The following is a 57671-nucleotide window of genomic DNA, read 5'->3' on the forward strand; positions in this document are numbered from 1 at the left end:
CCCCGAAACCGACCCAACCTCCCCATACACCTCCACCCACTCCAAAAAACTCCACGAAGCCGCCGAACGCGCCCTCGATCATTACCTCTGCCCCGGCGCCCACATCATGGGCAGCGTCAACGAACCCGCCCCGATGTACCTCGCCAACCCGGTCTACAACACCGAATCCCTGCTCGCCAACGCCAGCGAATCCCTAGGCTCGGCCAGCGAAATGCTCAACAACTTCGCCGCCACCCTCGACCCCGCCCACCGCAAGACCGCCCTGGGCATCGCGCAGATCCTCATGCTGGGTGAACTGGCCGTAAATCAGGCCTTGGATCACGTCGAACTGAAGGGCTGATCCAGCACATTCCCAATAAAAAAAACGCGGCCCAGCAATGGGTCGCGTTTTTCACATTCAAACTGGAGTCACCATGGATCCCCTGATCTCCACAATCGTTTCAGACTTCGAAAGCGAAGACCAGGCCGCCAACTACGACCGGTGGTTTCGTGCCGAAGTCCAAGCGTCAATCGACGACCCGCGTCCAAGTATTCCGCATGAGCAAGTGATGGCTGAAATACAGGCATTGATGGAAGAGGCTCAACGCAGGTACGAGGCACTTGAGGCGTCGAACAAAGACTGCACCGCAGCACCAGATTGATCGTTCCAACGCTCTGCGTGGGAATGCAGCCCCTGACGCTCCGCGTCAAATTCGCGAGCTGGAACGCGGTGCGTCCCTTGAGGCATTTCCCGAGTCGGTTCGACGTGGGAACGATCAACGACTCAAGCACCAGCGAAAAAAAAACGCCCCCAAAAGGGAGCGCATTTTTTGCTTCAGTGGGGTCATTCATTCTGTGACTGAGCGCCACATCACGGATATTCCTGACGTGCGTGCACAACGCCCAGAATATTTATCCGGCCCACCGCTTGGTAAATGAGCAGGTAGTTGGGATGTACGACCATCTCACGAGTGCCGGGAGTTCGCCCCACTCGATAGAGGTGTGGATGTTTGGTAAGGGTAACCGTGGCGGCTTCGATAGCGTTTGAGAGCTTGTTAGCCGCTTTGAAATTACGGTCACTGATGTAGTCAAGAATGTGCAGGAGTTCAGCCCGAGCTTCGGGTTGCCACTCAACCTGCATCGTATTTTTTACGCTTTGCTTCCATCAGGGCATGCATTTCGGCCATCACCTGATCATTAGGAATGCTCGGACGTGGGTCATCCATGGAAGCTTGTATTTTGGCGATCAACCAACGGTCATAACTCGCAGCCTGCTCCTCAGGACCAAGATCCGAAACAACCGGGCACAGTGGGTCGATCAAAGACGGGTCGATCATGGAACCTCCGGGTTTGGTGCCTGGAAGTCTATTCGGTAACGGTATCGCTGTCGTCGCTGTCTGGATGAATTGCATGTAGGCCAAGCTCCATGGGGATCAAGTTGTCCCGGCAAATCCTAGAGCCTGCACTTCCGACGGCCAACCGCCAGAATTCGTCAGAAAACTCCTCGAGTTTCTGAAAACGTTCCGTTTTCCGTAGGACGCCACTCAAGCGTCAGCGCAAAAAAAACCGCGACCTCAAGATCGCGGTTTTCCAACACTCAACACTTACTGCTGCAAAACCGTCGCCTGGTTAGCCGACCCGAACTGCTGAATCGTCGCGGTCTGCGTCATCCCGCTCTGATCCACATTGGCAATGTTCCCGGTGCCGCCCTGGGTTACATACGCCACGTTCATGGTGTCCGCCTGTTTCACGGTGATCATGTTGTCACTGCCATACAGCTGCGCGGTGTAGGCCTGGTTGCCGGTGCCGGATTGATCGAATTCGGCGCTGTTGCCCGAGCCGTTCGAGGAGCCCTGAACCAGGTTGGTGGTGCCGCGTTGGTCGGCGATGAGGATGTTGTCGCTGCCGTTCTGATCGAAGTACAGCTCGTTGTAGGAATCCGCCTGGCTGACCGTGGTCTTGTTGCCAGTGCCGGTCTGGTTGGTGGTCATGATGTGGCCGATGCCGTCCTGTTTGAAGCTGGCGATGTTGCCGTTGCCGGCCTGGGTGACGGTGGCGCGCTGGCTGCTGCCGAACTGGCCGCCCAGTTGCGGGCCTTTCCAGTTGCTGGCGTAGACCTTGTTGTCATTGCCCACCGAGGTGGCGTTGAGCGTGTGGCTGTCGCCGTTCTGGTAGGTGAAGTGCACGTTGCCGTTGCCGACCTGATACAGCGCCAGCGTCGAGTTGACCGATTCGAACTGGTCGGCATAGATGGCGTTGGTGTTGCCGACCTGGGTGACGGCGGCGGTGTTGTTTTCGCCGAAGCTCTGGTCGACCACGGTTTCGTTGCTGTCGCCGTACTGGTTGACGGTGGCCTGGCTGGCCAGTTGCGAGTCTTGCCAGATTTCGGTGCCGTTGAGGTTGCCGAACTGGTTGATGGTGATGTTGCCGCCAGTGCCGTTGCGCTGGTCGCCGTAGGCGTAGTTGTTTTCGCCGGCCTGGTTGATACCGATCTGGCCGCCGTTGTGCAGCACTTGTTCGGCGGTGCCGTAGTTGGCGGTGCCGTACTGGGTGATCACCGAGCTGTTGCCGGTGCCTTCGTACAGTTGCTCGATGTTGGCTTCGTTGCTGTCGCCGAACTGGAAGGTCTTGCCTTCGCTGCCGTTCTGCGAGTCTTGATAGACGAACGAGAAGTTGCCGGTGCCTTGCTGTTGTTGCAGGGCCTGGTTGCCGGCGCCGAAACCCAGGGACTGGCTGGCGTGGGTGGTGTTGAAGGCGCCGACCTGTTGTTGGGTGATGGTGCTGTTGTCTTCGTAAAGTTGTTCGGCGTAACCGGCGTTGTAGTCGCCGACCGCGTCCTGGGTGATGACGCTGGTGGCGGTGTCTTGCACGGCGGCGGCGTCGTTGCCCTGGCCCAGTTGGGTCTGGGTGGCGGTGCTGAACGGGGCCTGCGTCTGTTTGACGTTGGCGATGTTGGCGGTGCCGAGCTGGCTCTGGGTGGAAATGCTGTCGTCGGCCATGGCCTGGGCACTGATCATGACCAGGATGGCGGCGGTGAGGGGCGTCAGTTTGAACATGATGAACTCTCCGATGATTGCAGTGCTTAGCGATATTGCTTGACCGAAACGCTCATGCCGTTGCCCGACTGGGTCACGGCGCTTTGCAGCCCCGTGCCGGCCTGCTCGATGCTGGCGTCGTTGTTGTTGCCGTTTTGCGAAATCTGCGCACGGTTGTGGCTGCCGGTTTGCGTGATGGACGCGGCGTTGCCGGAGCCGTTTTGCGTGATCAAGGCCATCAGGTCGCTGCCTTGTTGCAGGATGTACGCCTCCTGATTGCTGCCCGACTGCACGATCTTGCCCAGCAGCGACTGACCGTTCTGCGAGAGCAGGGCGAGGTTGACCTGGCCGTTCTGGTCGATCAGGGCTTGCTGGCCCATGGGGGGCGGCAGTTCGCCGAGATCGGCGCTGTTGGGCGCCAGGTCATCGTTTTCCATCAGGTCGTCGGCGCGCACGCCCGCACTGACGCACAGGGCGAGCAGGCAAAGCAGGGCGGCGGTCGGCGTGTTCATGGCGTTGTCCTGTGTTGTGTGTTGCTCAAATCCGGAATCGTGGCTGAGTCCGCCCCACCCACCCCGCGCCTGGCGGTGTGGGTTGGGTGGGGCGTGGGCTCAGAGCGTGGTCACCGAGATGGTGCGAACGGTGCCCTGGGACGAACGGATGGTGGCGGTCGGGTTGGCTGATGGCACGACCAGCGTGTTGTTCAGCGTCAGCCGCCAGCGTCCGGTCACCGGTACCGTGGTGGTGCCCAGCGTTACCAGCCCGGTCGGGGTGGTGACCTGCACGGTGATGGTGTTGCCGGTGGTCACCGACGAGGTGCCGGCGAAGTCCCAGTTGAAGCGGCCGCCGGAACGGGCCTGCACGGTCGAGGTGGTGATCGTGAAGGTTTCCGCCGCTGGCCGTGGCGACACTTGCACCGTGACGGTCGCCGGCGTCGACTGGGCGTTGAAGCTGTCCCGGGCGATGTAGGTGAAGGTCGTGGTGAAGGCCGTGGTCACGGTGGCCGGTGGGGTGTAGGTGATCACCGTGCCGTCAGTGCTGACCGTGCCGCGTCCTGCCGGCGGTTGGGTCAGACTGGCGACGCCCAGCGGTGTGTTGCCTTCCGGATCGGTGTCGTTGGCCAGGACGTTGATCGGTATTGCAACACCCAGAGTGGCGACGCTGTCGGCGACGGCGGTCGGTGGCCGGTTAGGCGCGACGGTTACCGTCACGGTCGCCGGGTTGGCCGAGGCCAGACCTTTGCTGTCTTGCGCCTTGTAGGTAAAGGTCGTGGTCAACGGTGTGGTCACCACGGCTGGCGGGGTGTAGACCACCGAAGTGGTGCCGCTCAGCGCGACGGTGCCTTGGCCGGCGGCCGGTTGAGTCAGCGCGGTGATCGTCAGCGGCACGTTGTTGTCCGGGTCGCTGTCGTTGGTCAACAGGCTGAGGGTGATCGGCACACCGAAGCTGGTGCTGCCGGTGTCGGCGACGGCCAGTGGCGCCTGGTTCTCACCGGTGTCCGGTGCAGCACCGACCACTACGACGGGCTCGGTATCGCTGCCGCCGGCGGCGGATTTCACCGTGACGGTGGCTGGAGGCTGAGTCAGGTCGGCGACGGTGATTTTTTGCAGGGTGCCGGTTTTCGACAGACGTCCGTAGCCCTGGGCAACCATGTCCGGCACCGCGACTTCATCGGTCGAGGTGGCTTCGATCAGCAGGCTGTGGTTGGCCCAGCTGTAGCGGGCGGTCTGGATTTTCACCACGTCGGTGAGCTTGGCCGAGACGGCGGTCGGACGGGTGGTGCCGGCCGGGTTGGTCGCGGTCACGACCACCACCGACGGCAGGGTGCCGTTGCCCAGGCGCTGGCCGAAGAACAGCCCGTTGTTGTCACCCAGCAGACTGGTCTGGCACGGCGTTGGCGGTGGGCCGGGCAGCAACGCCAGGGTTTCGCGGAAGCACAGGGTCGTGCTGCTGTCAGCCTTGGCGAACACCTCGGCGCGCACACCGGCCGACGTCCGGCGATAGGTGGCGCGGTCGATGGCGACGTGGGTCTGTTGACGGTTGTCGAGGACCTTGCCGGCGACGGTGAACAGGTTGGTCTGAATCGAGCCGGCGCCCGACGGACCATCGATCCGCAGGAAGTTGGTGTTGAACGGGCTGCCGGTCACCGCTTCGGTGAGGTTCGGGTCGCCGACGAAGGTTTCGATGCCGCCGGTGTCCGGGTTCACTTCGGTGTACGGGCCGTTGATGCTGCGCAGGAACGGGCCGATGGCGCCGTTGAGCGCACCGCTGAAGTTGCCTGGCGCGCCGATGCCGATGTCCTTGGTGATGTTGATCGCCCGCCGCCCCGGTGTGGTGACGTTGACGGTTTCAACGCCGTACGGGTGGGTGATGGTGTAGGTGCCGGCCACCGGGACGTTCACCCGGATACGAATCCGCGCGAAGCTTTGCTGATCGCCATCGACCGGATTCTCCGAGGCGAACGCCGCTTCGATGCCTGCGACGTAGGCGTCTACGCCGAAACCGGCACCGTTGTTTGGGATCGCGGTTTCAGCCAGGAACCAGAAAGCTTCCGGCGGCCAGTTGTCGGGGAACACCATCGGCAGGGTGTCATCGAACACGCCCGGTTCCGGCAGCAGGGTGCACATGTACGCCGGCGGGGTGCTGACCGGCACTCGCGAACTGGCGGCGCGCGACTGGCAGAGTTCCATCGACAGCAGGTTGTTGTCCTGGTACCACATCGGGAATTTCCCGGTGGCGAAGGTGTAAGGGCCGGGATCGACGGCGGCCAGTTGCGCGAACGCACTGCCGGTCAGCGAGATTGTCAGCCCGAGCGCGTTGAGCGCGAAGCGTGGCCACTTGTTCATGATGCCTCCTGATGCGGATCTGGGCATGTGAGCGTTCATTGCACGATGACCACTTCTTCGGTATCGCTGCCGCCGTTGGACGACGTCACCCGAACCTTGGCCGGTGGAATCGGCGTGATCCCGGTGGCCAGGGTTTTCACCGCGCCGTCACCGCCCAGCGCACCAATGGCGGCGCCGGTGCCGGAGGTGGCGGTGAGCACCGGTGGCGAGGTTTCGTCACTGGTCGAGGCCACCACGGTCAATTGCCCGGAACTGAGGCTGTACTCGGCGCGCTGGATCACCACCAGGTCGGTCAGGGTCATGGGCAGGGTGGTGGGCGAACTGGTGGCGATCGCCAGGTGGTTGTCGGCAGTCACTTGCAGCACGGTCGGCAGGGTCGGGTTGACCGCCGATTGCGCGTACCAGCTGCCGGTGCTGTCGGCTTCTTTCATGTTCACCACCGGGGTGCTGCTGGTGATGGCGGCGGTGCCCGGCGCGGGTGGCGCCTGGACGAACACGTCTTGTTGGGCCACCGGCGCACTGTCACCCGGTTTGCGCGAGTAGGTGCTGCGCTGCGGGATCAGCGGGGTCGGCCGCACCACCGTCGACAACTTGCCGGACACGGCGAAGGTCGTGGTGCGCAGGTCAATGCCGCCCGGGCCTTCGATGCGCACGTAGTTGGTGTTGAACGGGCTGCCGGTCACGGCTTCGTTGAGGTTCGGGTCGCCGACAAACTGCTCGGCCGCGCCACTCACCGGGTTGGTCTCGGTGTACGGCCCGTTGACGCTGCGCAGGAACGGACCGATGTCGCCCTTGAGCGCGCCGTCGTAGGTTTGCGGGGTGCCGATGCCGATGTCGCGGGTCATGTTGATGGCGCGGCGACCGGGGGTATCGACGTTGAACACATCGACGCCGTACGGGTGGGTGATGACGTAGGTGCCAGCGGTGGGCACATCCACGCGAATGCGAATCCGCGCAAAGCTCACCTGATCGCCTTCCACCGGCTCTTCGGCGGCGAACGCGGCTTCGACGGCGCTCACGTAACCGAGGTTGATTCCGCGCGCGGCATCGACCAGCGAGGTTTCGCCGGTGAACCAGAACGCTTCATCGGGGAAGTTGCTGGGGAACACGATCGGCTGCGTGTCATCGAACACGCCGGGGGTCGGCAGCAGCGAGCACATGTACGACGGGGCGCCCGGTGTGCTCGGCACGCGGGAGCTGAGCGCTTTGGACAGGCACAGATCCAGAGTGCGACCGTGGGTGTCCTGATACCAGCTGGCGAAACCGCCATTGGCCGGTGTGTAGGGACCCGGATCGACGGCGAACAGAGCGGCCTGGGCAATGCCCTGGGCCAAGGCGCTCACGACCAGGACGGTCGCGGTTTTGGACAGTAAAGGGTGCATGAGTTAATCCCTCTATCAAAGTACCTGCCCCTTGGGGATGGGTCAGTTGCAGAGGGCTTTACAACTTCCATACCAACGACGGGCCAACCGGCCGCAAACGCCCGTGGCGCAAGGGTTCGCGGCTTGGCGTGGGGGGAAAGGGCGCAAGCCCGGATAGGGCGACTGTCCCCAGCATTGGGGATTGTGGGGGCATGAACGCCTGGCGGTTTTTGCCTGACCGGGAAATCGGCCGAGCGTGGGGCCGTTCACCCCCCGGATCCGGGCAAACACCCAACCGTGGGCTATAACCCTATAGGGACGTATCGGGAAGTCGCCGCCATGAACATGCAGTCAAAATCGCTACCGATCGAGGAGAGCAGCCAGCGGCTGAACTCGCGCAAGCAGCCGTTCAACCTGTTGCGCTGGTTTTCATTGATCAGCATGGCAGTGATCGGCACCGTGGCCGTGGCGCTCGGGGCGGTGTCGACACGGTTCGTGATCGAAGAAAGCGTGCAGCGTGATGCCTTGCTGACCGCGCAGTTCATTCAGGCCATCGCGTCGGCGGAAGTGCGCCACGTCTCGATCCCCAATATCCGCACCATGGGCGAATTGCTCGACCCGCGCCAGGACAAGAACTTTCCCGACGTCGACCCGCAAGCCCGAGCCAGCGCCCGGGGCGAATTTCTCGATCACATCGAGCATTTGCCGGACGTGATCCTCGCCAACATTTATGCGCCGGATCGTACCGTGATCTGGTCGACCAACCCCGCGCTGGTCAACACGCGTATTCATGCCGACGAAGACCTCGACCGGGCGTTCGATGAAAAGATTCCGGTGTCGGCGAGTTATCACGATGTGGACAAGGGCCGTGAAGAACAGAAGTTCGTGGTGCCGCCGGAATACATCTTCATCGAAAACTACATCCCGCTCTTCGACGCCGAGGGCAAGAATGTCACGGCGATGGTCGAGATCTATAAAGAGCCCAAAGACCTGATCGCCCGCATGGAGCGCGGGCTGACGCTGATCTGGCTGGCCACCGCGCTGGGCGGCGGGCTGATTTATCTGGGGCTGTACTGGATCGTGCGGCGGGCAGCGATTCTGCTGGCGGCCCAGCAAAAACAACTGATCGCCAACGAAACCTTTGTCGCGCTGGGCGAGATGTCATCGGCGGTGGCTCACAGCCTGCGCAACCCGCTGGCGACCATCCGTTCCAGCGCCGAGCTGGCGCTGGAATTCGATGCGGGGCCGGCGCAGAAGAACATCAAGGACATCATCGGCCAGGTCGACCGCATGTCGAAGTGGGTGCGCGAACTGCTGCAATCGTTGCGACCGCTCAATGACGACCCGGAACCGGTGAACCTGGTGGCGGCGCTGCACGACAGCCTGATGGCCTTCGAGCAGCAGATCGCCAAGGCCGGCGTGCATGTGGTGTTTCATCCCCAGCAGACGCCGATGGTGCTGAGCCAGCCCATCCAGCTCACGCAAATCCTCAACAGCCTGCTGGCCAACGCGCTGGAGGCCATGGACAAGGGCGGCACGCTGACCATCACCCTCGAACCGAGCGACAGCCGTGGCGTGAGCGTGATGCTCAGCGACACCGGTAAAGGCATGAACGAGGAACAGCGCAGCATGGCCTTCCGGCCGTTCTTCACCACCAAGCAGGGCGGCCTCGGCGTGGGGCTGGTGCTGGTCAAACGGATCATGGAACGCTTCGGCGGGGGCGTGAGCCTGGACAGCCGCGAAGGCGAGGGCACCACCGTTCGTCTGGCGTTTCAGCTCATTCAGTAAATTGGGGTGAACTTTCCCCCAGCAGTGGGTGTCAGGCCCCGGTCACCGGGGAGTGGGGAATGCAACAGCGCTCCCAAGTCCCTGTTACAACTGGAAATGATTTTTTGGCGAGGTAATTGCAAAACACCATCACCCCTTCCTTAGATGAGGCGGCTGGTGATGGACAGAGCAATGCGTGACCCCAAAAAGCTGTTCCTGTTGACGCCCCTGAGCGTCTTTCTGATGTTGACCCTCGGCCAGATGACCGCGGTCCGAGCGAGCCCGATCGACGACGAAAATCAGCCGGAGGCCTCCGACCCGTCGGCCTATTACGACGAGCCCGCAGACCGCGCCGGCGCGCTCAACGCCATCCTGACCATGCCCGAGGCCAACGAAGACTCTTTCGATCTGCCCGACGGGGTCAAAGGCACGCGCAACACGACGCGCACGGAAAACATCCTGCCGCCCACCGTCCAGACCAGTTTCAATTACCCCACCAACGGCAAGCCGAGCCCGCTGTACGGTGCGCAGCCGTTCACTCAGCAACTGGTGCTGTTCGAAGAGTTCGGCCCGGAAAAACTCGACCCGACCACACCGGCCGCGCCGTTGAGCTTCCCGCCTGCGGCCATCGGCCCGGCGCCGGCGCAAGACCCGAACAACATCGCCCGCAGCGCGCCACCCGGCACGGCGCTGGATGCATTCCTGCGTCAACCGGGGCTCACGCCATTTCCGAGCCAGTACGCCAACGTGGTTGACCGCAACCCTTGGCAGGCGCAGATCGAACTGTTTCTCAACCGTCATATCGGTTCCTCCGCCGAAGGCCGCCCACCGGGAAAAGGCTGGGCCCATCAGCGCTGGAACGAGTTCTACCCGCAAGTCGCCTACAAGACCGTGCAGACCGGTGCGCGGCTGAACGGCGGCCTGCGTGACAGTCGGCAGATGCACGGTTATGCCGTCGGCGAGTTCGGCCCTGGTGGTCTGTACCACAACGTCGCGGGCGTGCCGGCGACCGATGGCACGGCCAAGGGTGTCGACCCACGGTTCCACCCGGCGATGCCGGTGCAGGACCACAATTCGGTGTGGACCTTCGACGGCACGCTGCCGCCGAAACTGTTGATGGTGCGCTACGGCCAGCCGGTGCTGATGCGTCACTACAACGGTTTGCCGATCGACCCTTCGGCCAACCGCGGTTTCGGTCTGCACACCATCACCACCCACGAGCACAACGGCCATGCGCCAGCGGAAAGCGACGGTTATGCCAACGCGTTTTTCTTCCCCGGCCAGTTCTACGACTATCGCTGGCCGATCCAGCTCGCCGGTTACGACAGCATCAACACCAAAGCCGAAGACCCACGCGCGGCGTTCCCGTGTGCACCGGGGGAAACCCTGTGGGTCAACGATATTCAGCCTGCGAAAAAGACCTGCGACCACGGCACCATCAGGATTCGTGGCGACTGGCGCGAAACCATGAGCACCCACTGGTTCCACGACCACATGCTCGATTTCACCGCGCAGAACGTCTACAAGGGCAACGCGGCGATGATGAACTACTACAGCGCCCTGGACCGTGGCAACGAATCGGTGAACGACGGCGTCAACCTGCGTTTCCCCAGCGGCAGCGCCTTGCCGTGGGGCAACCGCGACTACGACGTCAACCTGGTGTTCGCCGACAAGGCCTGGGATCAGCAGGGCCAGTTGTGGTTCAACCCGTTCAACACCGATGGCTTCATCGGCGATCAGGTGCTGGTCAACTGGCAGTGGAAACCGACCCTCGACGTGCGGGCCCGCAGTTATCGTTTCCGCCTCCTCAATGGTTCGGTGTCGCGCTACTTCAAGCTTGCGCTGGTGCGAGAAGTCAAAGGCACCAGTGGTGAGTTCCAGGGACCGAGAAACTCCGGCGTGTCGTACAGCCGGGTGCCGTTCCACATGATTGCCAACGACGGCAACATCATGGAACACAGCGTGCCGTTCGACGGCTCTATGGACCTGGATGCCGACGGCGACAAACAAAACCACAACGCGATCCTGCCGACCCAGGGCATCGCCGAGCGGTTCGACATCATCGTCAACTTCGCGAAAAACGGCATCAAGCCGGGCGACAAGCTGTTCTTCGTCAACCTGCAAGCCCAGGACGACGGCAAGGGCCCGAAAGAAGTGATCCCGTTGGCCGACGTGCTTTCGGAGAAATATCTGGCGGTCATCAAGCAGACCAGCAAAGGCCCGCAATGGGACCGGGGCGACCCGGTGGTAGGCAAGGTTCTGCAACTCAACGTCAAGGCTTATACCGGCCAGGATCTGTCGATGAACCCGGCGGCCTACGAACCGGCCAAACCGGGCAAGGCCGAAGGCATGGTGATGATTCCGCTGAAGATCCATCGCGACAACGCTGCCGACAAGGCCTTGCTCGCCAAGGCGCTGCACCGGACCTTTATCTTCGGCCGCTCCGACGGCACCGATGAAGCGCCATGGACGATCAAGACCGATGGCGGTTTCGGCTTCCACATGGACCCTCGCCGGTTGAATGCCTCGACCAAACTGGCCAGCGGCCCGACCGACGCCGGAGTCAGCGGCATCGGCACCCTGGAAGTGTGGAACATCAAGGCCGGCGGCACGGGCTGGAGCCATCCGGTACACGTGCACTTCGAGGAGGGGATCATCCTCAGCCGTGGCGGCAAGGCCCCGCCTGAGTGGGAAAAATGGGCGCGCAAGGACGTCTATCGCATCGGTTCGGAGGCCGACGGGCTGGACAGCGTGGAAATGGCGATCAACTTCCGCGAGTTTGCCGGGACTTACATGGAGCACTGCCACAACACCCAGCATGAAGACAACTCGATGCTGCTGCGTTGGGACCTCGAGAAACCCGGGCAACTGCAGTTGATGCCGACGCCGCTGCCGAGCTGGGATGGCGTGCGCTACGTCAACTCCGCCGCACTGCCAACCTTCCGCACTGGCGATGGCTTCGGCCCGCAAGTGACCGTGAAACCATGAGCAGGGAGGGAGCCGACATGACACAGCCAACGCCGCGCTCCCGCGCCCTGGGCATGCACCTGATTCTGGTGCTGGTCACCTGCCTGCTCGGCAGTCAGGTGCTCATCGCCCATCAGGCGCAGCCCGAAGGCGCCAGCGAATCCGCCACCCCGTGGGGTGGCGACTATTTCCCCAATACCCTGCTGACCGACCAGGACGGTCGGCAGGTGCGTTTTTTCGATGACCTGATCAAAGACAAGGTGGTGGTGATCAACTTCATCTTCACCTCGTGCAGCGACTCCTGCCCACTGGAAACCGCGCGCCTGCGCCAGGTGCAGAAACTGCTGGGGGACCGGGTCGGGAAAGACATCTTTTTCTACTCGATCACCATCGATCCACTGAGCGACACCCCCGCAGTGCTCAAGGCCTATTCGCAACGCTTCAAGGTCGGCCCTGGCTGGAAATTCCTCACCGGAGAGTTCGAAGACGTCACCGAGCTGCGCAAGAAGCTCGGGCTGTTCATCGAAGGCGTCGACAACGGCCGCACCAAGGATCACAACCTGAGCCTGATCGTCGGCAACCAGAGCACCGGGCGCTGGATGAAAGCCTCGCCGTTCGAGAACCCGTGGATCCTCGCCGACCAGCTCGCCAACACGCTGCAGAACTGGAAACAGGCCAGCACCGAAGAAAGCTACGCCGACGCCCCGCAGATTCGTCCACCGAGCAATGGCGAAGAACTGTTCCGTACCCGCTGCGCCTCATGTCACAGCCTCGGCCCGCAGGATGGCGAAGGCATCGGCATGCGCAACATCGGCCCGGATCTGATCGGCGTGACCCGCCAGCGTGACCCGGCCTGGCTCAATCGCTGGATCCGTGAACCGGATCGCGTGCTGGCGGAAAAAGACCCGATCGCGCTGCAACTGTTCGAGCAATACGAGCGAATCCCGATGCCCAACCTGCGTCTGGATGAAGCTTCCGCGCAATCGATCATCGACTTCCTGAGTGCCGAAACCGAGCGTCAGCATCCGTCGGTGCAGCCCTTGGCTGACGGGGCTTTGACGCCAGTAAAACCGGGTTCTGCCAGCGAAACGGTGAGTCGTATGCAGTAGCGGCTAAATAGCATCACCGAACCGTGTGTCACGGTCATTGCCACCTACACTCATTCGAGAGGGCGGCTGTAACCGGCTCGATACCAGAACGCCAGGGCATCTCCATGCAACGACTGGAAGAACAGAAAACATCGGCACCGAACCTCGCGCTGGCGGCCATCAAGAGCTGGGGCGGGCAGTTCAATCTGCTGCGCTGGTTCTCGCTGGCGAGTTTTTTCATCATCGCGGCCGTGGCGCTGGGGCTGGGCTACATCTCCACGCGTTTCGTGGTCACCGAAAGCGTAGAGCGTGACGCGCTGCTCACCGCGCAATTCGTGCAGGCCATCGGCGATGCGGAAATGCGCCACGCCAACATCACGCCGCAGCGGACCATGGGCGAGATGCTCGACCCGCGCCAGGACGGGAACTACCCCGACGTCGACCCGCTGGCCCATGCGTCGGCCCGCGCCGAGTTTCTCGATCATGTCGAACACTTGCCCGACGTGTTGCTGGCCACGGTGTATGCCCTGGATCGCACGATTATCTGGTCGACCAACCCCGAGCTGATCAACGTCAAGATCGAAGATGACGACGAGCTGGACGAGTCGTTCGAAATGAAAGTGCCGGTGTCTTCCAGCTACCACAAGATCGACGACGAAAAGCCGGAGCAGCGGCTTTCCCGCGAGCCGAAATACCTGTTCATCGAAAACTACATCCCGATGTTCAACGCCGACAAAAGCAAAGTCGTCGCCATGGTCGAGATCTACAAGGAACCGGCGGATCTGGTGGACCGTATCGACCGTGGGTTCGCTTCGATCTGGGCCGCGACCATTCTTGGCGGCGCGGCGATTTATCTCGGTCTGTTCTGGATCGTGCGGCGCGCCTCGACGCTGCTGCAAAGCCAGCAACAGCAGCTGATCAGCAACGAAACCTTCGTCGCTTTGGGCGAAATGTCCTCGGCAGTGGCCCACAGCCTGCGCAACCCGCTGGCGACCATTCGTTCCAGCGCCGAACTGGCCCAGGAAATCGCCAGCCCCGGCGCGCAACGCAACATCGGCGACATCATCAGCCAGGTTGACCGCATGTCGCGCTGGGTGCGCGAACTGCTGGTGTCGTTGCGCCCGATGAGTGACGACGGCGAGGCGGTGGAATTGCTGGCGGCGGTCGAGGACACCCTGGGGGCGTTTGACGCGCTGATCCGGCGCAATGGCGTTGAAGTGCGATTCACGCCACAAAATTGCCCGCCGGTCGTCAGTCAAAAGGTGCTGCTGACGCAAATACTCAATAGCCTGTTTGCCAACGCCCTGGAAGCGATGCCCAAGGGGGGCGTACTGAGTGTCGAGATTGAAACACCGCACACCGGTCATGTGCGCATGACCCTGAGCGACACCGGCAAAGGCATGAGCGCGCAGCAGCAACAGCTGGTGTTCAAGCCGTTTTTCACCACCAAGCAGGGCGGCCTCGGGGTTGGCCTCGCGCTGGTCAAAAGAATCATGGAGCGGTTTCAGGGTTCGGTCATTCTGACCAGCCGGGAGCAGGAAGGAACCCGCGTCAGTCTCAACTTTAGAGTGGCATCGGGAGGGGAATATGGAACACAGCATTCTGCTGGTCGAGGATGACGAACTGCTGGCCGAGAATATTCAGACCTACCTGGAGCGCAAAGACTTCGAGGTGACGGTCTGCCACTCGGCCGAGGACGCGCTGGGGCAACTGGAAAGCTTCATGCCGGACATCGTCCTGACCGACAACTCGCTGCCGGGCATGAGTGGTCACGATCTGATCCAGAAGCTGCGCATCAGCGCGCCGGAACTGAAAGTGATCATGATGACCGGCTACGGCAACGTCGAAGACGCGGTGGTCGCAATGAAGGAGGGCGCCTTTCATTACGTCACCAAACCGGTCGCGCTGCCGGAACTCAAACTGCTGCTGGACAAGGCCCTGGCCACCGAACGGATGGAACGCACGCTGTCGTTCTATCAGGAGCGCGAGGCGCAGAAGTCCGGGGTGCAGGCGCTGATCGGCGAGTCGTCGCCGATGCAGTACCTGAAAAACACCATCGGCCAGTTGCTCGACGCCGAGCGGCGCATGGCCAACACCGATCTGCCGCCGGTGCTGGTGGAAGGCGAAACCGGAACCGGCAAGGAACTGGTGGCCCGCGCGCTGCACTTCGACGGCCCGCGCAGCAAAGGCCCGTTCATTGAATTCAACTGCGCGTCGATTCCGTCCAACCTGGTGGAATCGGAACTGTTCGGCCACGAGAAAGGCGCATTCACCGACGCCAAGGATCGCCGGGTCGGGCTGGTGGAAGCGGCGGACGGCGGCACGTTGTTTCTCGACGAGATCGGCGAAATGGACCTGCTGTTGCAGGCCAAACTGCTCAAGCTATTGGAAGATCGCACTATTCGCCGGGTCGGCTCGGTGAAGGAACGCAAGGTCAACCTGCGTGTGATCAGCGCCACCAATTGCAACCTTGAGCAGATGGTCCAGCAGGGCAAGTTCCGCCGCGATCTGTTTTTCCGTTTGCGGATCATCTCGATCAAGGTGCCGCGCCTGTACGCCCGTGGCGAAGACATCCTGCTGCTGGCCCGGCACTTCCTCGCCAGCCACGGCAAGCGCTATGGCAAACCGAACCTGCATTTCAGCGATCAGGCCGAAGAGCTGCTGCTCAGCTACACCTGGCCGGGCAACGTGCGCGAACTGCGCAACATGCTCGAACAGACCGTGCTGCTGGCGCCGAGCGACACCATCGCCGCGCATCAACTGAACGTGTGCATGAGCCTGTGCGATGAGCTGCCACCGCAGCATCAGCACGAGGTGCCGCACACGCACTTCGAACCGCGCCCGGCGAGCAACACCGAATCGATGAACCTGCCGGAGGTCGAGCGCGACATGGTGCGCAAGATGCTCGACAAGACCGACTGGAACGTCACCAAATCGGCGCGCCTGCTGGGCCTGAGCCGCGACATGCTGCGCTACCGCATCGAAAAGCTCGGCCTGGCCCGTCCGGACAAGCGTCAGTGGTAGACCGCGTTGCTGCGCGGACTCGGTGTGCCGAGGCATTCCAGCACGCACGTCGGATCCAGCACTTCGTCGTTGACGTAGATGCCGCGTTCGGCATCGTAGGTGCGGATAAACACCCGCACCGTCGCATCGGCCACAGTGGGCAGTTGCGAGTCATGGAACACGTGGCGATCCGGGATGACGATGAAATCCTGCGGCGCCGTGTCATCGAACGGCCGGGGCGGCTGAGCGGACAGCGACGGCGGAGCAGGGTGGGCAAAAGGCTGGTCCGCCCCGTAGTAGTTGAAGTTGCTGTCCAGCGCCTGCGCCTGGGCGGCGGCGAGCAGACAGGCGGACAACAGCAGTCGATTGAACATTCCCATGGCAGCACCTGTGGAAGCGGATTTCCCCAAGGCTATTAACTATAGCTGCCCGCGGTGCAGGCGTTGGTGCAGGCGCTGGTGCAAGTTTGTCGGCTTACAAGTTCGCAACAACCTGTAACGCGAGGCTGAACTAGACTCGGGCCCGCTCAATTGTGAGCATCGCCCGGAGTGCGCCATGGAAGTGCCAAACAATAAAAACGCCGTCGAGAGCAATCGTCAGGCGTGGAACGATTCCGCCCGTCATCACCAGGATTCGCCCGACTGGCAGGCCTTGCTGACCGAAGTCACGCAGGCTGACTTTTCCTGCCTCGACGACACCCTTCGCGGCTTGCTCGAGCAGGTCGGTGTCGATGGCAAAGACGTCGTGCAGCTGTGTTGCAACAATGGCCGCGAAAGCCTGTCACTGTTCGCCCTTGGCGCACGGAGCGTGGTCGGTATCGATCAATCGAGCGCGTTTCTCGAACAGGCCCGCGAACTGAACAAGCGTTCGCCGCACAATGCCGAGTTCATCGAAGCCGATATTCATCATTTGCCCGAATCGCTGCGCGCCCGTTTTGACGTCGCACTGATCACCATCGGCGTCTTTGGCTGGATGCCCGACATCGGCGAGTTCTTTCGTCACGTCGCCTCGACCCTGAAACCGGGCGGACAACTGGTGATCTACGAAACCCACCCGTTCCTGGAAATGGTCGACCCCGAGACCGAGGACCCGTTTCGCCTCGCCACCTCGTACTTCCGCGAAGAACCGTTCGTGCTTGAAAAACCGATCGTCTACGTCGGCAAGGTCGAACAGCAAGCGGCCAAGTCCTACTGGTTCGTGCACACCCTCGGCGCAATCTTCACCGCCGCCATCGAGGCCGGCCTGAACATCACGCACTTCAAGGAATACCCGCACTCGAACCGGGAAGAAGTGTATGACCAGTACCAGAACCGCGAGGCGCAGATGCCGATGTGTTTTACGTGGGTGGGGGTGAAACGCTGAGACAGGTACAAGAGGGGGAGGCGAGAGGCGCTGTCTCTTTTTCGGTGAGTCGGATACGGGCTTGCGTCACGTATCCGATTGCTCGAAACAACTCTTCATCGTCACCTTCTGCCAGTACCTGAGAGAGGTACTCACGGATGGTATTCAGATCAACCAGCAGTGCCGTCATTTCAAAATCGGATGTGTTTTGTTCCATCGGTTTGTCTCTGCGTTTCTGCATGAATGTATTAATTCACATGATTGCGATCAGCCAGATGGTGCCGAAACTGAATGACGGGGATTCCTGTACGAGAGTAGGAAGATTCTGCGGCGCCGTCCCGGCCGCCGCAGGATAAATCCGTCAAGCCTGCGCAGCCGCCGTCACCACCGGCCGTCCCGGCTTGCGCAGCGGATCGAGGCGTGAGCCCTCATAGCGCGTTTCGCGGAAGAAGCGCCATTTGCCGAACAGGCAATAGACGTGCATGACGCGGCCCTGTTCGTGGTAGCCCATGCGGATGTGCAGTTTCAGCGCCGGGATGTTGTGGGTTTCGCAGACGTCCACCACCTTGTTGCAACCCTGGGCGGCCATGGCTTCCCAGAGGGCGACCTGGACGTCCACCGACAGGCTGCTGCCGAAGTAGGCGCGAATCATTTCGCCGCCGAATTCGAAGAACTCGCCGGGTTTGACCGGGAAGGTGCAGCCGTAATAGTGGCGGTCGTGGTAGTCGCGAATACTGCCCCAGATGAACCCGACCGCATGGCCGTCGGCGTCCAGGTACATGTGCCCGGTATGGCCCTCGTTGGCCAGCTCGGCCATGGTTTCCACGCGGTCACCGAAGTGCTTGGCGAACGCGCCGGCGTTCTCGGCGGTGATGTCGACTTTGCGCAGGCCGTCGTAGGGGCGCAGCTTGTGCGGCGGTACCGGGCTGACCAGGTCGCGCTCCATCCACAACAGTTCCCAATGGAAGAACACGTAGCGTTTCCACAACGTGCCGAAGGTGCGGCCCAGGCCTTTTTGCTTGATACGTTCGCGCAGCTTTTCAATGACGCTCATGATGCCCTCCGTGGCCGAAGCCCGGGTGTTGTGGATGACGCTTTTGTGGGTATAGATCACCCCTGCAAGTCCATGTCAAAGCGCCAGCTTTGAATGTATTGCAAGTTGTGTAACGGTTCAGAGTGCCGCAGCACCGCGTAGAAAATCCTTGTTCAGATCGGCATAGGAAACCCGTGGGACGCCCGCCAGCCGCTGCTCTAGCACGCGGCTCAGGGACTCTCCCGGTTGCAGATACGCGTCGCCGAAATCCGCACCGAGCTGGTTCGGATGGGCGACGATTTCCAGCACGCCGTCGGTCGGCGCAGCAGCGTTGCGCAGGTCCACCGGGGTGCAGACGTAATCGGCCGTGACCCCGGCCAATCCCTGCAATCGGCGGTTGAGCAAACCCTTGAACACGCGTTTGGGCAGGCTGAGGTTTTGCCCCAGGTTACGTGCCAGCCGCACCGGCACACCTTGATGGGCGGCGAAGCGCGCGACGATCTCGCCGATCGGCCAGATATTGTGCACGTGCTGATGCGAATCGAGGTGGCTGGGACGCACGCCGTGATCGACGCAGCGCTGCCACTGCGCCTGCAATTCTTCCTGCACCGCCTCGCGATCTTCCCGGCCCAGCCACAGGCTGTGGCGAGGCAGGCTGAGGTCGAACACGCCGTGGCTGTCGCAGAAGGTGCGACGTTCGAGAATGGCCCGGCTCAAGGGCCGGCCGTAGGTCAGGTTGAAGTGCAGGCCGATCCGGCCTTCCAGCAGCGGCAGCCGGGCCATGGCGCAGGCCGCTTCGAACGCCGGCATGTTGGCCATGGCGGTGGCAGAACTGATGAGCCCGGCCTGGAACGCACCGAGGATCACCGCGTTTTCGTTCGGGCTCAGGCCGAAATCGTCAGCGTTGACTATGACTTGGCGAGGCATGTTCGCCCTCCTTGGTGGGGTTGATCACAGGTGTCGCAATGGCTGCCGCTTTGGCCGCCGCACGCTTTGCCCGCCATTGTTGCAATCCAGGCTTGAGCCGGTGCCAGACGCGCAGCCCGAGCCCCAGCAACAGGCCGCTGGGGCGCCACGAGTAGAAGCTCCAGCGCCAGTGCTCCAGTTGCCCGGTCATGCGTTCGTGCAGTTGATGGCTGGAGTTTTCCAGGCTGACCCGGGAGGCATCGATCCAGCGCCAGTTATCGTCCAGCCCCCAGCGAATCCATTCCTCCAGCAACACCCGGCCGCTGCCCAGGTCGGCGTACTGCGGCAGGAAGGCGAGGTTGTAATCGTAGAGCCGGCCCTGCTCGAACAGGCCGAGTCGATAGCTGATGCAACGTCCGTCCAGCTCCAGCATCACCACGCGCACCCGGCCCGAAGCGGCGAGGGCGGTGAAGGCGTTTTCCATGCAACGGCGGCTGCGCTCGCTGGCAAAGATCCCGACGCCTTCGTCGCCTTTCCAGCTCACTGCTTCGACTTCGCTGATGGCCTGCAACAACGGGCCCATGCTGGTCGCATCGGGAATGATCCGCCGGACTTCGGCGCCGCACGCGGCAATCCGTTTGCGCGCCCGGCGCAGTTTGTAGCGCGGGTCGCCCGAGACTTCCTGGCGGTCAGCGTCGCTGATCAGGTGCACCGGCACCCGACAGCTCAAGCGACGTTCGCCGGTGGAGCTGTGGGCCATCCATTCGGTGAGCACGCTTTCGTCGCCGACCGGCTCGGCGATTTCGTTGAGTTGCAGCAGGGCGTGGGGCACTCGCTGGCGAATCAGCCTCAGGGCCTGACGCATATCGTCGGCATTCAGCAGTGATAGCAACGCCAGGCGATCGGCCAGCGGATAACCGAGGTGATGCACCACCCGAAACGGCAAACCGAAAAACCGCTCACGGCTCGCCACCAGTGGCAGGCACAGGCGCAATTCGTCTGCTTCCCAACCCAGCAATACATGCAGCCGCTCGTGCGCATCGAGCGCCTGCTCTGCCGCACACAGCCAGTCGAGGCTGTTGAACGGCGTGTGATCCGTCACCCGCAGGCGCAGCGCTTCATAGGCCGCCGCCGGGAAGTCAGGTGCGCACAACGAGGTGCGCCATTCGAATTGCGCCATAGGCTCAGGTCGCCGTTGCTGTGACAGGTGGACGGGAAGGTTTGCGCAGCGCGTCCAGGCGCGAACCGCTGTAGCGGGTTTCGCGGTAGAAGCGCCAGCGACCGAACAACTCATACACATTCATGATCCGGCCCTGTTCGGTATAGCCCATGCGCAAGTGCAGCTTGAGCGCCGGGATGTTGTGGAACTCGCAGACGTCCACGACCTTGTCGCAGCCCTGGGCGGCCATGGCTTTCCACAGTTCCAGTTGCAGATCCACCGACAGTTCGGTGCCCCAGTACGAGCGGGTCAACTCGCCGCCGAACTCGAAGAACTCGCCGGGTTTCACCGGGAACATGCAGCCGTAATAGTGGCGGTCGAAGTAGTCCCGGGCGCTGCCCCAGATGAAGGCCACCGCATGACCCTGGTCGTCCAGGTGCATGTGCCCGGTGTGATTTTCCCGAGCCAGTTCCGCCATGGTGCCGACGCGGTCACCGAAGTGGCGGGCGAAGGCGCTGACGTTGTCCGGGGTGATCTTCACCACCCGCAGCGGCGGGTAGGGTTTGAGGCTGTGAGGTGGCACCGGACTGACCAGATCGCGCTCCATCCACAGCAGTTCCTGGTGAGAAAAAATGCAGTGCTTCCAGATCTTTTTCACGGTGGCAGTGAGTCCTTTCTGCCGTAGGTTTTCAGTCAGTTTGCGCAGCATGTTCATGGTCGTTGCTCCTGATGACGAGTCATCGCGCGGCCAGAGGCCAGCGCGGCCGGACATCAACAGGGCGGTCATGAGGCTCTCCAGCTCAGGGCAAACAGGGTCTGTCCCGGCAGCTCGAAGCGCACGCGACCGTCCTGACAGCGAAACGGCGCGTCGCGGCTGCGGTTGTCGGCGCCGAAGTAGCGCAGCGCGCCGTTGTTCAATGGGCACTTGGCGCCCGCCAGATCGACACGCTGCAAACGCGTACCTTTGTTCACGCCGAGCAGCCCGCGCTGATCGTCGCCGGCCATCGCCAGCACATCGACTTCGAACGCATCGTTCTCCAGCCACAGCACGTTGTGCAGCCAGTGCTGCTGGATGAACTGCTGGGCCAGGCCCACCGGTTTCAACTCGAAGCGGTCATCGCCCAGCACCCGCAACATGCCTTTGGGGTATTGCGGTTCATCGGCGGCCTGGAACCAGTTGAGCATCGTCAGCAAGCCGTCCTGGGAGGCGTTGATCACCACCGAGGCCCACCACAGCGAAGTGAAATGGGTTTCCTGATCATAGGGGCTCAGGCTCGAGCCGCTGGACAGGTTGGTCTGGTCCAGCAACAAGGCCTTGCGCGGCTGACCCTTGGCATCGAGGCCGACCAGATCCGCCGCGCGGCGCACGCTGTCGCGGTACACGCGGGTGGCGAGCAGGTCGCGAATCATCCACTCGTGCCAGGCCAGCGCATCGACCTGATCGGCGGATTCGCTCAGCAGGCGTCGCGCCCAGTCGATGCCACGCTTGTTCGCCGCGTTGTCGGCGAACGGCCCGTTGACCAATCGCGAACTGGCCGGCATTGCGATGCGCACGCCGGCCTTGGCATTCGCCGGATCGCTGCGCACTTGCCGGGCCATGCTGGTGAAGATCGAACGGTATTGCTCGTAACTCGAATAATTCAGGTTGGGCTCATCGGCGAACCCGATGTAGTGCGTGCCTTTGCCGCCGAGTGCACGGGTGCCTGCGAGCCAGGCGTCGAGGCCGCTGTTGCTTTGCACGTCGGCGCGCAGATCGGCCTGACGCTGGCTGCCGGCGAGCAAGGTGATGTCCTGACGAATGCCGAAGCGATCCTGATAGACCTGGCGAAACGCATCTTCGAAGTGCGGCTTCTTTGCCGTCACGTCGACGAAACTGTAGTAACTGGCAGCCGTCGGTTTCAGCGCGTCGAGCACCGGATGGCTGGCGGGCGGCGGCATCACGTAGGGCAGGGCGATGCCAAGATCCGGGGTGCGGCCGAGGACTTTGTCGTGCAGGGTCAGGCGCGTCTGGCCGTCGTCTTCGCGCAGCGGTTTGAGCTGTTGCGGGGTCTGTGCGAACAGATTGGCCGTGCCGTCGAGCCAGAACGCCGCTTTGCCGCTGCCTTGCAGACGCAGGCGCCAGACCTGTTCGCGTTCGCTGACCGGCAACGCCACCTGATCGAACTGCCAATAGGCGCGATAGGGTTTCAGCGCCAATGTCAGGGGCTGCCCGTCACCAACCCGTTGCGCTTGCAGGGCGCTGACCCCGCCGTGGAACTTGCCCGCCAATATCGCGTGCTCACCGGCGGCGACTTTGAAATACAGCTCATCACCGTTACGGGTTTCTGCACTGAAATGCACCTTGGCCGGAGCGAACAGCGCCACGGTGTTTTCGTCGTGCTCGATCCGATAACTGCGGAAGCTGTAGCCGGGGATTTCCAGCTGATAACTCGCGGCCCCCGGCGCCAATGGCCAGCTCTGACTGCCACGGGTTTCACTGGCCTTGATGAAGCGCTCGCCCTGCAGTTGGCCCCGGCCGTCGAGCAGGTAAATGTGCTCTTCGTTGGCCTCCGCCTGCCACGCCGGCGCCCAGCGCACGGTCACCGTGTCGGGGCGATCGGCTTGCAGGTACAGGCTGCCGTCGCGAATGTCGCCCCAGCGCATCGACGCCGCGAAGGCGTCCAGCGACAGGCCGAGACCGAGCAGCAGGGCCAGGCCTTTCATGCTGACTTCCGTTGTAAAAAACGACGCTGCAACATCAGCCACATCGGCGTGAGGTCGCTGGGCAGAATGATCAGGGTTTGCCAGAACGCCACGCCGCTCAACCGGCAGTACAGCACCAGCATCGCCACGGTCACCGCCAGATAGGCAATCGACGAAGCAGCCGCCGCGCCGACGATGCCGTAGGCCGGAATCAGCAGCAGGTTCAGCGCAAGATTGAGCAGGGCGCCGATCCCCATCAGCAGCGACACCGTGCCGGGACGATTCTTGCCGATCAGGTCCAGGCGCAGGATGCTCGCGTAGCACAGGCCCAGCAGCCCCGGCAGCAAGGCCAGTAGCGCCGGATACGCCGGCTGGTAGGCGACGCCGAACAGGGTGACGATCAGCCATTCGCCGATCACGGCCATGGTCAGGCAGGCGCCGAGCATCACCGTGGCGGTCAGGCGCAGGGCCAGCGGGGTGACCTTGTCCATGCCTTCGTCCTGTTGCAGCAGGCGTTTCATCAGCGGCGTGGTCACCGCTTCCGGAACGATCAGCAGCAGCTCGGCGGCGGCGCTGGCCATCGCGTAATGCCCCAGGGCGGTGCTGCCGAGCAGGGCGCCAATGAACAGGTAATCGGAACGCAGGATCACCTGCTGGAACAGCAGATCCGGATGGCTGCGCGCACTGAAGCGCAGCAGTTCGTTCTGGCTGGCGCGATCCCATTGCAGCTGCAACGGCTGCGCGCGTTTGAGCCACAGCCAGCCGACCAGCACCACCAGACTGATGCCGGCCAGCCAACTGATCAGCGCGGCTTCGAGGGCCGCTTCTTTCCACATCCAGAACAGCGCGAGAAACAGCAGCAGCGGCGCCAGGGATTCCACCAGCCGCAAGGCATTGAAAGCGACCACACCGCCGGACGCATTGTGCAAGGTCAGCAGACCGCTTTTGAGCACGGTCAACGGCACCGCCAGCAGCAACAGCCACGCCAGCAGCCCGAGTTGCATCGTCACATCCAGTTCACTGCCGAACTCGCGCACCAGTGCCACAACCAACAAGGTCAGCAGACCCGCCAACAAGCAGCCGAACACCAGCACTTGCGCGAGCAACAAACCCATCGGCCGTTGCTTGGCCGCTTGATAGCCAACAGCGGAGTTCAAACCGCCGCTGGTGGCCGCGCTGATCAGGTCCGGCAAAGTGCTGAGCAGGGCGAACAGCCCGCGCTCACTGGGCCCGAGAATTCGCGCCAGCAGCACATTCCTCAGCAGGCGCAGGGCGATCATCGCCAGTTTGGTGCCCATGCTCAGCGCCAGATGCTTGAGGTAACTGCCTCGACTCATGGCCGCGCCCCGCGATAGATCCGCCACGACAGCAGCTCCGGATTGCGCGCGGTGCGCTGGCTGACACCGAAACGTGGCAGGTTCAGCGGATCACCGGTGCCGCGATAGATGCCGCTGCCAGTGCCGAGCGCGAAGGGGTAATCGTGATGGGCGATCTGTTCGCGCACCCGCTCGTCGTTGTCGCCGTTGGGGTAGCAATACACCGGCAGCGGCCTGTTGCAGCCGTTGAGCATGGCATCGCGACTGCGGCTGATTTCTTCGCCCAGGCGCACATCGTCAAGGCCGGTGAGGATGGCGTGACTGGCGCCGTGGGGGCCGAACCGCACCAGGCCGGAAGACTCCATTGCCCGCACCTGATGCCAGTCGAGTGCCTGAGGCTGCGACTCTTGCGGGCATTCGTCGGTCAGGCGTTCGAGCATCATCGGGTCAAGCGCTTTGAGCCCTTGCAGGTAATGCAGCAGGGTCAGACTGCGCCGGTCCACGTCGATGTCGTCCAGTAGCACCGGCACGGGATGATGGATCGATTGCAAATATTCGATCAGGTGCATGCGCGGTTTTTCGCCATGGCTGCCCCACAGGGTTTCGCCGATGCTTTCCCACCAGAAGCGCTGACGGCTGCCGATGAAATCGGTGGAGAGAAAAATGCTCGCCGGCACCTGATGTTTCTGCAGCAGCGGAAAGGCGTTGGCGGCGTTGTCGCGCCAGCCGTCGTCGAAGGTCAGCGCCACTCGCGGGCGCTCGGTGCGCAAGGCGTTGGGCTGCAGGATTTCCATCAGCGGCACGCAATCGAAATGCTTGCGCAGCCACACCAGCAAGTGTTCGAAGGCCTTGGGCCCGACGCACAGTTCGTTGCGGTGCGGCAGGTCGGCGGCGCGGTCGTTGGCCAGCACCCGGTGCAACATCAGGATCACGCCGGCGCCGTGTAACTGGTTTCGTCCCACGGACGAGTTGAGATAGAGCCAGCCGCTGGTGCGTTTAATCAGTTGTTTGATCGCCATGGCTCTGTCCCTCTCAACGGTTTTGGTCAGGGTTCCACTGGGCGTAACGCTGGCCGCGCAGGAACTGCCACAGGCCGATGCTCATGCCCGCCAGTGTCACCAGCAGGAATGCCGCAAGGCGGAACGGTTTGGGTAAGCGGTGTTGCGAATCCAGCAGGCCGGCAATCGCGATGGCGTAGCCGACCAGTTGCGCGATCAGGCAGAGGCGATAGAAACCGTGTTCTTCCCACAGCCAGAAATTGCTCAGCAGCAGCGGCAGCAACAGGATTGGCGCCAAGCGGCGGATCAACTTGTGGCTGATCAACGCAATCGAATACAGCCCATGCTTGAACGGATTGAGCAGTTCGCTGCGTTGCGCCAGGCTTTGCAGGCCGCCGACGGTGACCCGCTGGCGACGGCGAAATTGCTTGTCGGCCTCGTCCACGCCGTGGTCGATCACTTGCGCTTCGGGCACGTAGACGATGCGTTTGAATTTCACTGGCGCGCAGGTGCTGATGAAGAAGTCGTCGTTGACCTCGGCCGGCACGTTCTCGAACAGTTCGCGGCGCAGGGCAAGCAGGGCGCCGTCGGCGGAGACCATGCAACCGGTGCGATTTTCGACCCGACGCAACCAGCCTTCGTAGTGCCGATAAAGGCTGTCGCCGATGCTCAAACCGCCGCCGGTGACCGGGATCACCATGTGCCCGGCGCAGGCGCCGACCTGTGGATCGCTCAGGGGGGCCAGCAGGTAGCCGAGGGTTTCCCGCGACCATTGGTTGTCGGCGTCGGTAAACACCAGAATGTCGCCCGTGGCCAGCGCCGTACCTGCGTTCAGCGTGGCGGCCTTGCCCTGGCGGGGCAGGTCGAGCACGGTGATGCGCGGGTCGTCGACCTTGTGCGCACAGGCCACGGTGTCGTCGGTGGAACCGTCGCTGGCCAGGATGATTTGCAGGGTCGCCGGCTGATAATCCTGGGACAGCAGCGAGCGCAGCTTGTGCTCGATGTGCCGCGCTTCGTTGTGAGCGGCGATGACGATGCTGATGTTCAGCGGCGGTGCCGGGCTGTGGCGCCACGCCGGGAACAGCGGCGCCAGCAGCGTCAGTAGCAGCGGGTAGCCGACATAGGCGTACGCCGGCAGCAGCAGGCACATCCAGAAAATGAATTCAGCCACGGGCAGGCCTCCTGGCGTTCCAATGACACAGACTGAGAATGAACGCGGCCCCCGCCAGGTGCAGGCGCACCCAGTGCAGGCCCCACAGTTGCAGGGTCAGGCAGACGTTGTGGTGCTTGGCGCTCTGACGCACGCTGAGCACCAGCCCCGGCACCAGCGTCAACATCACCATGATCGCGGCGTGATGGGGAAAACCGTCGAGCAGGGCGGAAATCGCCAGGAAATCGAGAATCCAGACGAAGATCGACAACATTGGAAATCGCAGCAGCCGCAGGCTGAAACCGTGGCTGCGCAGCAATTGCAGATGACTGCCCTGGCGCCACAGTTCCTTGCCCATCCACTCGCGCCAGTTCATTTCGTAGCCCCAGTGCAGGGCCACGCTTTCATTGATCGAGAGCAGCCGCGCGCCGTGTTCTCTCAGGCGCAAGGTGAACTCCTTGTCCTCGCCGGTGCGCAGGGTTTCGTTGAAACCGCCGACCTTGTCGAACCAGCGCTTGCGCATCAGCAGGTTGGCACTGGGCAGCCAGTCGACGACATGGCTGGTATGGGTGGTCGGGCGTAAGGTGCGGCGTTGCCACGCGGTGGCGTACCACGGCGCGGCGGCGGGGGTGTGCAGGTCGAGGCCGAATATATCGGCCTGACCTTCGGCTTCGAGGGCGAACAGTTGGGTGAGCCAGTCTTCGGGCATTTCGATGTCGGCGTCGATGAATGCCAGCCATTCCCCGGTGGCGATCGCCGTGCCGCGGTTGCGCAGGGCGCCGATCAGCAGGCCGGGCATCACCAGCACCTGGGCGCCGAACTGCCGGGCGATCTGCGGACCTTCGTCACTCGAACCGTTGTCGACCACGATCAGCTCACATTCGACATCCGCCGCATGCGCCGCTTTTTGCGCGGCCAGCAGGGTGCGGCCAATGTGCCGGGCCTCGTTGTACATCGGGATGACGATACTGATCCGGCTCATGCTTTGGCCTCCGTCATCGGTGCCTGCTCGGCTTTGAGGCGCAGAACGCTGGTCAGCGCGAGCATGATCCACAGGTATTTCTGGTTCGGTGCGCTGAGGAACATCAGGAACAGCGTCAGCGACAGAAAGCTCACCCCGAGGTGGGTCATCAGATCCGCCTGCTGCCAGTTGCGGCGCAGCATCCATTCCTTGCGTGCCCGCGCCAGGTTGTACAGGCCCAGCCCGAGCATGCCGACGAACATCAGGCCGGCGGGAACCCCCAGTTCGCTGAAGATTTCCAGGTAAGTGTTGTGCGCCCGGCGGTACAGGTCGCCGATCTTGCGGTTGGCGGAAAACGCCTTGGCGTAGCCGGTGGTGGCGTAGTGCAGCGGGAAGGTGCCGGGGCCGGAACCGAGCAGCGGGTTCTCGCGGATCATCTGGCTGCCGACCACGATGTACGAGGCGCGGCGGCCGAGGGATTCGTCGTTGTGCCCCTTGGCCCCGGCGCTCAATACGCTGAGCGACTGGATACGGGCGATGTAACCGGCAGGCATCGCGTAGATCGCCAGTGGAATCACGATCGCTGCGCCGAGCATGGCGAAGCCGAGATGACGCGGACGAATCCGCGCCAGTTGCGCGCGGTAGTGCCAGCAACCGATCACCAGACTCAAGGCCAGCACCACCAGCCCGGAGCGCGATTCGGTCTTGGTCATGCCACCGAGCAACAGCAGGCAGCAACCACCCCAGAACAGCCGATGCAACAGGTTCGGGCTGCGGATCACCAGTAGTAGCCCCAGCGGAATGGCGAAGGCGATCAGCAGGGCGAAAGCGTTGGGGTCTTCGAGCAGGCCGGCGGCGCGGCCCTGATCCTGGAATTTGGTGGAGAACATGGCCATGGCGCAGGTCGTGCTGACGGCCAGGGTCACCAGCCGGGCGAACAGGTCGAGGTTCAGCTCGCGGCCGATCAGCAGGGTGATGACAAACAGAATCAGGCCGACGCTGATTTCCCGCAGGTGACCCAGCGACATGCCCATGTCATCGGTGTTCAGCAGGCTCAGAAAGTACAGGGTCATGAAGGCGATCAGAAAGCGCCAGATATTGCTGCGCAGGCGATCCGAGGGAATCTGGTGCATCGCCAGTTGCAGCATCAGGATCACCGCCAGCGAAGCGCCGATCAGTTTGCTGCCGGACAACGAGCTGTCCTTGAAGAAGCCCTCGAACGGCACCAGCGCGGCAATGCCGAGCAGGCCCCAGGTCGGTTTGCGGTACAACACCGCGAACCCCACCAGACCGAGCACTGCGCCCGGCGCGAGGTAGGGCCAGGGACTGGCCAGCAGAGCGATGCAGGCCAGACCCAGCAGACTGACGATCGAGAGCGGGAAAATCATGCGCGTGCCTCCCGTGCCGTGCGGATGTACAGCTGCGACCAGCGTTCGGCCAGGGCCTTGAGGTCGTAGCGGTCCTGTTGCGTGCGTTTTGCGTTGTCGCGCAGTTGCCGCGCCAAGCCAGGCTCGGACAGCAACGTGTCGAGCTGGCGGGCGAGGGCGGCGCTGTCGGTCGGGGCCGCGAGCAAGCCGTTGTGGCGGTGCTCCAGCACATCGGGAATTCCGCCGACGCCGAATGCCACCACCGGCACCCCGGCCTGCATCGCTTCCAGCAGAATCATCGGTGTGCCTTCGGTGCGCGAGCTGATCACCAGCGCATCAAGTTGCTGCCACCAGTGACGCATGTCGGTCTGATAACCCGGCAAGCGGATGCGCTGCTGCAAACCGGCGGCGTCGATCCGTGCCTGCAAGTCTTCGCGTTCCGGGCCGTCGCCGAGCATTACCGCGTCGAGTTGCGGGTGCTGGTGACACAGCGGGATCAGCGCGTCGAGAAACAGATCCGGGCCTTTCTCACTGCTCAAGCGCCCGACGTATCCGGCGAGCCAGCGTTGTCTTGGCGCATCGGAAAGCAGGGCGGCTGCGGCCGGCAATCCGTTGGGAATCACCTGCAATTTCTCCGCACGCACGCTGGCCTGACGGTGCAACACCGCGATGCTTTCGGCGACACACACCACCCGATCCACCGACGCCGTGCGGCACAGTTGCAGGCTCAGCCAGGTGTAGAACTTCTGCTTGCGGCTGCGCGGGGTGAAGCCGTGTTGAGTGATCACCAGCGGCAGGCGCAACAGCGTGGCGCCGACCCAGCCGAACAACAGGCCTTTGAAATTGTGGGTGTTGATCAACGGCCGTTCACCGCGCCGCTGACGCAAGTGCCGCAACAGGGCAGCAAGCCCTGCGCAGCCTTGTGCATCGACGCCGGCCTCGCGAAAGCGCGCGATCAGTTCCGGCGGCGCGTCGAGGAACAGCACCTGGTGCTGCCCCGGCGTCGCCAGGCAATGATCGAGCAACATCCGCTCGGCCCCGTAGAACCCGCCGCTGCTGAGCAAATGCATGATCGGCAGCGCGGCGTTCTGGGTAGAGGGCGTGTTCAATTGCGCACCCAGTGCAGGAAGCTCGGTACGGTCCAGTTCTTGTGCGGATTGCTCGGCAGCGCGTTCTGGTCGTTGATCACCAGCAGCACCGGCAGGCCCAGCTCGTGGCTGATTTGCGCCGGATGTTTGAAGCGGTGGTCGAAGAACTCACGCACATAGACCAGTGCAATCGCCAGCAACAGACCGGTGAACAGCCCGAACGGAATGATCAGCATCGGTTTGGGGAACGCCGCTTCGGTCGGCTCGAACGGCGGGCTCAAGACCCGGGCGTTGGACAAGTCGTCGTTCAGCGAGCGGGTGGTGCTGCTTTCGGCAAAACGCTGGGCATAAGTCGAGAACGCGGCGTGCATGGCGTCGATCTCGGTGTCCATCTGCCGCAGCTTGCTCTGGGTTTGCTGCAGCTCGTGGATGCGGTTCTTGAACTCGGCGATGCGCGCGGTTTTCTGATCGATCACCTGTTTCACCACGGCCAGGTCGTTGGTGCGTTCCTGGATGCGGTTGCTGACCACTTTGAGGAATTGCTGGCGGGTGCGGGCAATCTGCTCGCGGGTCAGCAGCATCGGCTCGCTGCCGGGCTGGAACACCGCCAGATCGTTCATGTAGCGGCTGACCTGAGTGGTCAGTTGCTCGCCGAGCTGTTTGATTTCCCGGTCCTCGAACGCCACGTTGTCCACGGTGGTGGTGAAGGTGTAGGGGAAGGTGTAGTCATTGAGTTTGTTGTTGCTGGCGGCGGCCAGGCTGGTTTTCAGGTACTCCAGCCAGCGTTGGCTTTGCAGCAGACGATCCTGGTACAGGTTCAATGCCTGTTCTTCGGTGTTGATCGCGTTCAGGCGGAAGGTGATTTCCTCCTTCGGATCCGACGAGCCGACACTTTCCAGCAGTGCCTGACGGTTGCCTTCCAGGCCATCGAGGCGCACTTGATAAAGCTGCTTCTTGGACTCGTAGAACGATTGCGGCAGGTCGATCGATTGCAGCGCCTGACGGCTCACCAGATAGTTCTGCAACAGGGCGGCGACGAAAGTCGTGCCTTGATGCGGATCGGGGAAGCTGTAGACGATCGAGATCACGTTGGAGCCGGGCAGGGTCTCGATTTTCAGGCTGTCGATGGCTTGCTGGGTCAGTGCATCGAGCGCGGTGTCGCGCACCGGATCGGTCTCAAGCCCCAAAGCATTGCGCACGGGGTTGATCACGTACTGGCGCAGCGGCGAGCTGATGTAGCGCTTGAACGGCTCGCTCACCAGCTTGTTGAACATGCCGGGTGACGGGGTGTATTCGCCCTTGTCGCGCAGTTCGCTGATGGTCTGACGGATCAGTGCCGGCGAGCGCAGGATATTGCTCTCGGTTTCCATGTCCGCCAGCGACGGCGGGATGAAGGTGGCGTTGTCCACGGTGAGCGATGTGGTGGCGTCGCCCTGTGAAAGTTTTTTCGACTGCACGATCACCTGAGCGGTGATATCGAAGCTCTGTTTGAGCAACAGTGGCAGCACCAGCGCGATCACTGCAAAGATCAGGAAGACCCGTTTCACCAGTTGCTTGTTGGCGAAGAAGATCCTGAAGAACTCATGCAGGTAGTTTTCCTTTGGATTCATGTCGGTCACCTGAGAGTCAGTTGCTGTCACTGTCTTTGTTGTCGACGCGGTAGCCGAAGCTGAAGCCCACGCCCTGGAACAGCACCACGTCGGCCAGTTGCCGGGCGAGTTCGCCGGCGCTGGCCAGTTTGGTTTTCGGCACGTACAGCATGTCGTCCGGTTGCAGGTAGGCGATTTGCGGCGCCTCGCCCGACAACGCTTTTTCGACGTCGTAACGCACGGCCTGCACCTGATTGCCGTTGCGCCGCATGATCACCACCGAATCGAGCCGCGCCTTGACGTTGGTGCCGCGCGCCAGGGTCAGCGCCTCAAGCACCGACACCGGCCGGCGGATCGGGTAGGAACCCGGCTGGCCGACTTCGCCCAGCACGTAGATCTCGTTGCCGGCGGTGGACTTGAGCAGCACGTCCACGGTCATCCGGCCCGGCAGTTGTGCGTACTTCTTGTTGAGGAAGGTTTCGAGCTGGTTGACGGTCATGCCTTGCAGCGGCACCGCGCCGATTTCCGGGAAGCTCGCGTAGCCGTCGGTGCCGACGGTGATCTCGCGGCTCATGCCGGTGGCCGGGTGGTTGAGGGCGCTTTTCAGGTTCTGCTCGTTGGTCAGCGGGCTGATGATCTGCACCGTCAACTGATTGCGGTTGGGCTGGAACAGCTGTTTGCGCTGGTAGGCGCGCTGGATTTCCTGGCGCGCTTCTTCGCTGGTCAGCCCGGCGATTTTCACCGAGGTGTTGGCGCCCGGCAGTTCGATGGTGCCGTCCGGCAGCACCAACTGGTTGCCGTTGAGCTGGCTGGCGGCGGTGAAGTTCAGGCCGATCTGGTCACCCGACTGCACGCGGTAAGCGTCCGAGCCGCTGGTGCTGATGTGGAAGATCACGTCCAGCACATCCTGCGGGCGCAGGGTCTGCTCGATCTTCGGCATGTCGGTGGCCTGGGCGTTGGCCGGGGTGGCGGTGAGAATGTTCACCGGCATGTTCTGGGTTTCGGAGGTGCTCGAGCAGCCTGCAAGCGGCAGCATCAGCAGCACAAGAATCCTGGCGTTCATGGCGTCATCCTTTGCGGTTGCTTACAGGTTTTTGTAGAGCCATTTGGGCATGTAGTACTTGCGCCGGTTGAACACGCTGCCGACCACTTTTGCCCCGGCCTGGGTCAACCGCTGCACCGCCGCTTGCGCGACTTCCCAGCGAGTGTCTTCGGCGCGTACCACGAACACCACGCCGTCGACCTGAGTACTGATGACCAGCGTGTCGGCGGCCGAATACACCGCGTCGCCGTCGATCACCACAAAGCGGTACTGAGCGCCCAGTTGATCGAGCAGCGGGCTCAAGCGCTCGGCGGTCAGGTGTTCCATGGTGCGGATCGGCCGGCCGTTGGGCAGCACGTGGAACGGCAAGCTCGACACTTGCACCACGCAGTCCTGCAACAGCGGCGGGGTTTCCCGGTTGAACAGCAGGTCGCGCAGGCCGCGCTCCTTGCTCAGGTTCAGTTGCTGGGTGAGGTTGCTCGCCGACTGGCTGGCATCGACGTACAGCACCTGGCCGCTGCTCATCTGCGCCAGTTGACTGGCCAGCGCCAGGGCGCTGGTGGTGGTGCCGGCGCCGGGGTTGGCGGCGGTCAGGAACAGGATCCGCAGATCCAGGTCCAGCACGGTCGAGGTCAGATTCGACTCGCTGGGGCTGGCAATGCTCAGGCTTTTGTTGGTTGAACCGTCCATTAGCTTGCTCCGTGGCCGCTGAATACTTTGAAGGGGGTTTTCAACAGAATCTTCAGATCAAGCAGGAGGCTCTGCTCGGCGATATAGCTGAGGTCCAACTCAACGCGCTGGTCGAAGTCGATATTGCTGCGTCCGGAGATCTGCCACAGGCCGGTCATGCCGGGGTAGATCGCCAGACGGGCGAGGTGACTGTCTTTGTAGCGGTAGGCGTTGAACGAGGTCGGGCGAGGGCCGACCAGGCGCATGTCGCCGGTCACTACGTTGATCAGATTGGGCAGTTCGTCGAGGCTGGTGCGCCGCAGGAAGCCGCCGATCCCGGTGATGCGCGGGTCCTGGTCGATCTTGAAGTCGATGGCGTCGGCACCGTGCTTGTTCAGGTGGCGCAGCGACTCCTTGAGCTCTTCGGCGTTGGCGACCATGGTCCGGAACTTGTACATGCCGAACTTGCGCCCGCGATAACCGGTGCGCTTTTGCACGAACATCACCGGGCCTTTGCTGGTGAACTTGATGGCCAGCGCCAGACCGATCAGCAGTGGCGAAATCATCAGCAGGATCATCAGCGCGCCGAGGCAGGCCACCACCCGGTTGGTGCGCGACAGTTGCCACGGCCGGCCACCTTCGCGGCCGGTCATCCAGCCCTGACCCTGGCGATGGATCGCCGCGTCGAGGCGCATTCGCTGTTCCGGATCCATGCGTTTGTCCCGCACCAATTGTTGGATCGGTACACCTTTCTCATGTCCAGTCATGGAGTCCTCCGCTGATGTTCAGCCGCGTTCGGCGCGTGGGCGATAGGCAGTGGGGTAGTAATCGCGGAACCAGGCGATGAACCGCCCCAGTCCCTCATCCAGCTCTATCCGGGGCTGGAACCCGGTGGCCTGGGCCAGGTCACTGGCCTCGGCGCAGGTGTTGAGCACATCGCCCGGCTGCAGCGGCAGCAGCTCGACCACGGCTTTCTGGCCGAGGTGTTTTTCCAGCAGGGCGAGGTAGGTTTTCAGCGCCACCGGGTGCTGGCCGCCGATGTTGAACAGGCGCCACGGGGCCATGCTGCTCGCCGGATCGGGTTGTTCGCGGTCCCACTCGGGATTGGCCCGGGGCGCCCGCTCGATCAGGCGTGCGATGCTTTCGATGATGTCGTCGATGTAGGTGAAATCGCGCTGATGCTCGCCGTAGTTGAACAGCTTCAACGGCGAGCCTTCGCTGATCGCCTTGGCGAACTGGATCGGCGACATGTCCGGCCGGCCCCACGGCCCGTAGACCGTGAAAAACCGCAGCCCGGTGCAAGGAATACCGAACAGGTGGCTGTAACTGTGGGCCATCAATTCATTGGCTTTCTTGGTCGCGGCGTACAGCGACAGCGGGTGATTGACGCCGTCCTGCAGCGAGTAAGGCGTGCGCTGGTTGGCGCCATACACCGAACTCGACGAGGCGTAGATCAGGTGCTCGACCGGGTGCCGGCGGCAGCACTCCAGGATGTTGAGGAAACCGTCGAGGTTGCTGTCCAGATAAGCCCTTGGATTCTCCAGCGAATAACGCACCCCGGCCTGCGCCGCGAGGTGCACCACGACTTGCGGCCGTTCGCGAACGAACAACGCTTCCAGCGCCGAGGCGTCTGCCAGATCAATCGTGGCGAGCTGGAAATCCCCGACCTGCTCGCGCACCCAGTCCACCCGATCGTGCTTGAGCTGCGGGTCGTAGTAGCCGTTGAAGTTGTCCAGGCCGATCACCTGATGCCCGTCGCGCACCAGCCGCAGCACGCCATGAGCACCAATGAAGCCGGCCGCACCGGTGACGAGGATTTTCATGGCCGCAACCCGTCAGGCGCGATGTGGCGCAGACCGATGCCGCTGTAGTGCAGGCCGGCGGCTGCCACTTGTTCCGGGTTGTAGAGGTTGCGTCCGTCGATGATGACTTTCGAGCGCAGCTTGCTGGCCAGCAGCTCGAAATCCACCACGCGGAAATTCTTCCACTCGGTGCAGATCACCAGGGCGTCGGCGTCTTCCAGGGTGTCGTCGCGGGTGGCGCACAGGTGCAGGTCATTGCGGTAACCGTAAATGCGCCGGCACTCGGACATGGCTTCCGGATCGTAGGCCTGCACGCTGGCGCCTTCGGCCCACAGCGCATCCATCAGATAGCGGCTGGGGGCTTCGCGCATGTCATCGGTGTTCGGCTTGAACGCCAGGCCCCAGATCGCGATCGACTTGCCGGCCAGGCCTTGGGGGAATTGCGCCCTGAGTTTGCTGAACAGGATGTGCCGCTGCGCGTCGTTGACGTCGGTGACGCTGCGCAGCAGTTTCAGCGGCATGCCGTTGTGTTCGGCGGTGTGCAGCAGGGCGCGCAGGTCCTTGGGAAAGCACGAGCCACCGAAGCCGCAGCCCGGGTAGATGAAGTGATAGCCGATGCGCGGGTCGGAACCGATACCCTTGCGCACCGCTTCGATGTCGGCGCCGAGCAGTTCGGTGAGGTTGGCCAGCTCGTTCATGAAACTGATGCGGGTGGCGAGCATCGCGTTGGCCGCGTACTTGGTCAGCTCGGCGCTGCGGTTGTCCATGAACATCAGTTTTTCGTGGTTGCGGCAGAACGGCGCGTACAGCTCGCTCATCTGCTCGCGGGCCAGGTCGTCGCGGGTGCCGACGATAATCCGGTCCGGCCGCATGCAGTCGGCGAGGGCGCTGCCTTCCTTGAGAAATTCCGGGTTGGACACCACCCGCACCGCCAGGGCGCTTTTGCCGCGCCGCTGCAGTTCTTCTTCAGCGGTGTGCAGCACCTGATCCGCCGTGCCGACCGGCACCGTGGATTTGATGATCAGCGTGCGATCGTCCTCCATGAAGCTTGCGATCTGCCGCGCCACGTTGAGTACATGGCTGAGGTCGGCGGAGCCGTCTTCGTCGGCCGGCGTGCCCACGGCGATGAAGATCAGTGCGGCATGTTCCACCGCATCGCTGGCCTGGGTGCTGAACAACAAACGCCCGGCCTTGATGTTTTCTTCCAAAGTTGCCGAAAGACCCGGTTCGCTAATAGGCGGTACTGCCTGTTGCAGTTGTTTAATCTTGTTCGGGTCAATATCGACGCACAATACGCGATGTCCGACATCGGCAAGTGCGGCTGCTTGTATCAGGCCAACATAGCCCGTACCAAATACGCTCACGTCCATATTGGCGTGCCTCGTAAGACGGTGATGGAAGATCGAAATGGAACTGTCAAAAGGGGTATAGCGCAGCGTGGGGAAAGCGTGTCAGCAAAATGACATGTTGCAAGGGTATAACACCCCCATTTTTGGGGGCGAAAGGCCATCAAGTGCTTGCTGTAGATGGATTTGTCCCGTTCTTGACGGGTTTTTCACATTCCGAAGAAAACGATAAACGGTCGTAGGCCGCGAAATTCAAGGGTTTTAACGACTTGGGTGTGTCAGATTTGAGTCAACAGTTTTTTGACGCTTTTGCATTATGTCCGACATTTCTTGCGCTTTGATGGCCCGGTGCTAGTGTCAGATTTTGACCGACAAATGATTGACCATGTCTCGTCGGACGCGCCCCGGAATTGCCATGTTTCGATACCTGAAAGAACTGCTTTTAATTATTTATCTGCTGCTTTATTTCGAATATTACCTTGACCGCTTAAATGCGATGGGTATGGGGTTGGCAGTACTTCTTTTTGGCGCGATGTTTTTGACGCTGACTTTCGCATTATTACTAACAGCCTATATACGTCAGACTTTCATTCGGCATTTGTTCGCATTAACCCTGTTTGTTTCGGCGGTGTTCTTCGATGTTTATACGAGGGTGACCGCCGATTACCTGACCTACAGCAGTTTCGTCTCGCTGGTGTACTCCGGCGGCTTCATCCAGGAGGCGGCGTATCAGTACCGGGGGGCGATTATCCACGGGCTGCTCAACGGGTTGTTGCTGTTGTTCGGGATCGGTCTCAAGCCCCGGCACGCGATCCCGGTGCCCAATGCCTTGCGGATCGCTGCGCCGTTGTGCGGTGTATTGCTGCTCAGCGCCGTGTTGTTCGTGCGGGCCGGCGAGGGCGCGCGCGGGTTGCCGATCATGTACACGCCGCTGGCCTATCTGAACCTGTTCGGCTACGAAGCGCTGCACAACACCGTCGGCCCGCGTGAGCCGGTGACCTTGGCGCGCAATGGTCCTGCGGTCGGCCACGACATCGTGCTGATCATCGACGAGAGCATTTCCGGCAATTACCTGGACATCAACGCGCCGTTCGGCGTGCACAGCAACCTCAAGCAGGCCCGTCCGGGCGTCGAGATCTTCAATTACGGCTACGCGGCGTCCATCGCCAATTGCAGCGCCGACACCAACATCACCCTGCGCTACGGCGGCACCCGCGCCGACTACATGCGGATCAACAGCACGCTGCCGTCGATCTGGCAGTACGCCAAAAAAGCCGGCATGCGCACGGTCTACATCGACGCTCAGCGCACCGGCGGCAACCTGCAGAACCTGATGAACGATGCCGAAAAAAAGGACATCGACGAATTCGTGCAATTCGACCAGACCAGCGTGCGCGACCGCGACATGGCCGCCGCCGCCAAGTTGATCGAACTGCTCAACGACGACAAACCGGAGCTGGTGCTGATCAACAAGGTCGGCGCGCATTTTCCGGTGCACGACAAATACCCGGACGCCTTCATGGCTTACCGTCCGACCTTGCCGCGCGGGCAGTTCACGGAAGTCGCCGACACCGGCGAACGCACCGGTTTCAACGGCCAGCCGGATGACTGGGTGCTGTATCGCAACGCCTACAAGAACACCGTGCTGTGGAACGTCGGCGAGTTCTTCTCGCGGGTGTTTGCCCAGGCCAATCTGAACAACGCGCTGCTGATCTACACCTCGGATCACGGCCAGGATTTGCACGAGCGCGGTAATCCGGGACTCAACACCCACTGCGGCGGCGACCCGGTGGAGGAAGAAGGGGTGGTGCCGCTGGTGGTGATTCAGGGCGATCAGTTGCAGACGCTCGACTGGTCGGCGCAACTGGCGGCGAACAAGGATCGCTCGAGTCACTACAACATCTTCCCGACACTCTTGCAGTTGATGGGCTACGACCTGCCGGGAATCGAGGCGGTGTACGGCAAACCGCTGAGCGTGGCGACGGCGGATGAATTCACCTTCAACTACCGCTTCAACGCACGGCTGGGGGCCAAACCCGAGTGGAAACACATCGACCTGAACAGCATCGTCACGCCGGGTGAGGCGCCGACGAGTGTGGCGGTGGGTCAGTAACGCGTCGGTATCCGCTATCCTTGGCCGACACGGATCGATCGGATGGCGGCATGCTCCAGGTTCAAAACGTCTTCAAAAGCTACCTCACCCCGCAAGGCCCGTTGCCGGTGCTGCAAGGCATCGACCTGACGCTCAAGCCCGGCAGCAGTCTGGCGCTGATGGGCGAGTCGGGCAGCGGCAAGAGCACGCTGCTGCACCTGATCGCCGGGCTCGACAAAGTCGACAGCGGCAGCATCAGCAGCGGCGAACATCGGCTGGACCGGATGAACGAGGCGCAACTGGCCAACTGGCGGCGCACCGAAATCGGTCTGGTGTTCCAGCAGTACAACCTGATCGGCAGCCTGCGCATCGAAGACAACCTGGCGTTTCAGGCGCGGCTGGCCGGGCGGCATGACCCGCGCTGGCAGCATCATCTGGTGCAGCGTCTGGGGCTGGGTGAATTACTCAAGCGCTATCCCGAACAACTCTCCGGCGGCCAGCAACAGCGGGTTGCGCTCGGCCGGGCGCTGGCGGCGCAACCGAAACTGTTGCTGGCCGACGAGCCCACGGGCAGCCTCGACGAAGCCACCAGCGACGAAGTGTTGCGGCTGTTGCTGGAATTGCTCGATGACACTCCGACCACCTTGCTGATGGTCACCCACAGTCAACGCGTGGCGGCGCGGCTGGCGGAGCGCGTGGTGCTGTCCAGCGGTCGCTTGACGTGAAGGTTTTCCGCCACGCGTTGATGGCGCTGCTCAGTCACTGGCGGCGCCATCCGGTGCAGTTTTTCAGCGTGCTGACCGGGTTGTGGTTGGCCACCAGTCTGTTGACCGGAGTCGAAGCGCTCAACAGTCAGGCGCGGGACAGTTACGCCCGGGCCAGCCAGTTGGTTGGCGGCGAACCCCAGGCCAGCCTCAGCACGCCAAACGGCGCGACGTTCCCGCAACAATGGTTCGTTGATCTGCGGCGCCTGGGCTGGCCGGTGTCGCCGGTGCTGCAAGGGCGCCTGATTCTTAAAGGCCACGAAAACCAGCGTCTGCAATTGATGGGCATCGAGCCGGTGTCGTTACCCGGCGACAGCGCGGTGGCCGGGCAGGCGATGCCGATCGAGCGCATCGTCGAGTTCTTCAGTCCGCCGGGCAGCACCTGGATTTCTCCCGAAACCTTGCGGGCGCTGAACCTCGCCGAGGGCGCGACCCCGGCCACCGAAACCGCTCAGACGCTGCCGCCGCTGCGCGCGCAAACCGACATGGCACCCGGCGTGCTGCTAGTGGACATTGGCGTCGCTCAGCGCGTGCTCGAACAGCCCGATCAACTGTCACGTCTGCTGCTGCCAAAGGATTTTCACGCTGACATCCCGGCCGCGTTCAAAGGTCAGTTGCAGCTCAAGAGCAGTGGCGAGGAAAACAACCTTGCGCGACTGACCGAAAGCTTCCACCTCAACCTCGATGCCCTCGGGTTTCTCTCGTTCATCGTCGGCTTGTTCATTGTCCACGCGGCTATCGGTCTGGCGCTGGAACAGCGCCGGGGATTGCTGCGCACCTTGAGAGCCTGCGGGGTCAGCGCGCGGATGCTGATCGCTTGCCTGATCGTTGAGCTTGGCGCGTTGGCGTTGATCGGCGGGTTGTTCGGCGTGGTCAGTGGTTACTGGCTGGCGAGCGTCCTGTTGCCGGACGTCGCCGCCAGCCTGCGCGGTTTGTACGGCGCGGAAGTGGCGGGGCAGTTGCGCCTGAGTCCGTGGTGGTGGTTCAGCGGTATCGGCTTGAGCCTGCTTGGCGCGTTACTGGCCGGGGCCAACAGTTTGCTGCGGGCGGCGCGTCTGCCGTTGCTGGCGGTGGCGGATCCTCAGGCCTGGCATCAGCAACATGCGCGCTGGTTGCGGCGTCAGGGTTGGGTGGCCGGCGTATGTGCAGTGATTGCCTTGGCCGCGCTGGTATGGGGCAACAGCCTGGCCAGCGGTTTTGTGTTGATGGCGGGGCTGTTGCTCGGCGCCGCACTGGCGTTGCCGGTGTTGCTCAGCGCGCTGCTCAACGGTTTGCTCGGGCGCAGCCGCTCGGTGCTCGGGCAATGGTTTCTCGCCGATTGCCGCCAGCAATTGCCGGCGCTGAGCCTGGCCTTGATGGCGCTGCTGCTGGCGATGGCGGCGAACATCGGCGCCGGCAGCATGACCGCCGGTTTTCGCCAGACCTTCAACGACTGGCTCGAACAACGGCTCACAGCCGAGCTTTATCTGAACCCGAGCAACCCGGCGCAGGCGCGAGAGCTGTACACCTGGCTCAAACAGCAACCGAACGTCACCGCGATCATGCCCAACTGGCAGGTGTCGGTGACGCTGCAAGGCTGGCCGGCGGACGTGTTCGGGATCATCGATCATCCGCACTATCGCCAGCACTGGCCTTTGCTCGAATCTCGAGGAGACGACCCGTGGGCGGCGCTGGCCAAGGACGATGCGGTGATGCTCAGCGAACAACTGGCGCGGCGCTTGAAAGTGACGCCGGGCGATCACCTGACGATTCCCACGCCGGGCGGGTCGTGGTCGCCGCGCATAGTCGGCATTTACGCTGACTATGGCAATCCCAAGGGCCATGTGCTGATCAACAGCAATCACCTGTTGCGCGGCTGGCCGCAGTTGACGCCGAACCGCTTCAACCTGCGCATCGACTCGCCGAACATCCCGGCGTTGCTCACGGCCTTGCAGGCACGTTTCCAGCTCGATGACAGCCGGATCGTCGATCAGGCGCGGCTCAAAGGCTGGTCGGTGCAAGTCTTCGAACGCACCTTCGCCGCGACCGCCGCGCTGAATAGCCTGACGTTGGCCGTCGCCGGTGTGGCGCTGTTCATCAGCCTGCTGACCCAGAGCCAGAGCCGTCTCGGCCAGCTCGCACCGTTGTGGGCCCTGGGCGTGACGCGACGGCAGTTGATGTTGCTCAATCTCGGGCAAACGTGGCTGTTGGCGCTGCTGACGCTGGTGCTGGCCTTGCCGTTGGGCATCGGCCTGGCGTGGTGCCTGGACGCGGTTATTAACGTTCAGGCCTTTGGCTGGCGTCTGCCGCTGCGGGTGTTTCCATTGCAGTTGCTGCAACTGATGGGGCTGGCGCTGCTGGCGACGTTGCTGGCCTCGGCGTGGCCGCTGTATTCGCTGTACCGCACGCAACCGGCGGACCTGCTGAGGACGTTTGCCCATGAGGACTAGGTTTGCGCTGGTGTTTCTGGCGTTGTTGTTGAGTGGTTGCGACAACCCCGCACCGGAGCAGAAGGGTTTCGCCGGGATGGGCGCTCAGGCACAGGCCTTCACGCCGGTGGTGCCGGGACGGGTATTCAGCTTTCCGGCGGATCACGGCGCCCATGACGGTTTTCGCATTGAATGGTGGTACGTGACGGCCAATCTCAAGGATGCGCAGGGTAACGATTTCGGCGTGCAGTGGACGTTGTTTCGCAGCGCTCTGAACGCCTCACCGCAGCAGCCGGGCTGGGCAAACCAGACGATCTGGCTCGGGCATGCGGCGGTGACTTCGGCCAGCGTCCACCACGCCGCCGAGCGTTACGCTCGTGGCGGCGTCGGGCAGGCCGGCGTGCATGCAGCGCCGTTCGAGGCGTGGATCGATGACTGGCGTTTCGTCAGTCAGGCGAGCGATCCGCTGGCCGACCTGCAACTCAGCGCCCGGGACAAGAACTTCAGCTATCAACTGCGCCTGACCTCCAGCCGCCCGCTGGTGTTGCAAGGCGACAAGGGTTTCAGCCAGAAATCCGAACAGGGCCAGGCGTCGTATTACTACAGCCAACCGTTTTTCCAGGCCAGCGGCACCCTGCAGATCGATGGCCAGACCTACACCGTCAACGGCCCGGCATGGCTCGACCGCGAATGGAGCAGTCAACCTCTGACCGCCAATCAGACGGGCTGGGACTGGTTCTCCTTGCATCTGGACAGCGGCGAACACGTCATGCTCTACCGCATGCGCCAGAAGGAAGGGGCGCCGTACCTCACCGGCACGTGGATTGCCGCCGATGGCCAGACCGAAACCCTGCACGCCGACCAGATCAAGCTGACCCCGCAGAACACTGCGAAGGTCGCCGGACGTTCGATGCCGGTGCGCTGGTCGATCGGCATTCCGGAAAAAAATCTGCAGATCACCCTCGATGCAATCAACCCCGACGCCTGGATGAACCTGCGCATTCCGTATTGGGAAGGGCCGGTGCGCCTGAGCGGCAATCGGAGCGGGCAGGGTTATCTGGAGATGACCGGGTATTGATTCCGCGCGCCGTGCCGCGAAGGAATCGATTGGAACTCTGTCCGGGATGCCCCCTCTACCGAGGAACATGGCCGAGGATCCGATCCATGAGCGAGGAACTGAAATCTCCAGACCTGACGACCTGGCAGCAAATGTTTGACGATCAGACGTACTGGCAACAATCCCCGGATGCCCATTACTTCGATCTGCAGCGCATTGCTGACGATTTGCTTGGTCAAGGTGCCATCGATCTTGAGCAGTGGCAGATCCTTAGAGCCAAAGCCGATGACCTGCACAAGGACTCACCTGCTGTGAACGTCACGCGGGAACTCGATGACCCGGAAGCCTGAGGAGGTCCGACATGAAGACTGTTCCTGATAGCGAGCACCCCGATGAACCTCGTCCGCCGGGTGAAACCGAGCGCGACAACGACGCGCTGCGCCCCACCGATCCCAAACAGCGGCAGAGCTCCGGTAAAGGCACCCCCAGTGGCGAGTCCACGGCGCAGGACACTGCGCAACGATCACGGAACAAACCCTGAAGCGCGTCTATGCTCACTGGCACATCCGTCGCTGACCACGTTGGCGCCGGGTGTTGCCATCCATCACAGGGAAAGTACCGCTTATGAAGCTCCAAGCACTGACGCACGCCATTGCACTTGCCACTGTCCTTTCTACTGCCAGCTTTTCGGCGGTGGCCGCCGATATACCGCTTTCGGCCGGTGTCGAGGCCGACCGGGTCACCACCAAAGTGCTGGCGGTTGACCCGGCCAATCATCAAGTGGTTCTGGAAGGCGCGGAAGGTCGCCAGGTGCACATTCAGCTCAGCGACAAGGCGAAAAACCTCGGAAATCTCAAGGTGGGGGATCTGGTCCAGATCGAGGTGACACGTTCGGTCGCCGCTTATCTGGACACCGACGTGGATAAAGGTCTGCCTGGCTCCACCGAGCGCACCGGTGAACTGCGCAACGCAGTGGGCAGCAGCAACCCCGGTGGCGAGGCCTTTCGCCAGGTTCAGGTACAACTGAAAATCACCAAAATTGATTTGGCGAAAAACCAGGTCACCCTGGAAAACCCGTCGGGCCAGTCGAAAACCCTCAACGTCGAAAAGCCCGAGATTCAGGCCAAACTGAAAAACCTGAAAGTCGGACAGAGCGTCGTAGTCACTTACACCGATGTATTAAAAGTGACCAGTCAGCATGAAAGTTGAGTATTGACTCTACAGAATGACTGTTCTTGTACAAGTAATTGTATGAGAACAGTCATATGAAGTATTCGAGGTGGTGATGTCAGAAAGTTTGTCGGGAAATATCGACGAATATTTTCTTTAACTTTTCAGTACATAAATTTCATGTTGAAGCAGGACGACATATCCGCCAATTTCCATTAAAATCCTTCGCGTTCGCCCAGTGTCAGGGCTCTTTACCGGTGCATGGATTGCCAGGCCATTACACTGGGCGAACACCTCCTCGGAGTGGAGGCCAAAGAATTCAGATGCAAAAAGGGCGACTTTGAAGTCGCCCTTTTTTATTGTCTTACTATTTTGCAGGTCGCATGCCTTGTTGTAACTGCAGGCGCTTGAGCGTTTCCTGATACATGGTGGTGCGGCGGTGCTGTGTGCCGTATCCACCGATAGCTGCCACGGTGCCGGCCTGGATGTGATCGAGGTAGCGGAAGATCGTCCGCGGCGAGAGACATTTGATGCCGTAGCCAAGGCTGCTTAAACGATCCTGCAGCGTGTATCCCGGGACCCGGTCGTCCATCGAAAAATGCAGCCCGTGAACCTTGATCAGCCGTGCATTCCACAAGGTGCAGAAGCTTTTCAGGTGAGTTTCCCGGTAGGGTTTTGGATCTCTGGACGGCAACCCCAATTGCTGTTTTGCCCGGCGGAAATAGTGTTTGAAATAACGTGAAGACAAACGCCAGGTGTCTCTAAGCACGCCGCGATCCAATTGCTCGACGCAACCTACCGCCGCTGTATCCAAAGATTGCATGCACTCATTCATCATCATCGAAAAGACAGTACTGTCAAAAACGAAAGTGTCGGTGTGCAGCAAAAACAGGTAATCGGTTTCAACTTTCGCAAGTGCCAGATCAAGTGCCTTGCCATGAGCAATATGCCCCGCTTCCTTGCCGGGTGAAGGGCGCTCGATCAAGTTGATCCAGTCCAGGGACCGCAAGTAGATCAGGCTTTCATCGGCGGAATCGTTGTCCACCACCCACACCGGAATTTGATGATCCTTGACGTATTGCTGGAGAAACTCCAGGCACATCCGGGTTATTTCCGGCGTCTTGTAATTGACCAATACAAGACTGAAGGCGGGCAGTTGTTTTGAGGTGGAATCGATCGCACTCATGGTCTGGGCTCACTTCAAGTTGAAGGGTTCTGCTGACGGCAATCAGCACACAGAACCGCTGCTTTGTGGCCCGGATGGTAGGGACGCAACCTTAGTTGAAGCTTAATTTTCGAGCGCCCGGGTCGGGCGACTTGTTACGGCTTGCGACACAGGTGAGGCGCTTGGCGATCAAGCGCGGTTCCACGGTAAGATGCGCCGCCCTTTAAAGCTCAAGGAAGACAACGGCCCGCGCCGTTCGCCACGGATGAAACCACTTTCCCTCTACCACCCGGCCCTTTACTGGCTGCGCGTGCGGCAAAAAAGACTGTTCCGCCACATCGCCTGGCACTGCTCGAGCAAACGCTACGCGCGGCCTGCCCCGACGTCCGAGCGCTTGCCTTACCGCTACCTCAAACACACCTCAAAACTGATCCGCAAACTCGGCGACTCCGACCTCGCGCTGCAACACAACAAAGTCATCAACCTCAAACTCGCCGTCGCCGCCATCGACGGCGTCACCATCGCCCCCGGCGAATATTTCTCCTTCTGCCGCCTCGTCGGCCGCCCGACCCGCCAACGCGGCTACGTCGAAGGCATGGAACTCTCATTCGGCGAAGCCCGCACCGGCATCGGCGGCGGCATCTGCCAACTCAGCAACCTCATCCACTGGATGGCCATCCACTCACCCCTGGTCGTCATCGAACGCGCCAACCACAGCTTCGATCCCTTCCCGGACGACGGCCGCGTCCTGCCATTCGGCTCCGGCGCGGCGATCTTCTATAACTACATCGACCTGGTACTGCACAACCCGACGGATCGCAGTTTTCAGCTGAAATTGAAGGTCGGAGAGACGCAGTTGGAGGGGGAGTTGTTGTGCGACCGGGAGCGGGCTTATCGGTATCACGTGTTTGGGGTGGGGCATCGGTTTGTGCGAGAGGGGGAGCGGGTGTATCGGGAGAATGAGATTTGGCGGGAGGTGAGGGAGAAGGGGCAGGTGGGAGCGTTGATGGAGAGGGAGCGGTTGTATGGGAATCGGGTGGTGGTTAAGTATGAGGTTTTGGAGGGGATGATTGAGGGGGGATAGCGGTGATGTTGTTTTGGTAAGGTGGTTTACTCCATATATCGGAAGCGTTTATCGATACTAGCTTTCCAGGTTTTTTAATATGTTCTCTAGCGCGATTTTCAGCTCTGCCCAGTTTTTGGCTTTTTCACAATGAGTAGGATTTTGCCAGTCTTGATTGCGGATTAGAGAGATTACAAAGGAACCGTATGTGCTGAATTCTGGATACCATCCGATATCGAGTATTTGGCCGCATGGGAAAGTCGCTTGAAAAAGGTCTTCCTTCAAGTTTTCTATTTCGAGAGAAATGTCGATTGTTTGATCAAGCTGGGAAATGTCATCGAGAGTTATTTTGCCTCCGAGGGTGATGATTTTGCTTGTGTTCATTTAGTTATATCCAGAGGTATTTGAGGGGGGGGTGAGCACTGCTCAGATGTTAGTTGGGTAAAGGGTGATTTGAATAGCTAAGATCTCAACAAAACTCGGAAATATAAGATCTTTATTGTCGTTTTTTAGTGAGATGAAGATGATGGAATTGCCAAGTCTCAGCGAACCGCATCCATCTTCGGTAATAGAAATTAGCTCTGCTGTTATATAGGTTATTTCGGCTTCGTGGCGAATTGAGGGTGTGTTGCTCATTGAGGTGAAGATGTTTTTACCCCAATAAAAATCATCATCAATATTTATTTCGACGTCATAGGGACGGTTTTCTCTTGCCTCTAGAGTGAATAAGCTTGAAAGACCTTCTCCATAAAGGGTGGAGAATTCAACAAGGGTCTTTTCTGTGTGGATTTTAACTATGCGCGATATAGTGATTTTCATGAGATTATTAGTCGGAGGGTTTTTGATGAGGTTTTTCTTTGATTGGAAAATCTAAAAAAATGCCAAATGGTTTTTAGAGTTAATCCCGAATTATTGGAATAGCAGAGAAAGGTTGTCTAAGGCTTCCAAAATTGGATTCCTTCCATATGACGCTCAATATCGTCCATGTCATCCTCTCCGAGGGTTGAATCAAATTTTGTAGAGATGATTTTTCTCACCTTCGCAAGTCTTTGAGTCACCTTCTCGTTGTCAATAAAATCGGTAGTCGCTTTTTGATAATCGTTGACAGGCTTGTCGCAATAGTAGCTTCCCATTTTGTGCAGCGAAATCAAGATAAATTCAATTTCCTCTAGAACCTCAAGGGCGTCCTCTCCATTGATTTCTATTGTTTTATTGTTTTCTAACATTGATCTTTCCGAAAGTCAGACGATTATTTTTGTCATGAAAAATTGGCTGGTGAGAAAGGTTGGATTTGTTTTCTTTGGCGGAAAATAAATTTGTAGCCTTTAATTGGTGATTTGTTTTCATGTTTTAATTGTTATATATTTTTGTATGGTTGTTATTCGTGCTCTTTGCTATTAGGAAATTGTTATGACTGGTGAAGTTGATCGTCTAAGTAAAACCATGAGTTTTCTGCTGCGTCATAAACCTGAATCTGTTGGGCTGCATTTAGATTCAGAGGGTTGGGCAAGGCTCGACAGTCTTCTGATAGGGATGCAAAAGTTAGGGGTGGTGGCGGATGATGAGGTTGTGAAGAGGGTAGTGTTGGGAAGCGATAAGCGACGATTTGAGATCTCAGAGGATGGGGTGTATGTTCGTGCTGTACAAGGGCATTCGTCAAAATTGGTAACTCGTGATTACCCTGTCGTTCAGCCTCCTTGTTATTTATATCATGGTACTGCCTATCGCTTTGTTGACTCAATTTTTAAAGAAGGGTTGCAAGCTGGGGCTAGGCATTACGTGCACTTGACTGAAAATAAGGACTTAGCTTTTGACGTTGGTCAGCGGTATGGGTCATCCGTTGTTCTACGCGTGAAAAGTCATGAAATGTTTCTTGATGGGTTCGTTTTTTTTAGGGCAGAGAATAATATTTGGTTGATATCCTCAGTGCCCCCTGAGTATTTAGATAAAATTTAATAGTTATTTTTTCAATTTTCTTCGTTCCATTCTGCATGGGTCTCAATGGCTGTTTTTAGCCAAGTGCAAAAATCAGGATATTCTCCATGAAGCTCCCATCCTTCCGAAGCATAGGCGTGTATTATTAAAACTTTTGGATTTCCAGATAAATCTTCGCCCTCAAAACAAGCAATGTCATCATTCGCGCTGAATTTTGCGAAAGGCACTAGAGTGCGTTTTGGGTAAAGTTTTTTTAGTGTGTTGTGCCAATTGTTTATTTTTCCTTCTTTGTATACTAATAGCCACCAAGGCTCAATGTCTGGTTTAGGCTCCATGGTTGCGAATTCTATAAATTCGCTTGGGAAGTTATAGTTTTCTATTTGTTCAATATCGAGAAAGATCTTCATTTTTTTCCTGTTAGTTTTGGCAAGTCGTCAGAGCCATGTGGGTTTTCATTGCCAAATCTTTTCGGCTTTTGTTTTTGAATTCTAAGTTGCAATGCCTCACCCCACGTGTCGGGCATCACATCGTTTACCTCAAATCGCTCTCTGTTACTTTCTGATAGTGGATCGTTTGGCTTCCACTCTCTCGCCTCAACTTTTATACCTGCCTCTCGTGCAGCTCTAACACGGGTGTTATCCATGCTGGTAAGCTTTCCATCTGGCATGCGGACTACATCAATAGGATCGCCCTGCCATCCATTTTTCTTCATCGAGCTGACAAGATCATCATAGTTGAAGTTTGCACCGGTTCCTCTATCCACTTTGTTATAGGAAACGCTATTTTGGGAGAAGCGTATCTCATTAGGGTCTATGGATTGAACTTTTGGACAAGCGCCAGGTGTGCAGCTCAGACCTAATGGATCGACCCATCCGGTAGGGTTGGGCACATACTGATAGCTGTTCAACCCACCCGCAAGCTTGATCGGGTCAGGGGTCAGAAAACGTCCAGACTCTGGATTGTAGTAGCGATGACGGTTGTAGTGTAGGCCTGTCTCCGCATCGAAGTACTGACCCTGGAAGCGCAACGGGTTATCGATTTTACTGACGTCCAGCGCCGCGAGGTTGCCGTAGGCGCGGTACTTCGCGGACCACATGATCTCGCCACTGTAGTCGGTGAGCTCCTGCGGTGTGCCGAGATGGTCGAGCTGGTAGTAGAACGGCGTTGCCTTGCGCGGGCCTTCGCCGTCGAGCATGGCCAGCGGGCGGAAGCTGCCGGGTTCGTAGATATAAGTGCGATAACGATTGTCATCGCTTTCGGCAATCAGACGTTCGCCTTGCCACAAGAATTCGGTGGTATGGCCATCGACAGTTTTCTCGATGCGACGACCGAAAGCGTCGTACTTGTAGGACGCGGTGCTGCCACCCGGCAGGCTCGCGCCGATCAGTCGATGCTGGGAGTCGTAGCGGTATTCAGTGACGAGTTTCTGGCCAGCGCCACGGCGTTCGCGAATCAGGTTGCCAAAGGCGTCGTAGTCGTAGTGGCGGTCGCCCTGCATCAGCAGACGGTTGCCTTTGACGTTGGCGAGGTTGGCTGTGCCTTCGTTGTTCTGGCCGAGCAGGTTACCGGCCGGATCATGAGCAAAGCTTTCCGGTGTCGAGCCACGAACGCTGATCAAGCGATCAAGCGGGTCGTAGTGGTAGCTGCGGCTACCTTTGCGGCTGTCGTCGATACCGGCGAGGTTGCCGTTTGCGTCGTAGTTGTAGCGGCGCTGGAGCAGGTTTTTGTCGCGTTGGCTGACACTGTGAGCCTGCAAGCGGCCCTGTTCGTCATATTGATACCGGCTGAGCAGCAGGCCCTGCTGGCGCTGCTGTTCGCGACCACCGCTGAACTGGTGAGACGTCAGGCGCGAGCCGTTGAGATCGATGCCGCTGAGCAGGCCGCCGGGTTGATGGCGGTAATCGAGTTTGCTGCCATCGGGCAAGCGACAGTGCTTGAGCTGGCCGACGCTGTCGTACTCATAGCGCAAGGTGCCCCAGCCTTGGTGTTCGGTGACGAGGCGATCTTGCAGGTCGTATTCGTAGGCGAGCGGCCAGTGTCCGTCGTCGACGTTGACCAGGCGGCCGAGGGCGTCGTAGCTGTAGTGAATTTCTTCGCCATCGGGAAGAGTTTTCACCAGAAGCCTGCCTGCGGCATCGCGTTGGTATTCAGTCACCAACTCGCTGCCGTCATCGCCGAATTCGGTTTTCTTCAGCAACTGGCCATTTAGGTCGTATTCGTATGCAGTGCGACGACCGTCGAAGCCGGTTTCTTGCTGGATCAGGCCATTCGGGAAGTAATCGAGGTGGTAATGCTCGCCGCGTTCGTTTTCGATTTCGGTCAGCAGCAGGCGCGAGTTGTCGTAGCGATAGCGCAGCTGGCTGCCGTCAGGATTGATGCGACGGCTGACAAGGTGCAGGTTGTCGGCATATTCGTAACGGGTGACGCGGCCGAGTTCGTCGCGTTCGGCAGTCACGCGCCCATATGGGTTGTAGGTGTAAGCGCGAGTGGCTCCGCCTGGCAGGGTGATTTGCGAGAGACGGTTAGCGGCATCCCACTGATACTGGGTAATCTGGCCGGACTCATCTTGGCGCGTGATTTGCCGGCCGAGTGCGTCGTAGCGATATTTACGCTTACCGCCGTCGGGGAGGCGCTCCTCCAACAATTGGCCAAGGTTGTTCCAGCCCAATTGATGACGGCCACCGTCGGCGTAACTGATTTCCAGCAGTCGTCCCCGGTTGTCGTAGCTGTAGTGGGTCGTGTTGCCATCTGGATCAGTCTGCTGCGTTACATCGCCCTGGTTGTTGCGTTGGTACTTCCAAGTGGCTTTTCCGCGACTGACCTTGCTCACGAATCCACGGCTGTACTCATAGCCGGTGGGTTCGTCTTCTGGTGGAATAACCGCAATCAGTCGCCCGGTTTCGTTGTAATGGAATTCAGTAATTGCACCTAAAGGATCTTGCTCTGCGACCAAACGACCCTTGTCATCATAGGCTTTGAGATTTTCAGCACCGTCAGGGTCAACTTTGGCGACCAGTCGTGCTTTGTCATCGTGGGTGTAGACCTCTTCACTGCCGTCCGCATTGGTGACAGTGACACTACCTTTATCATCCCAAGCGTAGTGCGTGTCCATTTGCGAAAAGTTAGCCCAGTGATGGATGCACCTGGCAGATTTACCTTCCTTCTCCCATTCCCAGTAAAAGATGGCACCACCAGCCAGGCGCCGTTCTAGGATTACGTTCTGAGCGTTGTATGCGTAGTGCTCCGTTTCACCTGCTGCGTTTTTTGCCGCGATCAGTCGATGTTCTGAGTCGTAGCTATAAGCAACTATGGTCTGGATTGTGCTCCATGCATCTTCCAGAGTGTCTGCTGGGATGAATTGCTGATATTCGATGGCTACGATGTGTTTGCGGTCATACCTCAGAAGCAACGCACGACCTGCGCCGTTATCGACTCGCTTGATGCGGCCATGGATATCGCGAGTGATATGCAGCCTGTTGCCATACGCGTCGCTGACAGCAATCAGTGTTGCGCCGGTGCGGTTGTAGCGGAAATGATAAAACTGGGAGCGTTCGCCAGCCTGAGCAAGGATGAGCTCAGAGGGATCATCACCAATAAAAATTGCGGCTTCAGAAAGGCTGTTTGTTATTGCTGGACGTTGCAGGCTCGGCAGCGGGAATGTGATAACTCGATTTTCGTGGTCAGTCCAGACTACTTCATCATTGTTGACGTCAACCCGTTGTGCCAGCGCATGACTCCAGCCATAGCCAAGGCCGCAATCGATTTCTGCTGCGCTAGTGCGATAAAGACGAGTCCAGGAAAAAGGCAAAGTACCATCCAGTTCCCCATCAGTCAGTGTCAGCAGTTCTTCGCCGGTCACCATCGAAACCGGGCAACCATTCGTGCATGTGTTTTTAGCGCAAGTTGCACTTTTTTCGTCAGGCGTCTTGGATTGTGCAGGCGCGTCGTGATGGGCTTTTGGTGCTTCGACGGTTGTCACTCGCTTACCGTCAAAACGCAATTCCGAGATGCCGTTTCTCACCTTTGCCGTCACCCCACGCGCCGCAACGGCGGTGTATTTGGCGACGTATTCCATGAATCCTTTGATGATCTTGAATACCGACTCCACAAAACCAGTGACAGCCTTGATGATGATTTGGCCGTATTTTTTCAGGCGGGCGGCGAGATAGATTACGCCCGTACCTTCGGCAGCAATGGTCAGCACGATACCAATCACGATGTCGATGGCGATGCCGACCACCACCGCAGTTGTCATCTTTGCTGATTCACCTGCCAGTTTCGTTGGTGGTAAACCTGCCAACCAGATCACGGCACTGCGTACCATCAAGAACAATGCAGCTTCGTCGCTGGCCAGTAACATCGCCTTTTTCATGACGTCTGGAGATTGTTTGGCCAGATCAATCAACTTTTGGGTGCCCGCTCCCAAATCTTTGGCAAACTTTCCCGGATCCTGAAGGATGTCGAGCACTAGGCTGATGCCATCCCAGACCCCTTTGATGGCTTCCCAGCCACCCTCAAGAATCCCGCTGCCAACAGCCATAGCCATGCCGGATGCGGACAAATTCGACCATTGCGGTTTGAACCCGGCCCATTCTTTGCGCAGGAAGCCTTCCAGATCAGCCGTGATTCCTTTGTAGGAATTGAACAATGTATCGATCTGGCCAGGCGTCACTTCGTTGTGAACGCGGATTTTGTAAAACTTGCCGGGAATGCCGCCAGTCCAGCTTGCCTTACCTTGGGCGTCGAGCTTGACCTTGCTGATTGCCCCACCTTCCACAGCAATGATTTCAACGTCGATATTGCCCAGTGGAATGTCATAAACCGATTCGAATTTGCTTTCGATCAGCAGGGGGCCTTTCAGCGGGCACCGAGCCACGTTCGACGTGAAGTCGCCGTCGGTCATGCTCACCGATTTGCTGGTACTTCCGACCTTTATGATGCGTTCCATGCCCAACAGTGAAGGCAAGTCTGCAGTTCGGCTGCCTTTGTCAGCAAGTTGTGCATACCAGGTTTTTGTTTGCTCCTGATAAAGCGTCAAGCTGTCTTTGAAGGTGTTGAGTTGTTTGTCAATGAAAGCAATGCGTTCCTTCGCGATCATTTAGCCTTGCTCCAGAATCAGGTGGTTTAACAGTGCTTCTTTAAGGTTGTCCGGAGCATCCGGGCGACGCACGAAACGGGTGATTTTCAGTTTCAGGTTGTTCTCGGGCCACGCGCTGTAGAGGTCCGGGCGTGCTTCTTCGAGCCATTGCATCAAGTTGCCGATCAGGGTCGTGTGATCCTCTTTCGCCAACTGATCCAGCAACTTCTTCGGCACCTCCCACCACGGCCAATCCTTCGCCTTCGGCACCACCCTCGGCCCGACTTCCAGGCTTCGCCCATTAATCAGATACCGCTCAAAAACCGGCAACACTTCCCCCGCCGTCTCACCCAACCCCTCAAGAATCGGATAGATATGCCGCCCATCCCAAAACCGGAAAAACACTTCGGTCCCGTCCGGCATCTTCACTTGGGTCAAACTGCGCAGATGTTCGAAAACTTCGTTGGGGTCCGAGCGGGAGACCGCCAGCCAGCCCCAGTCGAGGGCGTCGGTTTCGGTGATCCAGGGCAGGAAGGCCGAGTTGGCCTTGAGTTCGGCGACGTAAGGCATCACCGGTTGCCAGGTGGAGTAGGGCGTTCCGCCCCAGACGGGAATGGCCTGTACGGACGGTTCGCTCTGATACAGGGCTTTGAGCGCTTCGGCATCGCTGGCGGCGCTGATGACCAGATACAGCCGCTCGTCTTTCTGCAGCGGCTGTTGCCCCAGCCAGTCTTTGGGTGTCAGTCGATTAGATGGCACAGGCACCTGCCTTGCATTTTTCACACTCTTCGCAGAACGGCGCATTACGTTTGAGGGTGTTGATTTGCGCCGGCGTCAGTACGGCGCCAGCCTTGTCGGCATCCGCCTGTTTCAGCACGCCCGGCATCAATGGCGCAGCACCAGTGCCGCTGCCCGGTCCGCCGCCTGAGTTGATGTTGATCGCCGGCCCGCTCATGGTCACGCCGCCGCCATCGATCTTTATGAAGCTGCCACCGCCGACCAGCGTCAGTTCAGCCCCAGCCTCCAGCACCACCTTCATGCCACTGCTCAGGTGAATTTCCTGGCCGGCGTCGATGAATTGCCCGGTGCCGATCTTGATGTGCTGGTTCACGCCCACGGTCAGGTGGTCGTTGGCGCGTGCTTCGACTTTGCGGTCTGCGTAAACGGTGTGGTGTTCTTCGGCCTTGAATTCCGTGTAGCTGTTCTTTTCCACAACGTCGTGGCGTTCGTTGCCTACGCGGATTTTCTGGTCGTGTTCGATGTTCTCGTCCCAGTCGCGCTGGGCGTGGAGGAAGATCTGTTCCTGGCCTTTCTTGTCTTCGATGCGCAGTTCGTTGAAGCCGCCGCCACCCATCGAGCTCAGGGTCTTGAAGGTGGTGCGCGTCTTGTTCGCCGGCAGGGCGTAGGGGACGGTGTTTTCCTTGTGGTACAGGCAGCCGCTGATCAGCGGCTGGTCGGGGTCGCCTTCGAGGAAGGTGACCAGCACTTCCATGCCGATGCGCGGGATGGCGATGCCGCCGTACTGGGCGCCGGCCCAGGCGCTGGAGACGCGCAGCCAGCAACTGGTCTTGTCGTCGGCGAGGCCGTCGCGGTCCCAGTAGAACTGGACTTTCACGCGGCCGTATTCGTCGCAGTGGATTTCTTCACCTTTCGGGCCGGTGACCACGGCGCTCTGGCTGCCGAGGATGCGCGGCTTTGGATGATTGAGGGGCGGGCGGTTCGGCACGTCCCACGGGGTGGCCTGGAAGCGGTTGCGGTAACCCTGATGGAAATCGTCTTTGAGCGCGGTGGTGTCACTGGTGACCGACTCTTCCAGCACTTGCGGCTGCTTGCCTTCGTGATGGACTTCGGTGAGCAGCCACAGGTCATTCCACTTGGCCTTCGGGTGTTCTTTCAGCGCGAGGAAATGGCCGCTGACCAGCAACGGCTGGTCGCTCTTGCCTTCGGCGAGCTGGAAGTCGCTGCGATGACGTTCGAGGGCGCGTTTGGCCAGGTGTTTGCCGCGTTCGCGGTCGACGAAACGGCCCGGGTAATCGTAGTCCTCGAGGTCGGGCAGGGCGTCGCCACGGTTTTCGCTTTCGAGGGTGATCCGCGGTTTTTCGAAGTCGTAATCGCGGCGGGTGGTGCGGCTGGTGCGGGTTTCCAGGCGAAGGTCGAAGCGCTTGATCACCGGGTCGCTGGCGACCATGCCGGAGTCCTGCTGATAGGCCACCGGCGCCAGTTTCTTAAACACCGTCTGGTCATCGCCGAACACCAGTTTGTGCGCCGTCGCGGTGTGCTGGAAGTGGTAGTGAATGCCTTCTTCTTCGCACAGGCGCTGGATGAAATGCAGGTCCGATTCGTCGTACTGCACGCAGTAGATGCGATCGGGGTAGATCGAACCGGTCTGAAACTCATAGGCGTTGCCCTGGATGCCGTGTTCTTCGAGCACCTTGCCGATGATTTTCGGCACGCTGAGGTTCTGGAAGATCCGCTGGTTGATCCGGTGGGCGAGGTACGCGAGTTGCGGGCGCAGGGTCACGGAGTAGCGCGTCAGGCGCTTGCCGGAATCGCCTTGCGCGGCGCGGTAGATCAGGGCGTGGATGCCGCTGCCGTCGGGCGACAGTTGCAGGAAGGCCGGTTTGTGCAGCAGGGTTTCGAGGTCCAGCGACGGCTGCTCACTGACCAGCTCCACCTCGAATACGAAAGGCTGGCTGACGGCTTCCCGACCGGTAAGGGTAAACACCTGGAAATCGGCGGAAAGACCTTCGATGGTCAGGGCAAAGTGGGTTTCATTGGCCGGCGCGAACATCCCTTGTTCCTCGTGCTGCATGCGGCGTGTGTCGACGACCGCCAGGCGGTTCAACGCACGCGAAATTCTGGAGGGGCGTAAACAACATCGACCAGCAGAGCTGGCCGATGCTTGAAACGATCAGCCGTAATTAAACGACTGGAGCACGCCAGTCATCGGAACCCGAAGTACCGGAGACTTCGTGGGTCCAGGTGATTTTGCGGTAGGTGAACTGCACTTCTTCCAGGTGGGTGAAGTGCGAGTTGCCTGGATCCTGGCAGTTGTGCATTTTGTTGTTGATGGCGACGATGATCGCGTCTTCCAGTTTGGTGGTGTAGTAGTGCTCTTGGGTACCTTGAGCCGAAGTGCGGTACCACTGGATAACGATTTCGCTCATGCGCTCGCCGGAGGTCAGAGCAGCTTGCAGCAGTGGCGAAGCCTTGTCGTAGACCTTGGTGATGATCACTGGCTTGTGAACGCGCTGACCGGTTGGCTGACCGGATTGCGGGTCACGCGGGATGATCACGTCGTGGCTGAACGCCTGAACCATGACCTGGTCTTCGTGACCTTCCTGGTAGGTGTTGCCAACGGAGTCGGCGGTGAAGGCGCCGGCAGTGATCAGGCCTTGTTTTTCGCCGGTAACCGACATGTACGCTGGTGTTGCCATGGGAGGTGCTCCTTGCGGATAAAGTTAGGGTGCCCGGGAGGCGAAATCGCCCGGTGGGTGCCTGACTGTTATCAAGGAGCGTGCCAGCTTTTGGCACATACCCGGGAGCTGGGGACTTCGCCGCTCTGCTTCGCGGTTTTGAGCGTTTTTTAAACAGCGACGTGGCTGGAAGTGCGCAAGAAGTTGCGCAGTACTGCGCAACTTCTTGCGCACTTGGCTGGAGGCCTTGAAACACATGGCCTCCAGCGGAATCGGTGAGCGTTTTCAGGGAGCAAGTGCGCAACTTCTTGCGCAGTATGGCCAATCGCCGCTTTTCACGCGGAGCGGGCGATTGAAGCGAGGCATTCCTCGATCGAGCGTTGCTGGGTTTCGGCATACAACCCCAACTCATCAATGGTCGAACGCCCCAACGCCAGCTCGAACGCCTGTCGGTTGGAATGCTCGCCATAGTGCGTCTGCGCTGCGTCTCCCAGGTTCGACTGAAAAATCCCCGCTGCACTCACCGGCAGGAAGTCTTCGTACACCAGCGGTTCGGCTTTCACATAGCCGTCGCGCAACAATGCCTGCAGCGAAACATCAGCGGGATGACCCGCCGCCAGCCCTTTGTCTGTCAGGAAATAACGGAAGTACGCCAGTTCCTGCTCGCGCATGCCCTCGAGGCTGTCAGGGAATTCGCTGAAATGCTGGGTCATCAGCGCGTTGTAGCGTGAGGCATTGGCTTCGTTGGAGAAATCGCCGAGTTCATCGCGCGCCGCGTTCAGCAGGCGGTCGTACAGCGCGCGGCCTTTGGGTGTCAGCGCCGCGCCGCGTTGTTCGATTTCACCGAAGCGTGCGCTGTGGCTGCCTCGGGTTTGCGTCTGGTCGGTGAAGGCGATCGGCTCGTCCAGCGCCTTGAAACTGGTCTGACGCAACAGGATCGGGTGCTGCCGACGCGGTGGGCCTTCGATCACCGCCTTGGGCGTGATGCCGTGCTGCGGCATCTGCGCCTGGACGATGTCGATGTCCAGC

Annotated in this window: 52 protein-coding genes (1 of these 52 running past the window's edge); 17 read left to right on the forward strand and 35 right to left on the reverse strand. The window is 60.4% G+C overall.

Annotation, left to right across the window (positions count from 1 at the left end; all coding sequences use genetic code 11):
- Together K5E37_RS21220 and K5E37_RS21225 are read left to right on the forward strand one after the other, a co-directional pair.
- Positions 1–340, forward strand: a 340-nt coding sequence (locus K5E37_RS21220) for a DUF6124 family protein (RefSeq protein WP_221535058.1), incomplete at its 5' end; no start/stop codon positions are given.
- Between the two features lie 73 nt (positions 341–413).
- The gene (locus K5E37_RS21225) at positions 414–641 is read left to right on the forward strand and encodes an antitoxin (protein WP_221535059.1); all 228 of its coding nucleotides are present in this window, start codon (positions 414–416) and stop codon (positions 639–641) included.
- A 209-nt stretch (positions 642–850) separates the two neighbouring features.
- On the opposite strand, the gene K5E37_RS21230 is transcribed toward K5E37_RS21225, so the two are convergent.
- The 6 genes from K5E37_RS21230 to K5E37_RS21255 all read right to left on the reverse strand — a co-directional run bounded on the left by K5E37_RS21230 (position 851) and on the right by K5E37_RS21255 (position 7242).
- A complete protein-coding gene (locus K5E37_RS21230) occupies positions 851–1120 on the reverse strand; it encodes a type II toxin-antitoxin system RelE/ParE family toxin (protein WP_179695643.1) in 270 nt (89 codons plus the stop codon).
- Positions 1110–1316: an antitoxin gene (locus K5E37_RS21235; RefSeq protein WP_246883796.1), complete on the reverse strand. Its 207-nt coding sequence runs from the start codon at positions 1314–1316 to the stop codon at positions 1110–1112. Before K5E37_RS21235 ends, K5E37_RS21230 begins: the two co-directional genes overlap by 11 nt.
- A gap of 267 nt (positions 1317–1583) precedes the next feature.
- Positions 1584–3035, reverse strand: coding sequence for a curlin (locus K5E37_RS21240; protein WP_007956148.1), 1452 nt, complete (start codon positions 3033–3035; stop codon positions 1584–1586).
- Positions 3036–3061: 26 nt separating this feature from the next.
- Positions 3062–3526 carry a curlin gene (locus K5E37_RS21245; RefSeq protein WP_221535060.1) on the reverse strand — a complete coding sequence of 155 codons (465 nt, stop codon included), beginning with the start codon at positions 3524–3526 and terminating at the stop codon, positions 3062–3064.
- Between the two features lie 99 nt (positions 3527–3625).
- Positions 3626–5860: an Ig-like domain-containing protein gene (locus K5E37_RS21250; protein ID WP_221535061.1), complete on the reverse strand. Its 2235-nt coding sequence runs from the start codon at positions 5858–5860 to the stop codon at positions 3626–3628.
- A 35-nt stretch (positions 5861–5895) separates the two neighbouring features.
- Positions 5896–7242, reverse strand: coding sequence for a hypothetical protein (locus tag K5E37_RS21255; RefSeq protein ID WP_221535062.1), 1347 nt, complete (start codon positions 7240–7242; stop codon positions 5896–5898).
- A 318-nt stretch (positions 7243–7560) separates the two neighbouring features.
- On the opposite strand from K5E37_RS21255, the gene K5E37_RS21260 reads away from it, so the two are divergent.
- The 5 genes from K5E37_RS21260 to K5E37_RS21280 all read left to right on the forward strand — a co-directional run bounded on the left by K5E37_RS21260 (position 7561) and on the right by K5E37_RS21280 (position 16067).
- A complete protein-coding gene (locus K5E37_RS21260) occupies positions 7561–9009 on the forward strand; it encodes an ATP-binding protein (protein ID WP_085607691.1) in 1449 nt (482 codons plus the stop codon).
- Positions 9010–9168: 159 nt separating this feature from the next.
- Positions 9169–11976: a multicopper oxidase domain-containing protein gene (locus K5E37_RS21265; protein WP_221535063.1), complete on the forward strand. Its 2808-nt coding sequence runs from the start codon at positions 9169–9171 to the stop codon at positions 11974–11976.
- Positions 11973–13064: an SCO family protein gene (locus tag K5E37_RS21270; protein WP_221535064.1), complete on the forward strand. Its 1092-nt coding sequence runs from the start codon at positions 11973–11975 to the stop codon at positions 13062–13064. The genes K5E37_RS21265 and K5E37_RS21270 overlap by 4 nt, the downstream gene beginning before the upstream one ends.
- A 104-nt stretch (positions 13065–13168) precedes the next feature.
- Positions 13169–14662: a HAMP domain-containing sensor histidine kinase gene (locus K5E37_RS21275; protein WP_221535065.1), complete on the forward strand. Its 1494-nt coding sequence runs from the start codon at positions 13169–13171 to the stop codon at positions 14660–14662.
- Positions 14631–16067: a sigma-54 dependent transcriptional regulator gene (locus tag K5E37_RS21280; protein ID WP_085607683.1), complete on the forward strand. Its 1437-nt coding sequence runs from the start codon at positions 14631–14633 to the stop codon at positions 16065–16067. Before K5E37_RS21275 ends, K5E37_RS21280 begins: the two co-directional genes overlap by 32 nt.
- Here the strand turns inward: K5E37_RS21280 and K5E37_RS21285 are convergent.
- A complete protein-coding gene (locus K5E37_RS21285) occupies positions 16058–16426 on the reverse strand; it encodes a hypothetical protein (RefSeq protein ID WP_085607681.1) in 369 nt (122 codons plus the stop codon). The genes K5E37_RS21280 and K5E37_RS21285 overlap by 10 nt on opposite strands.
- 175 nt (positions 16427–16601) lie before the next feature.
- On the opposite strand from K5E37_RS21285, the gene K5E37_RS21290 reads away from it, so the two are divergent.
- Positions 16602–17408, forward strand: a complete 807-nt coding sequence (locus tag K5E37_RS21290; RefSeq protein WP_221535066.1) for a class I SAM-dependent methyltransferase — start codon at positions 16602–16604, stop codon at positions 17406–17408.
- Here K5E37_RS21290 and K5E37_RS29745 read toward each other — a convergent pair.
- The 18 genes from K5E37_RS29745 to K5E37_RS21375 all read right to left on the reverse strand — a co-directional run bounded on the left by K5E37_RS29745 (position 17383) and on the right by K5E37_RS21375 (position 36519).
- Positions 17383–17628: a hypothetical protein gene (locus K5E37_RS29745; RefSeq protein WP_408980467.1), complete on the reverse strand. Its 246-nt coding sequence runs from the start codon at positions 17626–17628 to the stop codon at positions 17383–17385. The two genes, K5E37_RS21290 and K5E37_RS29745, sit on opposite strands and share 26 nt — an antisense overlap.
- Positions 17629–17748: 120 nt before the next feature.
- Positions 17749–18441, reverse strand: a complete 693-nt coding sequence (locus K5E37_RS21295; RefSeq protein ID WP_221535067.1) for an N-acetyltransferase — start codon at positions 18439–18441, stop codon at positions 17749–17751.
- A 117-nt stretch (positions 18442–18558) separates the two neighbouring features.
- Positions 18559–19347 (reverse strand): ChbG/HpnK family deacetylase, encoded by a 789-nt coding sequence (locus tag K5E37_RS21300; protein ID WP_221535068.1) that lies wholly within the window; start codon positions 19345–19347, stop codon positions 18559–18561.
- Entirely contained in the window at positions 19319–20506 is a 1188-nt protein-coding gene (locus K5E37_RS21305; protein ID WP_221535069.1) for a GNAT family N-acetyltransferase, read from the reverse strand. Before K5E37_RS21305 ends, K5E37_RS21300 begins: the two co-directional genes overlap by 29 nt.
- A gap of 4 nt (positions 20507–20510) precedes the next feature.
- Positions 20511–21200: a GNAT family N-acetyltransferase gene (locus K5E37_RS21310; protein ID WP_127800842.1), complete on the reverse strand. Its 690-nt coding sequence runs from the start codon at positions 21198–21200 to the stop codon at positions 20511–20513.
- Between the two features lie 68 nt (positions 21201–21268).
- On the reverse strand, positions 21269–23188 hold the full coding sequence (locus K5E37_RS21315; RefSeq protein WP_221535070.1) for a hypothetical protein: 1920 nt from the start codon (positions 23186–23188) through the stop codon (positions 21269–21271).
- Positions 23185–24504, reverse strand: a complete 1320-nt coding sequence (locus K5E37_RS21320; protein WP_221535071.1) for a lipopolysaccharide biosynthesis protein — start codon at positions 24502–24504, stop codon at positions 23185–23187. The genes K5E37_RS21315 and K5E37_RS21320 overlap by 4 nt, the downstream gene beginning before the upstream one ends.
- On the reverse strand, positions 24501–25502 hold the full coding sequence (locus K5E37_RS21325) for a polysaccharide deacetylase family protein (protein WP_221535072.1): 1002 nt from the start codon (positions 25500–25502) through the stop codon (positions 24501–24503). The genes K5E37_RS21320 and K5E37_RS21325 overlap by 4 nt, the downstream gene beginning before the upstream one ends.
- A 13-nt stretch (positions 25503–25515) precedes the next feature.
- Complete coding sequence (locus K5E37_RS21330; RefSeq protein ID WP_221535073.1) at positions 25516–26652, reverse strand: glycosyltransferase; 1137 nt, start codon at positions 26650–26652, stop codon at positions 25516–25518.
- Entirely contained in the window at positions 26645–27613 is a 969-nt protein-coding gene (locus K5E37_RS21335) for a glycosyltransferase (protein ID WP_221535074.1), read from the reverse strand. The genes K5E37_RS21330 and K5E37_RS21335 overlap by 8 nt, the downstream gene beginning before the upstream one ends.
- Positions 27610–28980 (reverse strand): O-antigen ligase, encoded by a 1371-nt coding sequence (locus K5E37_RS21340; RefSeq protein ID WP_085607664.1) that lies wholly within the window; start codon positions 28978–28980, stop codon positions 27610–27612. Before K5E37_RS21340 ends, K5E37_RS21335 begins: the two co-directional genes overlap by 4 nt.
- Positions 28977–30029 carry a glycosyltransferase family 4 protein gene (locus K5E37_RS21345; protein ID WP_375748072.1) on the reverse strand — a complete coding sequence of 351 codons (1053 nt, stop codon included), beginning with the start codon at positions 30027–30029 and terminating at the stop codon, positions 28977–28979. The genes K5E37_RS21340 and K5E37_RS21345 overlap by 4 nt, the downstream gene beginning before the upstream one ends.
- Before the next feature lie 35 nt (positions 30030–30064).
- Positions 30065–31657, reverse strand: coding sequence for a Wzz/FepE/Etk N-terminal domain-containing protein (locus K5E37_RS21350; protein WP_007956188.1), 1593 nt, complete (start codon positions 31655–31657; stop codon positions 30065–30067).
- Between the two features lie 16 nt (positions 31658–31673).
- Positions 31674–32699: a polysaccharide biosynthesis/export family protein gene (locus K5E37_RS21355; RefSeq protein WP_221535075.1), complete on the reverse strand. Its 1026-nt coding sequence runs from the start codon at positions 32697–32699 to the stop codon at positions 31674–31676.
- Positions 32700–32720: 21 nt separating this feature from the next.
- Positions 32721–33368, reverse strand: coding sequence for a CpsD/CapB family tyrosine-protein kinase (locus K5E37_RS21360; RefSeq protein ID WP_221535076.1), 648 nt, complete (start codon positions 33366–33368; stop codon positions 32721–32723).
- Positions 33368–34114, reverse strand: coding sequence for a sugar transferase (locus tag K5E37_RS21365; protein ID WP_007956191.1), 747 nt, complete (start codon positions 34112–34114; stop codon positions 33368–33370). Before K5E37_RS21365 ends, K5E37_RS21360 begins: the two co-directional genes overlap by 1 nt.
- An 18-nt stretch (positions 34115–34132) precedes the next feature.
- A complete protein-coding gene (locus tag K5E37_RS21370) occupies positions 34133–35170 on the reverse strand; it encodes an NAD-dependent epimerase (RefSeq protein WP_221535077.1) in 1038 nt (345 codons plus the stop codon).
- Positions 35167–36519: a UDP-glucose/GDP-mannose dehydrogenase family protein gene (locus K5E37_RS21375; protein ID WP_007956193.1), complete on the reverse strand. Its 1353-nt coding sequence runs from the start codon at positions 36517–36519 to the stop codon at positions 35167–35169. The genes K5E37_RS21370 and K5E37_RS21375 overlap by 4 nt, the downstream gene beginning before the upstream one ends.
- Positions 36520–36910: 391 nt before the next feature.
- Between K5E37_RS21375 and K5E37_RS21380 the strand changes: the two genes are divergently transcribed.
- From K5E37_RS21380 to K5E37_RS21410, 7 genes are all read left to right on the forward strand, one after another.
- Entirely contained in the window at positions 36911–38608 is a 1698-nt protein-coding gene (locus K5E37_RS21380; RefSeq protein WP_221535078.1) for a sulfatase-like hydrolase/transferase, read from the forward strand.
- Between the two features lie 50 nt (positions 38609–38658).
- The gene (locus K5E37_RS21385; protein ID WP_007956196.1) at positions 38659–39312 is read left to right on the forward strand and encodes an ABC transporter ATP-binding protein; all 654 of its coding nucleotides are present in this window, start codon (positions 38659–38661) and stop codon (positions 39310–39312) included.
- Positions 39309–41780 (forward strand): FtsX-like permease family protein, encoded by a 2472-nt coding sequence (locus tag K5E37_RS21390; RefSeq protein WP_221535079.1) that lies wholly within the window; start codon positions 39309–39311, stop codon positions 41778–41780. The genes K5E37_RS21385 and K5E37_RS21390 overlap by 4 nt, the downstream gene beginning before the upstream one ends.
- A complete protein-coding gene (locus K5E37_RS21395) occupies positions 41770–42837 on the forward strand; it encodes a lipocalin-like domain-containing protein (protein WP_221535080.1) in 1068 nt (355 codons plus the stop codon). The genes K5E37_RS21390 and K5E37_RS21395 overlap by 11 nt, the downstream gene beginning before the upstream one ends.
- Positions 42838–42923: 86 nt before the next feature.
- Positions 42924–43166 carry a hypothetical protein gene (locus K5E37_RS21400; RefSeq protein ID WP_127797575.1) on the forward strand — a complete coding sequence of 81 codons (243 nt, stop codon included), beginning with the start codon at positions 42924–42926 and terminating at the stop codon, positions 43164–43166.
- 11 nt (positions 43167–43177) lie between these two features.
- The gene (locus K5E37_RS21405) at positions 43178–43357 is read left to right on the forward strand and encodes a hypothetical protein (protein ID WP_221535081.1); all 180 of its coding nucleotides are present in this window, start codon (positions 43178–43180) and stop codon (positions 43355–43357) included.
- A gap of 83 nt (positions 43358–43440) precedes the next feature.
- Complete coding sequence (locus K5E37_RS21410; RefSeq protein WP_221535112.1) at positions 43441–44025, forward strand: hypothetical protein; 585 nt, start codon at positions 43441–43443, stop codon at positions 44023–44025.
- Between the two features lie 328 nt (positions 44026–44353).
- Here the strand turns inward: K5E37_RS21410 and K5E37_RS21415 are convergent, their stop codons facing one another.
- A complete protein-coding gene (locus K5E37_RS21415; protein WP_179695611.1) occupies positions 44354–45172 on the reverse strand; it encodes a glycosyltransferase family 2 protein in 819 nt (272 codons plus the stop codon).
- 244 nt (positions 45173–45416) lie between these two features.
- Here K5E37_RS21415 and K5E37_RS21420 point away from each other — a divergent pair, with 244 nt between their 5' ends.
- The gene (locus K5E37_RS21420; RefSeq protein WP_221535113.1) at positions 45417–46235 is read left to right on the forward strand and encodes a VanW family protein; all 819 of its coding nucleotides are present in this window, start codon (positions 45417–45419) and stop codon (positions 46233–46235) included.
- 57 nt (positions 46236–46292) lie between these two features.
- Here K5E37_RS21420 and K5E37_RS21425 read toward each other — a convergent pair whose 3' ends face one another.
- From K5E37_RS21425 to K5E37_RS21435, 3 genes are all read right to left on the reverse strand, one after another.
- On the reverse strand, positions 46293–46598 hold the full coding sequence (locus tag K5E37_RS21425; protein ID WP_085607638.1) for a hypothetical protein: 306 nt from the start codon (positions 46596–46598) through the stop codon (positions 46293–46295).
- Positions 46599–46640: 42 nt separating this feature from the next.
- Entirely contained in the window at positions 46641–47033 is a 393-nt protein-coding gene (locus K5E37_RS21430) for a hypothetical protein (protein WP_221535082.1), read from the reverse strand.
- Positions 47034–47149: 116 nt separating this feature from the next.
- A complete protein-coding gene (locus K5E37_RS21435; RefSeq protein ID WP_085607634.1) occupies positions 47150–47440 on the reverse strand; it encodes a hypothetical protein in 291 nt (96 codons plus the stop codon).
- A gap of 184 nt (positions 47441–47624) precedes the next feature.
- Here K5E37_RS21435 and K5E37_RS21440 point away from each other — a divergent pair, with 184 nt between their 5' ends.
- On the forward strand, positions 47625–48170 hold the full coding sequence (locus tag K5E37_RS21440) for an RNA 2'-phosphotransferase (protein ID WP_221535083.1): 546 nt from the start codon (positions 47625–47627) through the stop codon (positions 48168–48170).
- A gap of 11 nt (positions 48171–48181) precedes the next feature.
- Here K5E37_RS21440 and K5E37_RS21445 read toward each other — a convergent pair whose 3' ends face one another.
- From K5E37_RS21445 to K5E37_RS21470, 6 genes are all read right to left on the reverse strand, one after another.
- The gene (locus K5E37_RS21445; protein ID WP_074687771.1) at positions 48182–48556 is read right to left on the reverse strand and encodes a hypothetical protein; all 375 of its coding nucleotides are present in this window, start codon (positions 48554–48556) and stop codon (positions 48182–48184) included.
- A complete protein-coding gene (locus K5E37_RS21450) occupies positions 48553–53247 on the reverse strand; it encodes an RHS repeat-associated core domain-containing protein (RefSeq protein ID WP_221535084.1) in 4695 nt (1564 codons plus the stop codon). Before K5E37_RS21450 ends, K5E37_RS21445 begins: the two co-directional genes overlap by 4 nt.
- Positions 53248–53985, reverse strand: a complete 738-nt coding sequence (locus K5E37_RS21455) for a DUF4123 domain-containing protein (protein ID WP_085607628.1) — start codon at positions 53983–53985, stop codon at positions 53248–53250. It abuts the gene before it with no gap.
- On the reverse strand, positions 53975–56017 hold the full coding sequence (gene tssI / locus K5E37_RS21460) for a type VI secretion system tip protein TssI/VgrG (RefSeq protein WP_085607626.1): 2043 nt from the start codon (positions 56015–56017) through the stop codon (positions 53975–53977). Before tssI ends, K5E37_RS21455 begins: the two co-directional genes overlap by 11 nt.
- A gap of 130 nt (positions 56018–56147) precedes the next feature.
- Positions 56148–56663, reverse strand: coding sequence for an Hcp family type VI secretion system effector (locus tag K5E37_RS21465; protein WP_003226246.1), 516 nt, complete (start codon positions 56661–56663; stop codon positions 56148–56150).
- Positions 56664–56977: 314 nt separating this feature from the next.
- Positions 56978–57671, reverse strand: partial view of a VOC family protein gene (locus tag K5E37_RS21470; RefSeq protein WP_085607624.1) — the 3' portion only. 692 nt of this gene lie beyond the right edge of the window; the window shows 694 of its 1386 coding nt (coding positions 693–1386); the start codon falls outside the window, past its right edge; it ends in the stop codon at positions 56978–56980.

Origin of the sequence: Pseudomonas sp. RIT778 (genome assembly GCF_019718735.1) — a bacterium.
Lineage (GTDB): Bacteria > Pseudomonadota > Gammaproteobacteria > Pseudomonadales > Pseudomonadaceae > Aquipseudomonas > Aquipseudomonas aphyarum.

Coding starts and splice junctions, on each gene's coding strand:
- K5E37_RS21225 (WP_221535059.1), top strand. CDS start 414: ATGGATCCCCTGATCTCCACAATCGTTTCAGACTTCGAAAGCGAAGAC.
- K5E37_RS21230 (WP_179695643.1), bottom strand. CDS start 1,120: ATGCAGGTTGAGTGGCAACCCGAAGCTCGGGCTGAACTCCTGCACATT.
- K5E37_RS21235 (WP_246883796.1), bottom strand. CDS start 1,316: ATGATCGACCCGTCTTTGATCGACCCACTGTGCCCGGTTGTTTCGGAT.
- K5E37_RS21240 (WP_007956148.1), bottom strand. CDS start 3,035: ATGTTCAAACTGACGCCCCTCACCGCCGCCATCCTGGTCATGATCAGT.
- K5E37_RS21245 (WP_221535060.1), bottom strand. CDS start 3,526: ATGAACACGCCGACCGCCGCCCTGCTTTGCCTGCTCGCCCTGTGCGTC.
- K5E37_RS21250 (WP_221535061.1), bottom strand. CDS start 5,860: ATGAACAAGTGGCCACGCTTCGCGCTCAACGCGCTCGGGCTGACAATC.
- K5E37_RS21255 (WP_221535062.1), bottom strand. CDS start 7,242: ATGCACCCTTTACTGTCCAAAACCGCGACCGTCCTGGTCGTGAGCGCC.
- K5E37_RS21260 (WP_085607691.1), top strand. CDS start 7,561: ATGAACATGCAGTCAAAATCGCTACCGATCGAGGAGAGCAGCCAGCGG.
- K5E37_RS21265 (WP_221535063.1), top strand. CDS start 9,169: ATGGACAGAGCAATGCGTGACCCCAAAAAGCTGTTCCTGTTGACGCCC.
- K5E37_RS21270 (WP_221535064.1), top strand. CDS start 11,973: ATGAGCAGGGAGGGAGCCGACATGACACAGCCAACGCCGCGCTCCCGC.
- K5E37_RS21275 (WP_221535065.1), top strand. CDS start 13,169: ATGCAACGACTGGAAGAACAGAAAACATCGGCACCGAACCTCGCGCTG.
- K5E37_RS21280 (WP_085607683.1), top strand. CDS start 14,631: ATGGAACACAGCATTCTGCTGGTCGAGGATGACGAACTGCTGGCCGAG.
- K5E37_RS21285 (WP_085607681.1), bottom strand. CDS start 16,426: ATGGGAATGTTCAATCGACTGCTGTTGTCCGCCTGTCTGCTCGCCGCC.
- K5E37_RS21290 (WP_221535066.1), top strand. CDS start 16,602: ATGGAAGTGCCAAACAATAAAAACGCCGTCGAGAGCAATCGTCAGGCG.
- K5E37_RS29745 (WP_408980467.1), bottom strand. CDS start 17,628: ATGCAGAAACGCAGAGACAAACCGATGGAACAAAACACATCCGATTTT.
- K5E37_RS21295 (WP_221535067.1), bottom strand. CDS start 18,441: ATGAGCGTCATTGAAAAGCTGCGCGAACGTATCAAGCAAAAAGGCCTG.
- K5E37_RS21300 (WP_221535068.1), bottom strand. CDS start 19,347: ATGCCTCGCCAAGTCATAGTCAACGCTGACGATTTCGGCCTGAGCCCG.
- K5E37_RS21305 (WP_221535069.1), bottom strand. CDS start 20,506: ATGGCGCAATTCGAATGGCGCACCTCGTTGTGCGCACCTGACTTCCCG.
- K5E37_RS21310 (WP_127800842.1), bottom strand. CDS start 21,200: ATGAACATGCTGCGCAAACTGACTGAAAACCTACGGCAGAAAGGACTC.
- K5E37_RS21315 (WP_221535070.1), bottom strand. CDS start 23,188: ATGAAAGGCCTGGCCCTGCTGCTCGGTCTCGGCCTGTCGCTGGACGCC.
- K5E37_RS21320 (WP_221535071.1), bottom strand. CDS start 24,504: ATGAGTCGAGGCAGTTACCTCAAGCATCTGGCGCTGAGCATGGGCACC.
- K5E37_RS21325 (WP_221535072.1), bottom strand. CDS start 25,502: ATGGCGATCAAACAACTGATTAAACGCACCAGCGGCTGGCTCTATCTC.
- K5E37_RS21335 (WP_221535074.1), bottom strand. CDS start 27,613: ATGAGCCGGATCAGTATCGTCATCCCGATGTACAACGAGGCCCGGCAC.
- K5E37_RS21340 (WP_085607664.1), bottom strand. CDS start 28,980: ATGATTTTCCCGCTCTCGATCGTCAGTCTGCTGGGTCTGGCCTGCATC.
- K5E37_RS21345 (WP_375748072.1), bottom strand. CDS start 30,029: ATGCATTTGCTCAGCAGCGGCGGGTTCTACGGGGCCGAGCGGATGTTG.
- K5E37_RS21350 (WP_007956188.1), bottom strand. CDS start 31,657: ATGAATCCAAAGGAAAACTACCTGCATGAGTTCTTCAGGATCTTCTTC.
- K5E37_RS21355 (WP_221535075.1), bottom strand. CDS start 32,699: ATGAACGCCAGGATTCTTGTGCTGCTGATGCTGCCGCTTGCAGGCTGC.
- K5E37_RS21360 (WP_221535076.1), bottom strand. CDS start 33,368: ATGGACGGTTCAACCAACAAAAGCCTGAGCATTGCCAGCCCCAGCGAG.
- K5E37_RS21365 (WP_007956191.1), bottom strand. CDS start 34,114: ATGACTGGACATGAGAAAGGTGTACCGATCCAACAATTGGTGCGGGAC.
- K5E37_RS21370 (WP_221535077.1), bottom strand. CDS start 35,170: ATGAAAATCCTCGTCACCGGTGCGGCCGGCTTCATTGGTGCTCATGGC.
- K5E37_RS21375 (WP_007956193.1), bottom strand. CDS start 36,519: ATGGACGTGAGCGTATTTGGTACGGGCTATGTTGGCCTGATACAAGCA.
- K5E37_RS21380 (WP_221535078.1), top strand. CDS start 36,911: ATGTTTCGATACCTGAAAGAACTGCTTTTAATTATTTATCTGCTGCTT.
- K5E37_RS21385 (WP_007956196.1), top strand. CDS start 38,659: ATGCTCCAGGTTCAAAACGTCTTCAAAAGCTACCTCACCCCGCAAGGC.
- K5E37_RS21395 (WP_221535080.1), top strand. CDS start 41,770: ATGAGGACTAGGTTTGCGCTGGTGTTTCTGGCGTTGTTGTTGAGTGGT.
- K5E37_RS21400 (WP_127797575.1), top strand. CDS start 42,924: ATGAGCGAGGAACTGAAATCTCCAGACCTGACGACCTGGCAGCAAATG.
- K5E37_RS21405 (WP_221535081.1), top strand. CDS start 43,178: ATGAAGACTGTTCCTGATAGCGAGCACCCCGATGAACCTCGTCCGCCG.
- K5E37_RS21410 (WP_221535112.1), top strand. CDS start 43,441: ATGAAGCTCCAAGCACTGACGCACGCCATTGCACTTGCCACTGTCCTT.
- K5E37_RS21415 (WP_179695611.1), bottom strand. CDS start 45,172: ATGAGTGCGATCGATTCCACCTCAAAACAACTGCCCGCCTTCAGTCTT.
- K5E37_RS21420 (WP_221535113.1), top strand. CDS start 45,417: ATGAAACCACTTTCCCTCTACCACCCGGCCCTTTACTGGCTGCGCGTG.
- K5E37_RS21425 (WP_085607638.1), bottom strand. CDS start 46,598: ATGAACACAAGCAAAATCATCACCCTCGGAGGCAAAATAACTCTCGAT.
- K5E37_RS21430 (WP_221535082.1), bottom strand. CDS start 47,033: ATGAAAATCACTATATCGCGCATAGTTAAAATCCACACAGAAAAGACC.
- K5E37_RS21435 (WP_085607634.1), bottom strand. CDS start 47,440: ATGTTAGAAAACAATAAAACAATAGAAATCAATGGAGAGGACGCCCTT.
- K5E37_RS21440 (WP_221535083.1), top strand. CDS start 47,625: ATGACTGGTGAAGTTGATCGTCTAAGTAAAACCATGAGTTTTCTGCTG.
- K5E37_RS21445 (WP_074687771.1), bottom strand. CDS start 48,556: ATGAAGATCTTTCTCGATATTGAACAAATAGAAAACTATAACTTCCCA.
- K5E37_RS21450 (WP_221535084.1), bottom strand. CDS start 53,247: ATGATCGCGAAGGAACGCATTGCTTTCATTGACAAACAACTCAACACC.
- tssI (WP_085607626.1), bottom strand. CDS start 56,017: ATGTTCGCGCCGGCCAATGAAACCCACTTTGCCCTGACCATCGAAGGT.
- K5E37_RS21465 (WP_003226246.1), bottom strand. CDS start 56,663: ATGGCAACACCAGCGTACATGTCGGTTACCGGCGAAAAACAAGGCCTG.